Below are 56790 nucleotides of genomic sequence, written 5' to 3'. Positions count from 1 at the left end.
CTCCAGGTCGATCGCGACATCAGGATCGGTTTGCTCGAACTGCAGGGTGCGCCCGTCGGAGCCGATAAAGCGATGTACGCTTGCCATCACGAAGTCGCACAACTCGCTGATTGCCGGAATGGTGTCGATGTCTCCATCGCGCGATTCGACCTTCACCTCCGTGCCCACATAGGCCTTGCAAGGCGTTTGGGGCAGTGCCCTGACTTGCGCGGCAAACGACGGGAACCAGTCGACGCTCATCTTGCGGCTGTGTTCGCTGTAAAGCACAGTCGCCAGGCCGCAGGCAGCCGCGGCCTCATATACGGCGTCAACGGTTGCCTCGCCATCGGTCCACGATGTATGCAAGTGCGAATCAATTTTCGGCAGATTCGCCAGATCGAGCTCTCTTGCCTTGTAGATCAGGCCATTGCTGCCTGCGGCTTTCCAGTTCCCGGTCATTTTCGGGCGCCGCCTAGCGGCAGCAGGCGCGAAGCATCGAATCCACCTTTTTCGATCGCGAATTGCCGGATTGGGTCGTAGAACGACATGGCGGAAATCACCAGGATCGAGTTCTGCGAGTACGTCGCGTCGATCGGCAATCGGATCGGAGTTGTACATGCTGGCAGATAAAGTCCTTCCTTTGAAACATCGCCGTCATACAAGCGAACGCCTGAATGACTGCCCAGGCCCGTCATCGCAAAAAAGCTGTTCAGTCCCTGGGTGGCGCCGTGAAATGCCACAAGTTCTCCACGCTCCAGGCGGCGCCGGATATTGTCGGCGGTGTTCGTCAAGAGATTCCGATACATGGCGGCGCTTTGTAGAAGCAACTCCGACTCGCTATACGCCTGGACGGCAACAGTGTGTCCCGAGCCGGACCCGAGCACCAGGGTGAAGAGGTCATTCCCGCCGTGAAGGGAAACAACATCGAATCCAGCCAGGGACGCGGTGCGACGGGAGGACGCCGCGGTAAAGTAGCTCAGATGCTCATGCAGTAGCGCATTCAGATCCCCGCGACGCAACTGGGCTTCGCAGTCCGGATAGATCAGGACGACCTTGCCGCCCCCCGCCAGTTGTCCCCGTATGTTGCGCAGGAAATCCAGCGGGTCCGGAACGTGTTCCAGCACGCTGAAACCGAGGACAAGGTCGAAACGACGGTCGGCCAGTTGCGGGTTGGGAAAGTAGTCGCGAACGACTTCTACCCCATGCGCTGAGTCCCGCGCGGACGGATCGACAAGCACATAGGATTTCGGTTGGTACAACTCCCTTAGCCGGCTCGCCACCCAGGTACTTCCTCCGCCGATCTCAAGGATGTTTGCCGGGCGCATGCCGCCGATCGCGGCCTTTACGGCCGTGATGCTCCGCTCGCCAAGGGAGTTGGCCCAAGCGCTGGCACCCGGTGGCGGCGTTATGAAGTTGTATTCGTCGAGTTGGTAGGCATTCACGACTTCCGCAATGATTGGCGCTGCGGTGACTTGCCGAATCGGGCCGTCAGTCGCCGCAGCCAAGGAAAAGGGGTGGCTCCGCCTGACACCCGGCATCTTCTGGACGCCCTCCCAAAACGGCATTGCATCGAACGTCATCGTCGGAATGCCGTCACTCATCGTAACGCGTGGTATAGGCTTCACTTGAAGTCGCCCCGTTCGACTGTTCTGTTCAACAGAAATGAACTGCTTGGCAAATTGATCAACCGGCTCGTCAGCGATTCGACCCCCCGCAGACTCATCGACGGGCACCGGCTAAAGGGCGTCAGTCGATGCATGGGGGTCCAGGCCGGCCTGGTCATCAGGCCAGCATCGTTTGTAGCGGCGAGAATGTCGTCACGTTGCAAAACGAGGGATTCATCGAGGAGCAACGTCTGCAGCCAGTAGTTGCTGTGGCAATTCACTGGCTCGGCAACGACGCGGACGCCTAGCACTGTCGCAAACGCGTTCCTATAGCGTTCGAACAGCGCACGCTTGCTATTGAGGAAATCGGCGAGCTGCTCAAGCTGGGCGCATCCCAAGGCCGCATTGATGTTCGGCATGCGGTAGTTGTAGCCCAACTCGTCATGCACGAATTCCCAGCGGTGGGGTACCTTGGCGGTTGTGGTCAGATGCTTGGCCCGGCGAGCAAGCTCGGGGTCATTGGTGAGGATGGCGCCGCCACCGCCTGTGGTAATCGTCTTGTTGCCGTTGAAACTCAGGATGCCCAACAGTCCGAATGTCCCGGTGTGTTGGCCGCGGTAGTAGCTGCCCAGGGACTCAGCCGCATCTTCGACCATGGCGATGTTGAAGTCTTTCGCCACCGCAAGCAATCCATCAAGATCCACCGGATGGCCGAGGGTATGCATGGGGACCATGGCTCGAATGATCCGCCCGGTGGCGCGGTTGACGCATGAGCCGACCCGCTGTTCAGTCTGACTGACCAGATGTGCACGGAGCCGAGCCGCATCCATTCCCAGGGTGGACTCTTCGCTGTCGACCAGATGGGGCGTGGCGCCGCAATAGCTGACTGCATTGGCCGTAGCGACAAAGGTCAGGGCGGGAATCAAAACCTCATCGTCGGTCCGCACACCGGCCAGCTTCAGCGCAATGTGCAGGGCGGCCGTCCCATTGACCACGGCAACCGCGTGTCCGGCGCCGGTAAAGCTTGCCAGTTCCGACTCGAAGCGGTCGACGAACTTCCCCACCGAGGAGACGAAGGTCGAGTCCAGGCACTCCTTGAGATACAGCCACTCGCTTCCCCCGAAACTGGGCTCGTGCAAAGCCGCGGATCCTTCACCGACGACTGCGCGCAGGGCGCTTACGACCTGCTCAGCAATGGGGATTGTTCCTGGCACGGGCCTCACACGTTGTAGACATCCGCCTTGTACCCCATCAGCTTGCCGGAATGCGCGAACCAGTCCGCGGTTTCCGCAAGGCCACGCTTGAATCCTTCGCGGCCGCCATAACCGGGCTGCCAGCCAAAGAGTCGGCTGGCCTTGGTGTTGTCCGCCCACAGGCGTTCAACTTCGGAATTTTCGGGCCGCAAGCGGGCTTCGTCGGTGACGATCTCGATCTCTGCGTTCATGGCTTCCGCAATCAACTGAGCCGTATCGCCTATCGAGATCTCGAAATTGCTGCCGAAATTGACCACTTCGCCGAGGCCGAGATCGGAATTCAGCGCGGCAACAAATCCGCGGACCGTGTCGCCCACGAAATTGAAATCCCTCGTTGGCGATACGGCACCAAGCCGAATTTGGCGCCTTCCGCTGGCGATCTGGGTGATGATGGTCGGGATCACCGCACGGGCGGACTGGCGAGGGCCATAGGTGTTGAAGGGGCGGGCGATCACCACCGGCAGTTGGAAGGACGAGTAGAAGGAGTAGGCCAGCTGGTCGGCGGCGATCTTGGTCGCCGAGTACGGCGACTGGCCTTGAAGGGGATGCTCTTCGGTAATTGGCACAAAGCGCGCCGTACCGTACACCTCGCTGGTCGAGGTATGGATCACCCTTCCGACGCCAAACTCGCGGGCTGCCTGCAATACATTCAGTGTGCCCTTGATATTCGTATCCACATAGGTATCTGGCGAATGATAGGAGTAAGGAATGGCAATCAGGGCGGCAAGATGCAGCACTGCGTCGGTGCCCCTGACAGCCTCCTTGACGCCATGCGGATCGCGGATATCGCCGGCAAACACTTCGAACCGGCCCTTTACGTCCGGCGCGCAATGGTCGAGCCAACCCCAGGAGTTGAAGGAGTTGTAAAGTACGAAGGCACGAACTTCGTGTCCCTGTCTAACCAGTTCTTCGGTCAGGTGGGAACCGATGAAGCCGTCGGCGCCGGTAACAAGGACCTTGGTCATTTTTGTGCCGTCATTCCTCAAGAACCATTCAAAACCCCCGGGCCGTAACCGGCCATCCGATCATAGATGGCACAGTGCTGGAGTTGTTCGTCAGCCGAGCAGAACAGGTGGTCGTCTCTGTCCAGAAACGCCTTGGTCTGCGTATACAAGCCTGGCTTGAATTCCTTGTCCAGGCGATCATCGAGTTCAACGTTCTCTGCCTTTACGGAACCCAGCGGAATCACCTGCAACTGCTCCATGGGCCGAAAGACGAGGCGCCGCTTGCGCGTGAGCACCTCCACTGCCCAGCGCCCTGGCGCTTCCCAGTCTGCCTGGTAGCTGAAGAAGACGCCCAGCCCCGTAATTCCCGAGCCGCAGAATCTTGCAGCGGATGGATGCCAGTTCAGCGAACCACCGTGCCAGGCCTTCCAGTCGACAGGAAATCCGCACAAATGAAAGGCCAGGTCGACCACATGCGTGGAGTTGGCAAGGAACCATGCCTCCTTTACTCCCGGTGCCTTGGTCAAGGGCGCGATCACATGGGACCATTCGGTAAACTCGAAAGAGCAACTGGTGGCGCCACCGTCTTCGACCATCATCTTTCGCGCCATGGCTGTGGAAGCATAGAAGCGGCGGTTGTAGGCAATCAACACTTCGGCCCCGTGTCTGGACGCAGCTTGCCGCAACGCGTCAACCTGCCCCGCATTCAGCCCACCAGGCTTTTCGACCAGGATGCGCTGGGTACCGGCTTCGATCAACTCCATGGCGGCACCCGCCAACTGCTCGACGCCAACGGCGACAATAGCCTGCTCGGGGGCATCGAGCGCATGGAGGGCGTCGCTTAGCCCACCTTGCCGTACGGGATGTCCCGTAGCCGATTCAAACTTCCCGGCGGACGTGGCAGCTCGCCCGACGACCGTGAAATCCAGGCCGAGGCTGTTCAATACCTTGGCATAGTCCTGCGCCATCACGCCGGCGCCAATCAACCAAAGGCTCATCGTGTTCGTCTCATTGATTCAGGTAATCGGGACGGCTGTTGCGCCGGCATCGGCCGATCGCCTCCAGTGTTCCAGCATGCTCCGAACAAAAGCGCGGTGAAGACTGACGGACTCGTCCAGCGTCGGCAGGTCACAACCACGACCTTCCAGAAGGGATTCGACCAGGGGAGCCGTCATTTCGCTCTGGTACTGCATTCGTCCAGGAATCGCACGCCCGTCGGATCGAGTGGCTACACCATCGGCTTCCTTGACAAGCCAGGTCTGCCGTCCGTCCGTAACTTCCAAACGCACCGCATCACTGCCCTGATTGGCGCTCAAGTAGGCGCACGACCCTCCGGAAAACCTCGCTTCCAAGGTTCCCGCGACTTCCCAGACACCGCGGCGCTTGCTCTCGAACCAACGCGGCTCCAGGCGATCAGTTACAACCGCCTGCAGCGTTTCTCCCGTCCACCATGCGAGCAAATCAAGAAGATGTATTGCGTTGCACGCCAGTCCCCACGCGCCCCCTTCCATGCGCATGATCATCGGTCGCGCGAGGCCAAGTTGAGCCCTAACTTGGCGATGCCACGGCATGATTCTGCGGGGGGTATTGACCCACGCTCTGGAGCCGGCTCCAACATGAGTGACGATCTCATCGAGACCCGATTCGCTCTGGGCCAACACTTTTTCCAGCACCCAGAAGCGCACACTGGCGTGAGCGGCAATGTGCCCGACCACCTGCGGACGGGAATCCGCGGTCGTCGCGATGATGGCGACGTCGATCTGGCGCGGCAGCGTCTCGATCGACGAGTGGTATGACACTTCGTGAATCACCTCGGGATCCAGCACCTCGTTCCACCGAAGTTGCGCGCGCTCAAGGGAATCCCGGCTGTTGTCCTGAACCACGATTCTCAACGGCAGACGACATTTCGCCAATCCCTGCAGGTATCTTGATCCAAGCTGCCCGGCCCCGGAAACAAGCACGGCATGAGCCGCAGTGGTCATATGCCCAACCTGCTGCGAACTTTTCCAAGACCATTGACAAACCCGATCCCGAATTCGATCGGGAAGGAGAGGCCCAGCCTGCGGGGAATGATTTCGTGGAGCCGCCCGAGTCGTACGGACATTCTCGAAACAAACGAATCGGTCTTCTGAACGTTTCCTGCAATGAAGTATTTGGTGAACTCATGCAACAACTGACTCAAGGCAACGTCTACCAGCTTGGCCACATGAGCCGACATTTTTTCGACCTGGTCCCTGTACTCACTATCGAAGAAAATCTTGCGGGTATGACGTTCGTCCATCGAAGCCTCCTCCCTGGCAGCACTGGTCACTGGATTTTCCAACCGGATGTAATGGTTGGCTGGCACCTGGACGTATTGCCCGTGGCAAAAAACCAGTTCGGCCTGGAGAATTTCCACGAGATAGACGTTGGTAATTTGCAGTTGCCTGATGTCGGACCAGATTCTTTGGTAGCTTGGGGTTCGAAACACCGAATACCACATGTACTTGTAGCTCTTGAACAACTGCACCAACGCATCGAATCCGGACATGCCGCTGAGTGCTGCCGCATCAATGATCCTTACCGGCATGCCGTAGCGCGGCTCGGAAGCGGCAGACACAACCTGACTCACGCCGTAGATTGGCCCGCCGGCACAGACCGCATGCGGATTCTTCTCCAGCGCATCGATGCAACTGGCTATTCCCTGAAAATTGATGAAATCATCGTTGTCACAGGTCATGACATACGCAGTCTGGACCCGCTCGACGGCCTGGACCATCTTTTCAACGTATTGTTCGATGGACAAGTCCTGAGGAAATCGCACATAGGTAACGTTCGGCAGCTTGACCTCGCGGAACAGCTCTTCGTTCTCGTTGGCGATGCTGCCGTCGGCGATCAGGTAGTCATGCTCTTGGCGAATATTGTGTCCAAGCCAGATCCTGGAGTAGTACGGCCTGTCCTTTAATGGTAGGACGAAGGTTAGCCTTTTCATCCAGTCTCGTGTGTCAGTTCAGGCTTGGCGACAGCAGCTCAAGCTCCTGTTTCAAGGATTCCGAAAGCTTCGCGATCGGCATATAACCGGTGCTGCGAAACCGTGCATCGCTGACTTCGTAGCTGAGCTGGTTCATGATCCTGCTGTCTACGAACTGGACCTCAAGTGCCGGCACAAATGCGCGTATGGCATCCACAACCTCACGCACCGTGGCGTTCAGGGTGAGAACGTTGAAGACCCTGCCGTCAAACAGATCATTGCGAACGATATGCGCCACTGCCCTGCAGGCGTCACCAAGGTCAAGGTAGGGACGCTTCTGGTCGTATGCCGTGCTCCAGACTGTGATCGGCAATCCCATCGCCGCCTGCCAGCAAAACTTGTTCACCGCTGTGTGGAAACGCATTCCGGGTGAAACACCGAAGATGGTTCCAAACCGGTAGATTCCAGCCTTCAACCCGCGCTCCTTGACCAATTGCTGAACAAGTCTTTCCTCCTTCAGTTTGGTCGTCGCGTACGGGCTCTGCGGTTTCAATTCTTCTTCGGAACAGTCCTCAGAGACCAACTCGGCCTGTGTGCCATAGACACTTGTCGATGACAGGGTGACGAGACGAACTCCGGTTCCGACACAGGCCTCAGCCACCCGCCTTGTCGCACTGAAGTTGTTCTCTTCCACCTGCGCTGCTCGATCAAAACTTCCGGCAGCATCCGTAATGGCCGCAAGGTGAATGACGACATCGACACCCGCCAACAGGGACTCGAGGTCCATTTTGGTAATGTCCGCCTCGATGAACCTGTAGCGCCCCTCCGTGGGAAGATTGAAGAGCGAGCAATAACGCTGGGTCATCATGTTGTCGACCATGACGACCTCACAACCCGGAAGCAAAAAGGGCAAATCACGTACCAGGCGCGAGCCGATGTGCCCGAGTGCGCCAGTGACCACTACTTTCATTTGAGAGTTCCCATTTCGTTGGCGGCTGTTGGCATGGTCCGGTGTTACTTCACCGCCCGCAAATAGCCGCCGGGATGGCAGGAGAAGAGAAGACGTTGATCGATCCTCTCGTCGACGGCAAAGCGGTCGGTTTCAGAGAGGAACTGCTTCACTGCTGTTGCCGGATTGTTGCCCGGACCCCAAGGACGCACAACATGCACTTGCGGCGGCATGTACTCGACGATGGTATCCCCGCAGATAAGGTACTGGCCCTTTCCTACCAATGGCGCATAGGTGCGAAGCTCGTTTAGAACGTGTTCATGCGTGTGATCGGAGTCAAGAATTACCAGCACCTTGTCCGAACCTGCAAGCAGATCCCTTACCCTCTCCAGCGTTTTTTCCGACGTGCTGCTCCCTTCGATCAATGCGAGACGCTCCGACAGCCGGCCATGGCCGGCGAGCCGTTGGCGCAGGTCCTCCGGAATGAATATATCTATGCCGACAACCTTTTTTCCACCAAGCAACTCAAGCAATGCCGCCTCGAAGAGCATGCCGCCACCCCACGCAACCCCGACTTCGATGATGAAGTCGGGTCGCGTATTCCAGATGATCTCCTGGATCGCAAACATGTCCTGCGGAAGATTGAGGATCGGCTCGCCGAACCATGTGTTCTGGTGAATCCAGCGATGACGGTCGGCCTCGACCAGAACCTCGAGCGCCTTGCCCTGAAGGGATCCGTCCCTACTCATCTCGCTGGCGGCTTTCTCGTTGATCCGAAAGAACTCCTCCCTTGAAACAATCGTCTTGACCTGATGGCCTGCTTTCGCTTCTTCTGTCATTTCGCGTCCTTATGATCCTGTGATCGCTTTGAATTCGTCATAGTCACGTATGTAGTCCTCTTCTTCGTATGCCCGGTCGCATAGAACCATCATCACCGCGCCATCGCTCATGTAGTCTTCCCGCGCCCAGATACCCGGAGGTACAAGCAATCCGTGTTCCACGCTGTCCAGCAGATGATGGCTGACCTTGCGGCCATCGTCGCAGACGACGCGAATCTCTCCGGACAAACAGACGAGCAGCTGAGAGCACTTCCTGTGCGCATGGTCGCCGCGCACATCCCCGGCTCTCGCAGAGACCGTGAATACGCGCCGGATATCGAAGGGTACATGCCGCCCTGCCTCATAGACGCAGAGAACTCCATTTTCGTCCACATGCTTCGGAAAACTGATGGGGTTTGCATCCATGTTCGATTCACTCTCCAGGTAAGTCGCGATAGGCGGCGTCGAGTCCCGCTTCAAAATTGAATTGCGGGGTCCACCCGGTTGCCCGAGTGAATTCCGTCGAATCAATGACGGCGTTCCTGAACTCGATTTGGGAAAGATCGGCCGGTGGTTCGACATGTTCATGGCACGCCCGAACTCCGGTCAGCTCTGTCGCCCGCGATATCACCCGCACAAACGCATCCTTCAGGCTGATTCCCCGACCGCTTCCGATGCAGAAATGCCTGCCACCTGTCCTTTGAGCGTTCGCCGGCGCCGCTATCAACGCTGATACAACGTCATCAATGAAAATGTAGTCCCTGAGGCAAGTACCATCGCCGTAGATCGCAATCTTCCGACCCGCCATCGCTTGGCTGAATATCCTGTCTAGGATGCCCCTGTCTGCTTGCTGACCAGCGGAACGTCGCCCAAAGACATTCGCCAGGCGAAGGGAGCAGCCCCTCAACCATCCTTCCCGGACATATTGCATCAAGTACATCTCGGCGGCGAGCTTGCTTATGTCATAGAAAGTCACGGGGTGATCGGCCATTGCTTCGTTGATCGGTATCCGGTCCGTCACGCCGACTTCCGTCACCGTCCCTGCAATTACAAGGAAGGGTTTGCTCGGTAAGCTCTTGAGGTAATCCATCAGACCCAGCAGCCCAAGGACATTCACGGATGCATCTCCCATGGGGTCTTGTCTTGCCCTGTAGGTACTCGTCTGGCCAGCAAGATGAAACGCTGCATCTATGTCGAATCGCGGAAGTCGATTCCAGGGATCGTTCGCCAGATCATGCCGAATCCAGTTCACCCCGGGCGTGTCTGCATGCAACGAACGGCTCAGGCATATCAGGGAATGACCCTCCGCAAGCAGTCGTTCGCAAAGAGCAGAGCCGATGAACCCGCTGGCGCCCGTCACAAGGAATCTCATTGGGTGGGATCCCGTGCGTAAAGTACGTTGTGATAGTAGGGAAAGATGCCCAATGGTTCCTGCGCAACGACGGTGAAACTGGCATTGGGACGATACTCCTCGACGTGTCGCGTCCTTGCCAGGTGCAAATCGTCAGGATTGAAGATATCGATCATCTGGGTCGAAAGGCCGAGGGAAAAAACGTCCAGCAATTGGCTTTCGTCGATCCCTCGGAGACCAACCGATTCCGGCGAGTACTTGCCGATGGCATTCTTGGAGAAGAAATGCCCGGCCGAATCGATGAAGCGCCGGAAATAAAATTCGATGGTCTGCCTTGGCATTTCCTGAAAGCTATCGATGTTGATCACCAGATCGATGGTCGGGATACCGTCATGCCCTGATCCGAGCGTCAATGCATCCACGAAACGCAATTTGGCGAACTTCGTTTCGTCGAGGACCTGCTCCAGATATGCACGGCTTAGCGCCAGCACCTCCGGAAGGTCAACGATGGTATAAACCTCAAGGTCTGCAAACAGATTCACCAAAGCCTGCGCCGTACGGCCGAATCCGGCGCCAATCTCCAGAATGTGCCGGAGTTCGCCTGTATTCAGGTTTGCGTCGAGAAAGGTGAATTCCTCGATGGAAAAAAAATGGTCGAGGTTGATCGGTTGCCCCGATGGCGATGTAAGCACCACCGGGTTGCCCAGCGAGGTCGGGCCGATCTTCGCGTAGTTGGCGAAGAATTCCGGATCCTTGGCCTGGATCTGGTGAAAGAACAGAAATTTGAAATACCGCATCGACTTGTCGTAGGGGTCCCATGCGGCGAGGCGATTGTTTGCATTGCCGGGTTCGCGAAAATCGGACAAAAAAGATGCGTCAATTTTCGCGAACTGATTCTTGACCAGGCTATCCCACAGCATTGACTTTTTCATAACTTGAAAGGGGCTCCCTGCTCTGCGAATTCAGACCGGAGCAATGGATCCGATACGTGGATGAGCATTGTCACGGTCCGAAACGACAGGTGCGTCGACCGGCCATTCGATTCCAACCCCGGGATCGTTCCAGAAAAGGCCGGCATCGTCCGTCGGATCGTAGCGCTCGCTGACCTTGTAATGAAGGTCAGCGTAGTCGGAAAGCACACAGAAACCATGGGCAAATCCCGGGGCCATGTAGATCTGCCGCGGCCCCGCGTCACCCAGTTCCGTCCCGAACCACTTTCCGAAAGTCGACGATGCCTGCCGGACGTCCACCACGACATCGAACACGCGACCCCTGATTACCGTGACGATCTGGGCTTGCGGCTTGATCCGCGTAAAGTGGAGGCCTCTGAGCACATTCTTCAGCGAACGGGAATGGTTGTCCTGGACAAAATTTTCGATGACTCCAATTGCGCGATACCGCTCCAGTTCAAAGCTCTCCAGGAAGAAGCCCCTGTTGTCACTAAAGCATTTCGGCTCAAGAACCATGATTCCCGCAAACGGCCGGGCAATGATTTTCAATGGAAATCCTTCAGAGCAGCGATCACATGATCGGCGCTTTCCGGAGAGAGCTCGGGATAAATCGGCAACGAAACTACTTCCGCCGCCAACCGTTCCGATACCACCATGGACTTTGCGGTCAGAATCCTTCCCTGGTATGCAGGTTGGAGGTGCACTGGCACCGGATAATGCACGCCCGCATGTATGTCCCTGGACTCCAAATGGGTCATGAGCTCCGCGCGTCGCATGCTTCTGGCGACGAACAAGTGGTAGACGTGCTCGACATTGTCCCTGGCAGCGGGAAGTCCAAGTGAAAGCCCGGTGAGTTGCTTTGCGTAGTGCCCGGCGATCTGCCGCCGCTTGGAATTGTCCGCGTCAAGATGCCGCAGCTTGATCCTGAGAATTGCTGCCTGCAGTTCGTCCAGCCGCGTATTCAGTCCGGGCAGCTCGCTGACGTAGCGCTCGCGCCATCCATATTCCCTCAGCATTCGTAGCTTTTCTGCGAGCCCGGGGTCACTCGTCGTGATCAGCCCGGCATCACCAATGGCGCCAAGGTTCTTGGTGGGATAGCAGCTGAAACATCCAATGCGGCCGATGCTGCCAACGCGCCGGTCCTTCCACCGAGCACCGTGCGCCTGCGAGGCGTCTTCTATCAAGGCCAGATCGTGCTCGGCGCAGAAATGCCCGATGGCGTCAAGGTCGGCCGCCTGTCCATATAGGTGGACTGCTATCACTGCTCTCGTTCTGGAAGTGAGCACTTCAGGCAATTGGTCCGGGTTCAAGGTGAAATAGGTCGGGTCGACATCCACCAGGACCGGTACGGCGCCACACGCCTCAATTGCGGCTACGGTCGCAACGGCGGTGTGCGATACGGTGATCACCTCGTCCCCCGGACCAATATCCAGCGCCCTCAAGGCCAGTTCGATTGCGTCGGTGCCGTTGGCGACTCCGACCGCAAAAGTAGTCCCGATGAAACTGGCAATCTCGCTTTCGAGCGCGGTAACCTCGCTGCCGAGGATGTAACGGTTGCCGCGCATCACCGCCAACACCGCAGCCTCGATTTCAGACTGGTAGCTCAAGAACTGCGCGGCAGGATTCGCGCACAGTATCATCAGAGCACCCGCACTTCGGGGACGTGAACGATCCACTTTCCTCCGGAGGCCATGAAGTCGCGCTCCTTTGCCATGATCTCCTCGGCATGATTCCAGGCAAAGAGCACGGCGTAGTCGGGTGGATCTTCCTTGAAGGTCTGGTAGGGAACCACGGGGATATGCATGCCGGGAGTGCATTTCCCCTGCTTGATGGGCGTGGTATCGGATATGTAAGCGATCAGATCCGGGCCGATTCCGCAATAATTCAGGATAGTGGTGCTCTTCGATGTTGCGCCATAGCCTGCAACTTTTTTTCCCCTGGCCTTGAGGTCCCGGAGCAAGGAGACAAGCTTGGTTCTGGATTCTTCCACGCTTGCCCTGAAGCTTTCGAAGGTGGCCAGCCGGTCGAGGCCCTGTTCCTGCTCCCCGGCTACCAGGCGAACCACCGAATCGCCGACAGGGTATGCCCCCCGATGGGCAAGCACGTAGCGCATCGAACCGCCATGCGTCGTCTGGGGTTGGACGTCGATCAATTCCATTTCATGCAAGCCGAAGAGGTAACGGATGGACAGGGCGGAGAACAGGAAGACGTGTTCGTCGTAGATCTGGTCATAGGACGTCTTGGCCACCACATCACCGAGATAGGGATCTTCGAACATGACCACCCCGGTTGGCTTCAGCAGCTTCTTGATGCCTCTTACGACGCCGGTGATATCCGGTATGTGGCACATGACATTAGCCGCCAGGAAAGCGTCAGCCTGACCATGTTCGGCAACGATGGATTCAGCAAGTTGCTCAGTGAAGAATTCGGAACATGTACGCACACCGTGCTTGTTGGCTTCCCGTGCAACATTTAGCGAGGGTTCGATCCCTAGGTGGCGTAGATTCTGCGCGGCAAAGTTTTTCAGCATGATTCCGTCGTTGCATCCGAGTTCAACGACAAATGGATCGTCCTTCACCAGGTATCCCGACCGCAGCACCTGATCGGCAAATTCCTTGAAGTGCCTTGCCATGTAGTTCGATGTACTTGAATAGAACGCGTAGTGATCATGAAACATCTTTTCCGGGTCGGGCTGTTCGATCAGCTGGAACATCATGCTGGCCTCCGAGAATCCCGCTTCCATCGGGAAAAAATACTCTCCGGAAAACTGGTGCGGCTCGAGGAATCCGTTTCCCAGCGGCTGCCGTCCGAAATCGACAACCGTGGTCAAGGGTGTGCCGGCGATCCTGCAGAGTGTTGTTTTCATCGATCTTCCCGGGAAATGTTGGAATGCACGTATTGAAAGGAAAACTCAGGTCGTCCGGGGCGCACCCTGCACGGCGCTCGGATCGGCGCATTCGCCAACCCGGACAATCTGGGTACACCCCTTCAGGGTTGTAAGGCGATGGGCGATGATCAGTATTGTCAGGTCACCGCTGAGTCCTTCGATCGCCTGCATGACCGCCTCTTCGGTTTCGCTGTCGAGCGCGCTGGTGGCCTCGTCGAAAATGATGACGTCCGCCTGCTTGTACAGTGCCCGCGCGATGCCAATGCGCTGGCGCTGCCCGCCCGACAACCGGACGCCCCGCTCGCCGACAAAGGTCTGATATTGCGCTGGCCACGCCTCGATGGTTTCGGCAATCTGTGCCTGACGGGCGGCATGCCTGATGCGCTGGTGGTCGATCATTGCCTTGGGGATTCCGAAAGCAATATTTTCCTCTATTGTGTTGTCGGCAAGGTAGATTGCCTGCGGAACGTGCGCAATATGGGCTTGCCAGGCACGGGTGGTCGCTGCCGTAATGGCCTGTCCGTCAATTTCCAGCGTGCCTTCGGTGGGTGGCAAGAGCCCCATTACGATGTCGAGCAAGGTGCTTTTTCCACTGCCTGTCGTTCCGACAAATCCGACGCGGCTGCCCTTTTTGATCGACAAATCCAGATCTCTGAGCACCCAAGGTGCATCGTCTGCGTATCTGAACGACAGGCTCCGCAAATCTATGTCCCGGCGGAATGGAAGCGGAGCCGGAAGCGGCTGATCGGCATGGTCCGGAAGAGGTTGGTCGAGCAGGTCGATTGCGTCCTGCAAGGAGGCCTGACCACCCTGGATCCCGGTGAATGCCATGTACGCCTGCTGCAACACTGGCAGGAGGCGCTGAGCGCCAAGGGCAAGTGCTCCGAGGACAGGAACGGCCCTGGCGACGCCATCAGGTTGGCTGGCAAGCGAAAACGCGAGTGCGGCGATGAGCAGCATTCCCAGCGCTTCCATCCCGTAGCGAGGACTGGCACTAATGAAGGCGCTGCTTCCTTGGGCGCAGCGCAGTGGGTAGTCGGAACTGTGATAGATACTGCAGTAGGCAGCCTGACTTCCGTCAATCAAGACATCCCGAATTCCGCCGAGTCCTTCCTGCAATGCCTTTATCCGCTGTGTTGCTTCGCGGGCTATGCGCTGTCCATTGCTCTGCAACCGCTTGCGGACGAACAGAATGATCAGGATGTAGATCACTCCGAATCCAGAGAATGCTGCCAATGCGACCACTGGGTCCACCAATAGCAGCGCGACAAGGATTGAAGTAAGGATGAAGAAAGTGGTCGCGAGGGTGAGAACCATCACGATGGTCCCGATTACAACTCCTGACTTGTCCGAAATGCCGCTGATGATTTCGCTGCTGTTGCGGGCGACGTGAACTGAATAGGGTTGATACAGCGTGCGGCGATAGATGCTGATGCTAAGGTCGGCGCCGGTCGCGTAGGAAAGACGCGTACTGGCCCAAAGCAGAATCAGTCGCATCGCTCCAGCCGTGAGCGCGGCCAGGCAAAAGACGGCTGTTAGTGGCATCAGCAGTTCGGCTGGCTGGGTAAAGCCGAGTGCCTGAACCAATGGCTGGGCGACCGGATGCGAGAACACCTTGTCCGGAGCAGTCAGGACACCCAGAAACGGCAAGACCGCCCCGATACTCAACACCTCTGCGAACGATGCAAGAATCATCAGCAGCAGCAGCCACCCGAACTGGGCGCGCCGTCGCGAACCAATGTGGTGCCAAAGCTTTTTTAGCAGATGGGATATTGGTCGGGTCGAACTCATGGCGAATATCAGGATGGGAAACTGAAACGTGAAGCCGAGATGCCCTACCGGCGGCTTGGGGCTGGTGGCATTCGACTCCGGCGCCGTCCTGCCGGCGCCGACTCTTGAAACAGCACCTACTTTTCCGTGCACGCTACCGCCATGCCCGTGCACGGGATGCACAGCACTTGACAACACAATCCTTCAACCTGCCTCGTTCCGCGTGCCGACTGCTCAAACAGCACCAACGGGGATCTGCATCGGACGCGCCGCGTCCTCCAACGGCCTACCCCGTCAGTTGGTCAGTTGGCCAAAAGCAACTGATGGTGACTCATTCGCACTCGCGTATCGTGGCCAAGCAGATGCATCAGGACAACAACCCGATCCCGTGCAATATCGGTAATCAATCCCTCAAGTCCGGCCAGGGGGCCATCGACGACCCGAACGCGCTCGTCACATCGGAAAGGACTCAGGTCCTCGTCACTGGCCGCATTCTGCCGGACCTCGAAGTCCCGGATGCTGCGCAATGTGTCCAACTGCATCACCGCGGGATCGTGGCCGAACCGGACGATTCCCGACACGCCCAAAGTACTCCGCACCGGTGCGATCGATTGATCCGGTGATCCCGGCTGCAAAAAAAGGTAGCGCGGGAAAAGCGGCTCCATTCGTGCCTGATGCCGCCCACGAAGGCGCTTCAGCGCCTTGATCTGTGGCAGATACACGGAATAACCCTGACGCGCGAGGTTTTCCCTCGCAACGTTTTCCTGTCGCGCCTTCACATGAACGACGTACCAAGGCCGATTTAGTGCCAACGCGGCGCCAATCGATACATCGAGGCCGGGTGCAGGGCTTGCCGGACCATCATGCACGCAGGCGCCCGCCTGCGCGACCCCGCCTTCGCGCAAGCCCATCATGCGGAAGCCTCCTGTTCGGTTTCGCGCCGGAGTTCCTCTATCTCGTTGCGAATGGCTTCGTATTCCGCCATCTTGTGTTTCAGGTAACTGACAGCGAGGCGAGCCTTCGCCTCGATTCCGCCCGGCGTTAGCAAGTACATGTACGCACGCTTGTTGCCATGGTTGCGAAATCCGTGGATCTTGATAATCCCTTTTTGCACCAATGCCTTGACGCAGTAATTTACCTTCCCCAGGCTCACACCCATGGCCTGGGCCATTTCCCTTTGATTGATCCCGGGATTGGCTTCGATAAGCTTCAGCAGTCGGTAGTGATGCGGGTCGGAAGACACGGTTTGAGAGGTCATGTTCATTCGTTGAACGTGATTCTAGCCCGACACGGCACGAGCGACAAGTGAGGAGGCTGGTAAACCTGTCGTCGCGGAATCGCTCGGTGCATCAGAGCCCATCGCGCACCCTCAAATATCTCGGAAAGCGCGGCATTCCGTTTGGCGTAAGTTCGCGATAGCGGTAGGTGACGAGGGTACCCGGCGGCGGCGCGTTGCGTCGCAGGGCGTCTGACAGCCCACTACCAAGGGCAAAGCGACGACCGTCGCCCATTTCCATCCGCAAGGCGCCAAGCATGCCGGCGTACTTGCCCTTGCCGGGCAAGTGGGCGACGACCACCGCTTCGGCGTCCTGCCAGGGCGTCAGCTTGAGCAAGGCACTGGAGCGCCCGGTTTCGTAGGCAGCATCGGCGCGGTGGAGCATGAGACCTTCACCGCCACCACGGACAACCTCATCCAGTTTAGTGCGCAGCGCGGCGTCATCGGGCAATCGGAACTGGGGAACGGCCCGCAGCCAGGGCAAATTGGCCTTGGCGGTAAGGACACGCACTTTTTCGACGCGGTCGGTGAAGCTGCCGGAAGCCTCCGGCAGTTCGAAGATCATGTAGAGCACCCGCCGCCATTCGCTGTCGTCCGGCTGCTGACGGCGGACGATAGCGGACAGTCGGTCGAAACTGGACCGTCCCAGCCAGAGTTCTCCATCGAGCGGTTGCCCAGGCAGCGGGTCGAGGAACCACTGCGGTGCGGGCACCGGATTGCCGCTGCGAAAGCGAAGGATTCGGCCATCCCAGACGGCGCGCACGCCATCCAGTTTTTCGCTGACCCAGTACTGTCCGACATCGACCTCCCCGCGGTAGCGTTCTGCCAGGAGTATTGACGGCGGTTCCGGCTCGGCCGCCAATGCCGACAACTGGCCCACAGACCCAGCCAGAGTCAACAGAAGCGCCATGATTCGCGAACTTGTTCGCCAGCCCGCCCTTCTTAAAAGGCCTTCAGCCGCCATGGCGGGCCATGAAATCCCGATACGCCATGGCGATGCCTTCGCGCAGCGGAATCCGCGCCTGCCAGCCGATGTCGCGCAAGCGGCTCACGTCAAGCAACTTCCTCGGCGTACCATCCGGCTTGCTGGCATCGAAAGCGATGCGGCCGGCGAAACCGACCACCGACATCACGGTCTCGGCAAGTTCGAGGATGGTGACATCCTCGCCGACACCGATGTTGTAGATGCCATCAACCACCCCCTTCTCCATGAGGAAGACGCAGCCATCCGCCAAGTCGTCGAGTTGGAGGAATAGAAAGGTGTCGTCTCCTTCTGTGGCGTCTCCTGCACCAGGCCAAACAGCTCCGACGTGCTGGCCTGGTAGAAACGGGTCTTCTTTTCCATGCCGAGGATGCGTATCGCTTCCAGCACCCGCAAGGCCCCCAGGGCATCGGAGTTGGCGGTGTATTCGGGCTCCTCGAAACTCACGGCGACATGGCTTTGCGCCGCGAGGTTGTAGATTTCGTCGGGCTTCACCTGCTGGATGATGCGCACCAGGCTGGAACTGTCGGTCATGTCACCGTGATGCAGTACGAATTTCCGGTTCTTCTCGTGCGGATCCTGATACAGGTGATCGATGCGGTCGGTGTTGAACAGGGAGGTGCGGCGCTTGATGCCGTGCACCTCGTAGCCCTTGCCGAGCAGGAATTCGGCAAGATAGGCCCCATCCTGGCCGGTGACGCCGGTAATCAACGCGATCTTCTGGTTCATGGTTTGCGTCCGTAATTGTCGTCGAAGCGCACGATGTCGTCCTCGCCCAGGTAGCTGCCGGATTGCACCTCGATGATCTCGAGCGGGATCTGTCCCGGGTTTTCCAGGCGATGCTTGACGCCCAACGGAATGAAGGTCGATTCGTTTTCACCCAAGAGCAGCACCTCGTCGCCGCGCGTAACCCTCGCCGTGCCACTGACCACCACCCAGTGCTCGGCGCGGTGATGGTGCATCTGCAGCGAAAGTTTGGCGCCCGGACGCACCACGATGCGCTTGACCTGGAAGCGTTCGCCGCTGTCGATTCCGTCGAACCAGCCCCACGGTCGGTGCACCTTGCGATGCAAATCGGTTTCGCTGCGCCCTGCAGCCTTGAGCCGGCTGACGATGAGCCGGACATCCTGGGTACGGGCCTTGGGCGCGATCAATACGGCGTCGGCGGTTTCCACCACCACCATGTCTTCGCAGCCGAGGCAGGCGACCAGGCCATGCTCGGCGATGACCAGGTTGCCGTGCGAATCCTCCATCCAGACGTCGCCCTTCACGGCATTGCCGTCGGCGTCGCGGTCGATCGCCTCCCACAGCGCATCCCAGGCGCCGACATCCGACCAGCCGACGTCGAGCGGAATCACCCGACTGGGAATCCGCAATTCTTGGGTGGTCGGCAGCTTTTCCATCACCGCATAGTCGATCGAATCCGCCGGGGATGCCGCGAAGGCATCGGCATCGAGCCGCAGGAAATCACCATCGTCGTGGGCCTTCGCAACCGCCGCGTTACACGCGGTCAGAATTTCCGGCGCGAAATGGCCAATGGCCTTCAGCCAGACGGAAGCGCGCAACATGAAGATGCCGCTATTCCAATAGTGGCGTCCATCCGCAACGTAGGTCGCCGCGGTGGCCGCGTCAGGCTTCTCGCGGAAGGCCCTCAGGTCCATCGCCGCGCCGGGCGCCGTGTCACCAGCGACCGAAGGAAGTCCCTGTGGGGCGCCGACTTTCACTTCGATGTAGCCATAGCCGGTTTCCGGACGATCGGGAAGGATGCCAAACGTCACCACGGCGCCGCGTTCCGCCTCGGACAGGCCCCGCAGCACGGCAGCCCGGAACGCGGCAGGATCGCGCACATGATGGTCGGCCGGCGTCGCCAGCAGCACCGGGTCAGCGCCGGCGCGCGCCGCGTATACCGCCGCCGCCGTCAGGGCCGGCGCCGTATTGCGCCCGGCCGGTTCCAGCAGCAGCGTCCATGCCGACAGCCCGAGCTGGCGCAACTGCTCGGCGGTGATGAATCGATAGTCCTGGTTGCTTACCACGATGGGCGCGCCCAGCGGCAGGCCTTGCAGGCGGCGCAGGGTGTTCTGCAGCAGGCTCTCGCCGCCCAGCAGGGGCTGCAATTGCTTGGGATGCTTCTCGCGCGAGACAGGCCACAGGCGCGTGCCCGATCCGCCGCTGAGGACAACAGGAACAAGTTGCGAATCAGGCATTCGTGTAGCTCCGGTACCAATCGACAAAACGCCGCACGCCATCGACCAGTTCGGTCCGCGGCTTGAAGCCCGTTGCGCTGGCAAGGTCCGCGACGTCTGCATACGTCGCCTGGACATCGCCATTCTGCATCGGCAGGAAGTTCTTCGCCGCCTTCTTTCCCAGGGCCTGCTCGAGAGCTTCGATGAATGCCATCAGTTCCACCGGCTGGTTATTGCCGATGTTGAAGATGCGGTAGGGCGCCCAACTGGTGGCCGGGTCGGGCGACAACCGGTCGAAGCCCGGGTCGGCCTGCGGCACGCGGTCCAGCGCCCGGATCACGCCTTCGGCGATGTCGTCGATGTAGGTGAAGTCGCGGCGCATCTTGCCGTGATTGAATACGTCGATCGGGCGACCTTCCAGGATCGCCCGGGCGAACAGGATCGGAGCCATGTCGGGACGACCCCAGGGTCCATATACCGTGAAGAAGCGCAGTCCGGTGGTCGGCAACGCGTACAGATGGCTATAGGTATGCGCCATCAGTTCGTTGGCCTTCTTGGTCGCGGCGTAGAGGCTGACCGGGTGATCGACGTTGTCATGTTCCGAAAAGGGCATGCGCTCATTGCCGCCGTATATGCTGGAACTGCTGGCATACAGGAAATGCTCGACACCGTTGTGGCGGCAACCTTCGAGAATATTGACGAAACCGACCACGTTGCTATCGACGTAGGCATGCGGATTCTTCAGCGAGTAGCGCACGCCGGCCTGGGCGGCGAGATTGACGACGCGCTGCGGGCGTTCAGTGGCGAACAGATCGGCAATGCCGGACCGGTCGGCGATGTCGAGTCGCGATATCCTGAAGCATGGACTGCGCGTCAGCCGCGCCAGCCGCGCCTCCTTGAGCGCGATGTCGTAGTAGTCGTTGAAGTTGTCTACGCCGATCACCTCGTCGCCGCGCGCAAGCAATAGCTGGCAGACATGCATGCCGATAAACCCGGCGGCGCCAGTGACCAGGACTTTCATGGGGAATTCCGCTGAAAAGCCAGCATTTTCGCATATTTGGCGAAGCTGGCGCCGCAGCCGACGAGGATGTGCACCAGGCCGGGAAGTCCGTCCAGCAGGCCCAGCCGGAAGAAATAAAACTTGGCGAAGCGCAGCAGCGGCGACAGCAGCAGGTGCGCCGGCGTCGCCCGCCGGCCTTGCGCCAGTGCCGCCTCGGCCGCAATCGTGCTGTATCGGTTCTGCTTGGCCAGGTAGGTGTCGAGCGACTCCGCCGACTCGTGCAACAGGTCGCCCGCGAGACTGCCGATTTCGCCCCCGGCAACCACTTTCTCATGCACCGGATCATCCGACCAGCGCGCGCGGCGGCGGTCGAACAGGCGCAGGCACCAGTCGGGATAGCCTTCACCATGCTTCAGATAGCGCCCCATGAACTTGTTGCAGCGTGGGAAGCGATAGGCCGCAAAAGTTCCCGCAGGCACGCACCGCGCTGGCGCCCCACAGGGACTGCCTTCGGTCGCTGGTAACACGGCACAAATACTCTCGCGCAGGCGCTCGCTCACCCGCTCGTCGGCGTCGATGCACAGCACCCAGTCGTGGCTCGCCTGCTCCACGGCGAACTGCTTCTGCGGGCCGAAACCGCGCCATTCCGAGCGGATCACGCGCGCGCCGTGGCGTTCGGCGATGGCCACAGTCGCATCATCGCTGCCGGAATCGACCACCACGATTTCGGCGCAGAACGCCACGCTGGCAAGGCAATCTTCCAGCCGATCGGCCGCGTTGAGGGTGATCAGGACGGCGGTAAGCGGCATTCGATGGTCTGGAGTCATGGGCGGCTATAATTGCAGGCGGGATGCATTTTACGGCGCAAGACATCATCCCGCCCCTACCGATGCGCATTCTCCTGATCAAGACATCCTCGCTTGGCGATGTGGTCCACAATCTGCCGGTGGTCACGGATCTGCGCGCGAATTTTCCGAACGCGGCGATCGACTGGGTGGTGGAGGAAGCCTACACGGACATCGTCGGCCTCCATCCCGACGTGCGGCACAGCATCCCGGTGGCACTGCGGCGCTGGCGCAAATCCCTCCTGGACGCAAACACATGGCGCGAGCTGCGTGCGTTTCGCGCCGGCCTGCAGATGCAATCCTACGATAGCGTGATCGATACGCAGGGCCTGCTGAAAAGCGCACTGCTTGCCCGCATGGCGCGCGGTCGGCGCTGCGGCTACGCGGCATCCTCGGCGCGAGAGCCGATCTCGGCACGCCTCTACGATGCGTGCTTCGAGGTGCCAAACGATCTTCACGCCGTCGCGCGCAACCGGCAACTCGCGGCGCTTGCCGCCGGTTATGCGGTCGCAGCGGCCCCTGTTTATGGAATCACGGTGCCGCCGGCGACCGAAGGAAGTCCCTGTGGGACGCCGACACTTGCTGGACCCCATGCCGTGCTGCTGACCGCGACCTCGCGCGACGACAAGCTGTGGCCGGAAGCATCCTGGATCGCACTGGGGCACGCCTTGCACGGACGAGGCCTGACTTGTCTCCTGCCGTCGGGCAGTGGCACCGAACGCGAACGCGCAAAGCGCCTCGCGCAGGTGATTCCCGATGCTGTCGCATTGCCGCCGATGGGCTTGCGCGAACTTGCCGGGCAGCTCGCCGGCGCGCGCATCGTGGTCGGTGTCGACACCGGCCTGGTGCATCTGGCAGCCGCGCTAGGACGCCCGACGCTTGCCCTGTTTGCGGCCTCCGACCCGACGCTGACGGGCGTCCTCGCCGCCGCGCCGGCGATCAACCTGGGTCGCCGCGGCGAGCCACCCCCGGTCGACGCGGTGCTGGCGGCGGCCATGCCGCTGATCTGATGGCACGCTTCCTTTACAGCCTGGCGATACTCGCGCTGCTACCCTGGGCGGTCGCGCACCTGCTCTGGCGCGCCCGCCGACAACCGGAGTACCTGCATCACTGGGGCGAGCGCTTCGCCCGTTACGGTGCTGCGTCCGGGTCCGCCGGGCCTACGATCTGGCTGCACGCCGTATCGGTAGGCGAAACACGGGCGGCGCTGCCCCTGGTCGCGGCGTTGCGCGAAACCTATCCGGATCACCGCATCCTGTTCACCCACATGACGCCGACCGGACGCGCCACATCGGAAGCGCTGTTCGGCGACAGCGTCGAGCGCATCTACCTGCCCTACGACACGCCCCGGGGGATGCGCCGCTTCCTGCGCCACTTTCGGCCCCGCCTCGGCCTGATCATGGAAACCGAACTGTGGCCGAACCTGGTCGCCGCCTGCCGCGAGGAATCGGTGCCACTGCTGCTGGTCAATGCCCGGCTATCGGATCGTTCCGCGCGCCGCTACGCGCAATTCGCGGCGTTGACGCGCGAAGCCCTGGGATCACTGAGCGCCATTGGCGCACAGTCGAACGCTGATGGCGGACGACTGGAAGCCCTCGGCGCGCGTCACGTCACCGTGACCGGCAACCTCAAGTTCGATATCACGGTGCCGGCCCAACAACTCGAATTGGGTGCCGAGCTGCGCCTGCGACGTGGCAGCCGCAAGGCCTGGCTCGCCGCCAGCACCCGCGAGGGCGAGGAGGCGCTGATCCTCCGTGCCTGGCGCCAGCTTGGATCCGCCGGCGGTCGTTCGGATGGAACTCCGGCGCTACTGGTCATCGTGCCGCGCCATCCGCAACGCTTCGGCGACGTGGCGAAGCTTGCCCGCGAAAGCGGCTACCGCGTGCAATTGCGCAGTGAAAACACGGTGGTAGCTGGCGACACGGATGTGCTTGTTGGCGACAGCATGGGCGAGATGTTCGCCTACTACGTGTCGGCGGACCTCGCCTTCATCGGTGGCAGCCTGCTCGATTTCGGCAGCCAGAATCTGATCGAGGCGGCGGCCTGCGGCACGCCCATCCTGATTGGACCATCAACCCGGAATTTTGCGGATGCGGCACGCGCGGCCGTGACCTGTGGTGCGGCGCGGACGATCGTCGATGCCGACGATCTTGTGGGCCAGGTTAAGGACCTGCTGGCTGATGATGCGGCTCTGCAGGCAATGGGCAGTGCCGGACGCCGCTTCGCCGAGCGCCATCGCGGCGCCACGGCACGGACCATGGATTTGCTCAGTCGAGCAAGCCGTTGATCGCGGCGACGTCGTTCTCGGACAGGCTGCCGGCTGCCGCCTTGAGCTTCAGCAGGGCGCCCAGGGTGTCCAGCCTGGCCTTGGCCAGCTTCTGACGCGTATCGAAGAGCTGGCTCTGCGCATTCAGTACGTCAATGTTGATGCGCACGCCGACTTCATACCCGAGCTTGTTTGAATCGAGGGCCGACTGCGAAGAGGTGAGCGCCGCTTCGTAAGCCTTTACCTGCGCGAGGCCGGAGCTCACGCCGAGATAGGCCTGGCGTGCGTTGAGCGCGGCGGTGCGGCGGGCGTTTTCGAGGTCGGCTGCCGCCTTTTCCTTCAGGGCGACCGCTTCGCGGTCGCGCGATGCGGTGACGCCACCGGCAAAGATCGGGATCGACAACTGCAGTCCGACGGTGCTCGACTTGCTGTCGAAGCCGCCCGTGGTGCCACCCCCGGCACCGCTGCGGCCGTTGGTGGCCACCAGGTCCAGCGTCGGGTAGTGTCCGGCGCGCTGTTTCTCGATTTCGCGCACGGCAATCTCATACAGCGCTTGGTAGATCTGCACCGACGCGCTCGCCGTCTCGGCCATCTCGACCCATTTGGCAATGTCGGCCGGCTGCGGACCCGCAAGCTGCACGCCCGGCTTCAGATTCTTGAGGCCTTCCGGTTCCTTGCCGATCACGGCGCGCAGAGCCTGGCGCTTGACGTTCAGGTCGTTCTGGGCGGCAATCTCCTGTGCGCTGGTCAGGTCGTAGCGGGCCTGCGCTTCGTGGGTGTCGGTGATGGTCGCCGTGCCGACCTCGAAGTTGCGTTTCGCGGATTCCAGTTGCTCGGCAATCGCCACCTTTTGCGCCTTCGCCGTTGCGAGCACATCCTGCGCCAACAGCACGTCGAAATAGGCCTGGGCGGAACGCACGATCAGGTCCTGCCGCGCCAGCCCGAACTGGGCTTCGGCCTGGGCGACGGCAAGTTCCGCCTGGTTGTAGGCGACCCAGTTCTGCCAGCGGAACAACGGTTGCGTCAGCCTCACTTCCCAGCCATTGCTGTTGTAGTCGCGGTTGGCGGTGGTGGCGCCGGTGACGCGCGCGGTGGTTTCGCTGTCGGTCCATGTCGTGCTGGCGCCGAAGCCGATGGTCGGCAGCAAACCCGAACGGCCCTGAGGCAGCTTTTCGCGGCCGGCATCCACCGTGGCCTTCGCCGCGGCAAACTGGGCATCGTAAGCCAGTGCGTCGCGATATACCGCCATCAGGTCGGCGCCTCGGGCGAGGCCGGAGGACAGGCAGCCGGCAATCATCAGGAAAAGGACATTTCTCATGCTTGCTCCGCGGCTCAATGCCAATGTGGAACGACTCGTTCGAAGCGACCCGATTTAGTCGAGCCAAGCGAGCCGATTGGTAGCCCCCCGCGAGGGGGGATGGGGGGGCGGGCCGACAATTCGCCCTTCGCGTGTTTCATCATCTAAGGATAGAACTCGGCGCCATGAGTGTCAGTAGGTCGGCATGGCCGGATCGACATCCCGCGCCCAGGCGGCGACGCCGCCCTGCAGGTTGATGACGCTGCCAAAACCCAGTTGCTCCAGATACATGCCGGCCTGGAAGCTGCGTGCACCGTGATGGCAGATCATGACGATCTCGGCGTCGCGATTCAGTTCATTGTGGCGCGCCGGAATGCCGCGCATGGGCATCGAGAGCGAGCCATCAATGCGACAGGTGGCAAATTCCCACGGCTCGCGCACGTCGAGCAGCAGCGGCTTGCTGCGTTGCGGGTCGGCCAGCCATTGACTTAGCTGGGCGGCGGAAACCTGGCGCATGGATCAAAAAACGAAGGCCGGCGCCGGCTCGGCATCGCGCAGGGGCGCGACCACGGTTTCGAACACGGCCACGCGGCTGAAGCCATCTGCGTTGCGCCGATAAAGAACGGCCTCCATGGCAGGCGCAGCGCCCTCGAAGGCAAACAGCCGGCCACCCGGCTTGAGCTGGTCGAGCAACACCCGCGGTACCTTGGCCACCGACCCGGACACCATGATCGCGTCGAAGGGCGCATGGGCCGCCAGTCCGGACAGGCCGTTGCCGGCTTCCACCACCACGTTGGTCACTCCGGCGCGACGCAGGTTCGCGCGTGCCGCCTCCGCCAGTTCCGGATCGATCTCCAGCGACCAGACATGGTCGGCATGGGCCCCCAGCAGGGCCGCCATGTAACCCGAACCAGTGCCGATCTCGAGCACGTTCTCATGCTTCTCCATGGCCAGCGCCTGCAGCGCCAGGGCTTCGACGATCGGCGCGCACATGCGGGCACCTTGTGTGCCGCCGAGCGGCACTTCGGTATCGGCAAACGCCAGCCGACGCAACGCCGGTGGCACGAATTCCTCGCGCTTGACCACGTGCAACACCTCGAGCACGCCCGGATTCAGCACCTTCCCCGGACGCAGCTGCTGCTCGATCATGTTGAAACGCGCTTGTTCGAAATTCATTGATGTCTCCTGAACTCTATATTAGCATACTCTAATGTTTAACTGATGCCGACAAGGGCAGGATTCTACGCTGCCGCCGACTCGGCGACAGGTTCCTTGACCCGGAACCAGGCCGCATACAGCGCCGGCAGGAAGAGGCAGGTCAGCACCGTGGCGACGATCAGCCCGCCCATGATCGCCACTGCCATCGGCCCCCAGAACACCTGTCGCGTCAGCGGAATCATGGCCAGGATAGCCGCACCGGCGGTCAGCACGATGGGCCGAAAGCGGCGCACCGTGGAGCCGACGATGGCCTCCCACTCGCTCTTGCCGGCCTGCTCGTCCTGCTCGATCTGGTCCACCAGGATCACCGAGTTGCGCAGGATCATGCCCATCAGCGCAATCACGCCGAGGTTGGCGACGAAGCCATAGGGCACCTGGAACACCAGCAGCGCCAGGGTGACGCCGATCAGGCCCAGCGGTGCGGTCAGCAACACCAGGAAAGTCCGGCTGATGCTCTGCAGCTGGATCATCAGCAGGGTGATGACGCCGACGATCATCAGCGGCACCACGGCCTTGATCGAGTTCTCGCCCTTGGCCGATTCCTCCGTCGATCCGCCGAGTTCGATGCGAAAGCCCGGCGGCAGATTGGCGCGCAGTTCGAGCAACTGCGCATCAATCTGCGCCGAAATCGCCTGCGGCTGCATGGCACCGACCGCATCGGCGCGCACCGTGATCGCCGGCAGCCGGTCGCGGCGCCAGATCAGGCCTTCCTCGAGCACCGGCACGAGGCGCGCAACCTGGGCGAGCGGCACATGGCGGCCGTTGGCGGTGACCAGGTCGAGGTCGGGCAGGCGCGACAGCGTGCGCGGATCGGCATCGCCCCGGCGTCCGGCGTCGGCGCGCCAGACCACGTCGATCAGCTGGTCGTTCTCGCGGAACTGGGTCACGGTCGCCCCGACCAGCCAGCCCTGCAGGGTCAGCGCCACGTCCTGGCTGGATACGCCGAGCGCACGGGCACGATCCTGGTCGATCTCGACGCGCACGGACTTGACGCGGTCGTTCCAGTCGAAATTCACGTTTCGCAGGTTCGGATGCGCCCGCATCACGGCGGCGATGCCTTCGGCGTTGTCGCGCAGGGCCAACAGGTCCTCTCCCAGCACGCGGAACTGCACCGGATAGCCCACCGGCGGCCCGTTCTCCAGGCGCACCACACGCAGCCGCAGGTGCGACCAGGACCCGTCGTCAGACTGGAATGCCGCTTCGAGACGGTTCTTCACCTCCTCGCGCTCCTTGAGGCCCTTGGTGACGATCACCATCTGGCCGAAGTTGTCGGCAAAAAGCTGCTGGTCGAGCGAAAGGAAGAAGCGCGGCGCGCCGTTGCCGATGTACGATGACCACGAGGCGATGCGCTCATCATTGGCCAGCAGGGCCTCGACGCGCTTGACCTCGCGCTCGGTGGCCTTGAGCGAGGCGCCCTGCGGCAGCCAGATGTCGATCATGATCTCCGGCCGGCTGGCGGCGGGAAAGAACTGCTTCTGCACCCCCTTGTTGAAGGCCACCAGCGACAGGCCGAACATCGCCACCGTAGCGCCGATCACCAGCCAGCGATGACGCAGGCACCACACCACCAGGGCGCGGAAGCGCCGGTAGAAGGGAGAGTCGTAGATGTCGCCGCCATGTTTCTCGGCGATCGCGCGCAGCTTCACCGGGTCGAGAAGCTTGTAGCCGAGCCAGGGCGTGAATATCACGGCGACGATCCACGACACCAGCAGCGAGATGGTCACCACCTGGAAGATCGAAATGGTGTATTCGCCGGCGCCCGACTTGGCGAAGCCCACGGGTGTGAAGCCGGCGGCCGTGATCAGCGTGCCGGTCAGCATCGGAAAGGCGGTCGAGGTATAGGCGAAGGTCGCCGCCTTGAAGCGGTCCCAGCCCTGCTCCATTTTCACCACCATCATTTCGGCGGCGATGATGGCGTCGTCGACCAGCAGGCCGAGCGCGATCACCAGCGCGCCCAATGAAATGCGCTGCAGGTCGATGCCGAAGATCTTCATGGCGAGAAAGGTCATCGCCAGCACCAGCGGGATCGACAGCGCCACCACGGTCCCCGTGCGCCAGCCGAGGCTGAGGAAGGACACCGCGAGCACGATGATCATCGCCTCGCCCAGTGTGCGCACGAAAAGGTTGAGCGAGGTCTTGACGATCTGCGGCTGGTCGAACACGGCATGCACGTCCATGCCCACGGGCAGGTCGAGCTTCAGGCGGTCCATGGTTTTCGTCAGGTTCTCGCCGAGATCGATGACATTGCCGCCGCGCGCCATCACCACGCCCATGCCGATGGCGTCGCGGCCGGCCACCCTCATGCGCGGTGCCGGCGGATCGACGAGACCGCGGCTGACGCGCGCGATGTCGCCGAGGCGGAAGGAACGCCCGCCGACGGCGAGCAGGGTTTCGCGGATCGCGTCGACGCTGTCGAAAGGCCCGGTGACGCGCAGACGCACGCGATCGGTCTCGGTTTCCACCTGCCCCGCGGGCGCCACGGCGTTCTGCCGCTGCAGGGCGTCGAACACCTGGCTCGGCACCAGGCCCATGGCGGCAAGGCGGGCGGGGCTGACGTCGATGTAGATCTTCTCGTCCTGCACACCGATGAGTTCGATCTTCTTTACGTCCGGCACGCGGCGCAGTTCACGCGCCAGTTTGTCGGCCTCGCGCCGCAAATCGCCCATGGTGTAGCCGGTCTTGTCGTCGCGCGCAGTGAGGGCGAAGATCTTGATCTGCACGTCGCCGAACTCGTCGTTGGGGAAGGGGCCCTGCACGCCGGCCGGCAGGGTATGGCGGATGTCGTCGAGCTTCTTCCTGACCTGGCGCCAGGCCTCAGGCACCTCGGTCTTCGGCGTGTAGTCCTTGAGGATGACGATGGTCAGCGATTCGCCGGGCTTGGATGCCGTACGCAGCACATCCACCCACGGCGTCTCGGCCAGCTTCTTTTCGATGCGCTCGGTCAGTTGCTGCTCGACCTGCTGCGCATTCGCCCCCGGCCACAGGGTGCGCACCACCATGACCTTGAAAGTGAAGTCCGGGTCCTCGGCGCGCCCCAGGCTGAAAAAGGAAATCACGCCGCCGACCATGAACACGATCATCAGGTAAAGCACCATGGACTGGTGCCTGAGCGCCCATTCGGAAAGGTTGATCTGCTTCATTTGCCGGCGGCCTGGACGGCAATGCGGACCTTCTCGCCCGCGGTCAGCAGGTTGACGCCCGCCGCCACGATCTGTTCGCCGCCGGCCAGGCCCTCGCTGACCACCGCGCCCGCATCGGTCAAGGCCGCCACCTTGACGCGCTGCAGATTTACCGTACCGTCAGCGCCGACTTTCCACACCGCCGGCTGGTCGCCCTGCTGGAAGACCGCGGCCAGCGGAATCACCAAGGTCCCGCCGGCGCCCGCCGTCCCGGTGAAGCGCACCGTGGCCGTCATGCCCAGCGGCAGGCGCGGGTCGGCATCCTTGAGGCTGATTCGCGCGGCAAAGGTGCGCGTCACCGGATCGGCAGCGGGGGCGATCTCACGCAGGCTGCCGGCAATGGGCTTGTCGCGCCCCGACCAGATTCGCACCTCGGCTGCCTGCCCGAGCTTGAAGCCGGTGACCTCGCCCTCGGGAATGCTGATCGCGATTTCGCGCTCGCCATCGGGTGCGAGGCGAAACACCGCCTGGCCGACGCTGACCACCTGCCCCGGCTCGGCCAGCACCTGGCCGATGACGCCGGCGCGGTCGGCCACCAGCGTGGTGTAGGCCGCCTGGTTTTTCGCCAGTTGCGCCTGCGCCTCGGCGGCCTTGAAGGCGGTCTCGCGCGCATCGAGCGCGGCCGCACTGACGAAGTTCTTCGTCCTGAGATCGCGGGTGCGCGCCAGGTCGGCCGCCGCCAGGGCACGCTGCGCCTCGGCCTGTGTCGCCTGCAGGGCGGCATCGGCCGGATCGAGCCGCGCCAGCACCTGGCCGGGCTTCACCGCCTGCCCGACGTCGGCGCGACGCTCGACGATCTTGCCGGGGATGCGAAAACCCAGCGTGGTCTCGATGCGGGCCCGCACTTCGCCGCTGTAGCTGCGTTCGGTGCCCGAATTCGCCGTATCGCCACTGGTGCCAGCCGTTGGGTTTATGGTAGCGCCGACTTTCAGGGTACGCACCAGTTTCAGGGGCGCAGCCGGCGCGGGCGGCTCGCTGCAAGCAACGAGGAACAAGGCGGCAAGCGTTGCCGCGAAAGGGATTTTGTTCATTCTCTGACTCCGGAAAAGCGGCGCATGGCCATCCAGTACATGAGCGGCATGACGAACAGGGTCAGCACGGTCGAAAAGCCGAGACCCCAGACAATGGATGCCGCGACAGGCCCCCACAGCAGCGACTTGCCGCCGAGGCCAACAGCCAGCGAAAACAGGCCGCCGATGGTGGTGACCGAGGTGATGATGATCGGCACCACGCGGCGGCGCGCCGCATAAACCGCCGCATGCAGCACACTCATGCCCGAAGCCAGCCGGTCGTTGGCGGCGTCGATCAGCACGATGGCGGAATTCACCGCGATGCCGGTCAGGGCGATGACGCCATAGAGCGTGTAAAGCGAGAGCGGGATCGACGCCACCAGCAGGCCCAGTACCACGCCGGTGAAGGCCAGCGGCACGGTGACGAGGATCAGCAGCGGCTGGAAGTAGCTCCTGAACTGCGCGGCGAGGATCAGGTAGATCAGGCCGACGCCCATCAGGAACAGCACGGCCATGGCGTCGAGGCTCTCGTTGATGTCGTCGAGTTCGCCGGAGAAATCGATGTCGGTATTGGGGAACTGGTTGGCGACCTTCTTCCATTCGGCGGCGATGATCTTGTTGGCGGCCACGGTGTCGGTGACGGCCTTCTCCAGATCGGCTTCCACGGTGATGGCGCGGCGCAGGTTGTAGTGCTTGATCACGCCCTTGCCGATTCGCGTCTCCTCGCGCACCAGGGCGCGCAGGGTCGTCGTTCCGCCCGCGGGCAGGGCGACGGGATCGTCGAGCAGACGCGTGATGTCGGCGCCCACGGTGCCGGCGGACTTGCCGCTGCCGTGGCGGGCGCGCACGCGCAGTTCCAGCTTCTCGCCCTTGTCGCGCATCATGGCGACGATCTCGCCGTCGGCATGCAGGCGCACCAGGCGCGCCACGCGGGCAGCATCGAGCCCCGCCGCGCGCAAGGCGCCGCGATCCAGCGCCAGCACGAGTTCCGGCCGGCCGGGTACGTCGTCGTCGGCGACGTCGCGGGTGCCGGGAACGGCGCGGACGATGGCCAGCAGCGCATCGCCGGCGGCGCGAAGTTCCTGCGGTTCGTCATTCCTGACGCGCGCCTTGATCGGCTTGGCCAGCGGCGGCCCGCCGGAAATCATGGTGAAGGTGATCTTGCCCGGCGTGGGGATGGCCTCGATCTCGGCGCGCATCGATTCGACGATTTCATCGACGTCGCGGCCGGTTATGCCGTTGTGGTTGCGCGGGTTGAGCGATACATTCACCTGGCCGTAGGATTCGCCGTAGAGCGGCTCGGTATCCGAGAACTTGACCCCGGCGTAGGACGACATGCTGCGGGCCTCGTCGGGTTTCAGGTGCTTGCGTACCGCGGCCTCGATCTTTTCGGCATTCGCCAGGGTTTCCTCGATCGGCGCGCCGGCGGGCATATCCACGTTTACATAGAACAGCCGGATCGGATCGAAGGCGAAGAACTGGATGCGCACCATGCCGGCGCCAACGGCGGCCACCGCGCCCAGCATCAGGCCGACGGCGATCACCAGCGAGCGCTTGGGGCGGCGCAGCACCCACAGCAGCGCACGGGAATACTTGACGCGCAGCAAGTGGTTGAAGCGGTCGCGCCAGTTGTTGAGATGACCGTCTCCGGCCGTGGGCGCAATCACGGCCATGTGCGCCGGCAGCATCCAGTAGGCTTCGATCAGACTGATCAACAGCCCCAGCGTGACGACGAAGGGAATCACGAACATGAACTTGCCGACAATGCCGGGCAGCAGCATCAGCGGCAGGAAGGCGGCAACGGTGGTCAGTACCGAGGCCGTCACCGGCGCGAACACCTCGCGCACCGCACCGACTGACGCACTATGCACCGGTTCGCCGCGCTGCATGCGGTAGTAGATGGTTTCCACGACGACCACGGCGTCGTCGACCAGCATGCCCAGGGCGATCACCACGCCGAGCAGCACCGAGATGTTGAGCGTGTAGCCCAGCGCATGGAGGATGGCAAAGGTGCCGGCGAGCGAAAACGGAATCCCCAGCCCGATCAGCAGGGCGACCCGCGTGCCCAGGAACAGCCAGGTGATGGCGAGGACGATCAGCAGGCCCTGGATCGCATTGCGCTCCATGGTCGTGATCGCCTCGCGCGTCGGCACGGTCTGGTCGTCGAGCAACTGCATCTGCACGCCTTCGGCGGCGAAGCGCGGGTTCTGCGTGGCGATGTAGTCATTCACCTGTTCGACCAGCTTGAGCGTGTTGGTCTGGCTCTTCTTGGTCACGGCGAGGATCACCGCGCCCTTGCCCTGGTAGCTCGCCAGGCTGCCGGCCTTGGCGCGGCCACGCGACACCTCGGCGATCTGCCCCAGCGGCACCGGCTCGCGGCTGCGCGCCGAGGCGACGGGAATGCGCGCCAGTTCCTCCGGATCGGCGCTCTGGCCGACGACTCGCACCAGCCAGGCGGCGCGCTCGGCATCGCCCTGCACCTCGACCTTGCCGGCGAAGGTGTCGCGGAACCAGGCGTTGATGTTGTCGGAGACATCGGCCGCCGTCAGGCCGCGGTTGGCCAGCGCCATGGGGTCGAAATCCACCTGCAGTTCAGGGTCGCGCAAGCCGGTGGGGAAGACCTGGTCGACGCCAGCTATGCGTTCGATATCCTCCTTGAACTGACGCGCGCGCAGGCGCAGCACCTCGTCGGCGGCCTGGCCGGTAACCAGCACCATGGCCGTGGGGAAGCCGTTCGAGGTGGTGATCTCCATCACGCGGGGGTCCTTGGCCTCCGGCGGCAGCTCGCTCTTGGCCTTGTTCTGGATGTCGCGGCGCAGGTCGTTGATGCGTTTGTCGAAGCTGCGTTCGTCGATGTCGCGGAAGCGCACCAGGATCGAGACCACGTTCTCGCGCGACGAGGACATCACGAAGCGCACGTCGGCCACGCCCTTGATCGCGTCTTCCAGCGGCTTGGTGACGCGCTTCTCGACATCCTCTGCCGCGGCGCCGGGCAGGATGGCGGTGACCATCACCCAGTTGAAGTTGATCTCCGGATCCTGCTCGCGCGGCATGGCGAGGTAGGCCAGCGCGCCGAGCACCAGCACCACCGCGAAGGCGATGTTGGCAAACGGATGGTTGCGGATCAGGCCCGCATAGAAACCTGTCATTTGCCGCCTGCCTGCAGCGTTACGATCATGCCGTCCTGCAGCGCATGGCGGCCGCGGGTGACGATGCGCGCGTCAGGCGAAAAGTCGGCGCTGGCGGGACGGCCCTCCTGGGCCTGCGGCAGCGCAAGGAAGCGCGCGGTGTTGCCTTCCAGAACGAAGACGCCGTAACTCGAGTTGCGCCGCAGGATGTACTCGGCGGCCAGGTGCGGCGTCGGGTCGCGCCAGACCAGCCGGCCTTCGGTACCCGGCGCCGGCGGCGTGGCGACGAAGGCGTAGCGGGCTTCCACGGTCCGCGCTTCGCGATTCACCGCCGGCGAAACGCGGAGCGGCTTGAGCTCGTGCCCTGTGCCGGCGGCATCGAAGCCGACCTTGGCCGCTGCCGCGAGGCCTGCCGCATCGCGCGCCTGGACCTGGGCGACGACTTGCATTTCCGAGGTGTCGGCCAGGGTCAGCAAGGGTGCGCCGGGGGTGGTGATTTCGCCGACCTGGGCGCTGCGTGTGCGCACGATGCCGGCGAAGGGCGCCACGAGCTTGCACTTCTCGACGGTACGCCGCGCCGTGTCGCGCGCCGCCTTTGCCGACGCGACGTCGGCCTGCGCCGCCGCGAGTTCGGTTTCGCGCAGGGTCAGCGCCTCGGCCGAGATGAAGTTCCGTTCCTTGAGGCTGCGCGCCCTTGCGGACTGCGCCTCGGCTTGCGCCAGGCGGGCATTGGCCTGGGCCAGCGCCGCCTCGGCACGCGCCAGCGCCAGTTCGGCATCCCTGGCATCGAGCTTGACCAGAACTTGGCCCGGCTTGACCTTGTCGCCGCTGTCGACAGGTATGGCGACGATGCGCGCGGCGAGTTCGGCCGCCAGCCGCGTTTCGTTCTTGCCCTGGGCGGTTGCCGGCGCCTCGCGCTCGGGCAGGAAAGCCAGATCGGCGAAGCGGACCGCGTCGACCGCCGGTGGTCCGGATTTCGCCGGTGGCGCATCGGCCGGCTTGTCCCCGCAGCCGGAAAGCCCCAGAAGAATGGCAAGGCCGAGGGGGTACAAGCGCCGTCGCAGGCAGATGTTCATGGCGCGCTACCCTCGGCAGCCAGGCCGTTCAAGGTCAAGTCGAGGTGGGTCTGCAGATAGGCCGCGGGATCGTGGGCAACGCCGCAGCACGCGCCCAGGGAATAACGCCAGATCAGCAGCAGCAGGACCGGGGCGAAGATCACGTCGATCGCCGTCTCGACATCGACCGTCCGAAACTCGCCGGTGGCGATGCCCCGCTGCAAAACGCGGCGCATCAGCTCTCGGCTGCGGGTGATCACGTTGTCGTGGTAGTAGGTCGCCAGCGCGGGGAAGTTGCCGGCTTCGCTGATCATCAGCTTGGGCACCCCGCCCAGCGAGGTGCTGCCGATGCGCGTCCACCATTCGAGGATCAGCCCGCGCAGGAGATCGGCACTGCTGCCGGTGAAGCTATCGACCATGCCTGCGCCTTTCTCAAGCACCGGCAGGATGCCTTCCTGGACCACGGCCTTGAACAGCGCTTCCTTGCTGTCGAAGTACAGGTACAGCGTACCCTTCGATACCCCGGCGCGCGCCGCGACGTCTTCCAGGCGGGTGCCGGCGAAGCCCTTTTCGACAAAGAGCTCCAAGGCAGCGGCGGTAAGTTCGGCCGGGCGGGCCTCCTTGCGACGCTGGCGGGGTGGGGCGATGATATCCATGATGACCACTCAACTAACTGACCGGTCAGTCATTATCCGAGAAGCGGGGGGCATGGTCAAGCGGCGCGTCGCGCTGTCGGCGAAATTGGGTAAGCTGCAACGCGACAAGGAGCTTCCATGCGCATCGAAGAAGAACTCAAGCTCGATTTCCAGGACGTCCTGATCCGCCCCAAGCGCTCGACGCTGACCTCGCGCTCCGATGTCGATATTTCGCGCGATTTCGTCTTCCGCCATTCCGGGCGCCGCTACCACGGCGTGCCGATCATCGCGGCGAACATGGACACCGTCGGCAGCTTCGAAATGGCACGCGCGCTGGACCGCCACCAGTTGGCGACCGCGCTGCACAAGCACTACGACGAAGCCGCATTGGTGGCCTTCTTCCAGGCCCTGCCCGCATCCTCGACGGTGTTCTATTCGATGGGCATCACGCGCGAGGACTACCAGAAGTTCCGCCGCGTCAAGGAAGTGGCGGGCGATGCCATCGCCTGCGTCTGCGTCGATGTGGCCAACGGCTACACCAAGTCCTTCATCGACTTCCTGCAGCGCCTGCGCACCGGCTACCCGAATATCACCATCATGGCCGGCAACGTGGTCACCGGCGAAATGGCGGAAGAACTCATCCTCGACGGCGCCGACATCGTCAAGGTAGGCATCGGCCCCGGCTCGGTCTGCACCACGCGCAAGATGACCGGCATCGGCTACCCGCAGCTCTCGGCCATCATCGAATGCGCCGATGCCGCGCACGGCCTGGGCGGCCTGATCTGCGCCGACGGCGGTTGCACCTCGCCCGGCGACCTGGCCAAGGCCTTCGGCGGCGGCGCCGATTTCGTCATGCTGGGCGGCATGCTCGCCGGCCACGACGAATGCATGGGCGCGGTGGTGGAGCAGGACGGCGCGAAAAAGCTGCGCTTCTACGGCATGAGTTCGCGCGCCGCGATGGACCTCCACTCCGGTGGCGTCGCCAACTACCGCGCCGCCGAGGGCAAGGAGGTGCTGCTCGATCCGCGCGGGCCGGTCGACGGCACGGTGCAGGAAATCCTCGGCGGCGTGCGCTCTGCCTGTACCTATGTCGGCGCGCACAAGCTGCGCGAATTGTCCAAGCGCACCACCTTCATCCGCGTCGCGCGGCAATTGAACGAAGTCTTCGGCCAGTCCTAGGTCGCCATGAACGGACCGGCCCTTTTCGTGCGCACGCTGCTCGCACTGGTCGTCCTGCTGCTTGCGGCGGCCTGCGGCGGCAGCAAGGAGGCGCCCATGCCGGCGGGCACCAAGGTGCTGGCACTCGGCGACAGCCTCACCGCGCCGCACGGCGTCCGGCCCGGCGAAGACTGGCCCACCCTGCTCGGGCAACGCACCGGCTGGGTGGTGATCAACGGCGGCATCAGCGGCGACACCAGTGGCGGCGCGCTGGAACGCCTGCCGGCGCTGCTCGACGAGCACCAGCCGAAGCTCGTGCTGGTAACGCTGGGCGGCAACGACATGCTGCGCAAGATGCCGCAGGGACAGACCGTGGCCAACCTTGGCCGCATGCTCGACCTGGTCGGTTCGCGCGGCGCGAAGGCGGTGTTGCTGGCGACGCCGAAACCCAGCATCGCCGGCGCTGTCTTCAACAACCTGTCGCCCGCCGACTTCTACGCCGACGTAGCCAAGGAGAAGAAGGTTCCGCTGATCAAGGGCGCCCTTTCCGAGGTGCTCTCCGACAGCGCGCTGAAAGGCGACCAGTTGCACCCCAACGCCGCCGGGCACGCCAGACTGGGCGAAAAAATCCACTCCGACCTCAAGAAGATCGGTTTCGCACGCTGAGTGCGGAGATATCCGCGCCACGCGCCGGGTTGCATTCGGCCCGGCTTTCCAGTAGTTTCAGCCCCCTGCCCCACCCCCACCAGAATCGAGCTTGCCCCATGAACGCCAACGAGAATTTCATCGCCGCCGACGCCCATGTCGATGCCGCCGCGATAGCCCCCCTGCCCAATTCGCGCAAGGTGCATGTGCCCGGCAGCCGGCCCGACATCCGGGTGCCGATGCGCGAGATCGCGCAGAGCCCGACCGCCGACACGCCGAACCCGCCGATCACGGTCTATGACTGCTCCGGCCCCTACACCGATCCGGCGGCCAGCATCGACATCCGCAAGGGCCTGCCGCAACTGCGCGCCGCCTGGATCGCCGAGCGCAATGACACCGAGGAACTGGCCGACCTGTCGTCAGAGTACGGTCGCCAGCGGGCGATCGATGCCGAGCTGGCCGGCCTGCGCTTCGACCTCGCGCGCCGCCCGCGCCGCGCCCTGCCTGGGAAAAACGTGTCGCAGATGCATTACGCCCGGAAAGGCATCATCACGCCGGAAATGGAATACGTCGCGATCCGCGAGAACCAGAAGCTCGACGGCCTCGACGAATTGCTGCGCACCCAGCATCCGGGCCAGAGCTTCGGCGCCTCGATTCCGCGCGTGATCACGCCCGAGTTCGTGCGCGACGAGGTCGCCCGCGGCCGCGCCATCATCCCCAACAACATCAACCACCCCGAGTCCGAGCCGATGATCATCGGCCGCAACTTCCTGACCAAGATCAACTGCAACATCGGCAACTCGCCGCTGGCCTCGACCATCCAGGACGAAGTCGACAAGATGACCTGGGCCATCCGCTGGGGCGGCGACACGGTGATGGACCTGTCCACCGGCAAGAACATCCACGAGACGCGCGAGTGGATAGTTCGTAACTCCCCGGTGCCGATCGGCACGGTGCCGATCTACCAGGCGCTGGAAAAGGTCGATGGCAAGGCCGAGGACCTGACTTGGGAAATCTTCCGCGACACCCTGATCGAACAGGCCGAGCAGGGCGTGGACTACTTCACCATCCACGCCGGCGTACTGCTGCGGTATGTGCCGCTGACCGCCAAGCGCATGACCGGCATCGTCAGTCGTGGCGGCTCCATCCTCGCCAAGTGGTGTTTGTCGCACCACAAGGAGAACTTCCTCTACACCCACTTCGAGGACATCTGCGACATCATGAAGGCTTACGACGTCGCCTTCAGCCTCGGCGACGGCCTGCGTCCCGGCTCGATCTACGACGCCAACGACGCGGCGCAGATGGGCGAACTGGAAACCCTCGGCGAACTGACCCAGATCGCCTGGAAGCACGACGTGCAGGTCATGATCGAAGGCCCCGGCCATGTGCCGATGCACATGATCAAGTTCAACATGGACGAGCAGCTGCGCCTCTGCGGCGAGGCGCCCTTCTACACCCTGGGCCCGCTGACCACCGACATCGCGCCGGGCTACGACCACATCACCAGCGCCATCGGCGCGGCCATGATCGGCTGGTACGGCACGGCCATGCTCTGTTATGTGACGCCCAAGGAACACCTCGGCCTGCCCGACAAGAACGACGTCAAGGACGGCATCATGGCCTACAAGATCGCCGCCCACGCCGCCGACTTGGCGAAAGGTCATCCGGGCGCGCAGGTGCGCGACAACGCACTGTCCAAGGCGCGCTTCGAGTTCCGCTGGGAAGACCAGTTCAACCTCGGCCTCGATCCCGACAAGGCGCGCGAATTCCACGACGAAACCCTGCCCCAGCATGGCGCCAAGCTGGCTCACTTCTGCTCGATGTGCGGACCGCATTTCTGTTCCATGAAGATCACCCAGGACGTGCGCGAATACGCCGCCAAGCTGGGCGTCTCGGAACAGGAAGCCTTGGAGAAGGGTATGGAGGTGAAGGCGGTGGAATTCGTCAAGACCGGCAGCGAGATCTACAAGGCGAGCCAAAAGCAGAAATGATTACCCCTTCCTCCTGCCACCTCGAGATTACGATCAATGGCAAGGCCGTATGGTTTGTCGGTCCGCAAACCGTATCGGACCTGATATCCGCACAAGGTTTGGCAGGTAAGCGCATAGCAGTCGAGCGGAACGGCGAGATCGTGCCGAAAAGCCAGCATGCATCGACCGCGATCGTAGCCGGCGACAATTTGGAGATTGTTGTCGCGGTTGGTGGCGGTTAATTTCTTTCAGGAAGACATTCATGCAGGACACTCTGACCATCGCAGGAAAAAACTACTCATCGCGGCTGCTTGTCGGCACTGGCAAGTACAAGGATTTCGACGAAACGCGCCACGCCATCGAGGCCAGCGGCGCCGATATTGTCACTGTTGCGATTCGCCGGACCAACATCGGACAAGAACCGGGACAACCCTCACTGGTTGACGCGCTTCCTCCGTCGAAGTTCACCTACCTGCCCAACACCGCCGGCTGCTACAGCGCCGAGGAAGCGGTGCGCACACTGCGCCTCGGCCGCGAGCTGCTCGACGGCCACGCGCTGTGCAAGCTCGAAGTGCTGGGCGATCCGCACACGCTGTTCCCCAACATGCCGGAAACCCTCAAGGCCGCCGCGACTCTGGTCAAGGATGGTTTCCAGGTCATGGTGTATTGCGCCGACGATCCGATCCAGGCGCGCATGCTGGAGGACATCGGCTGCGTCGCGGTCATGCCGCTGGCCTCGCTGATCGGCTCCGGCATGGGCATCCTCAATCCGTGGAACCTCAAGCTGATCATCGAGCAGGCGAAAGTGCCGGTGCTGGTCGATGCCGGCGTCGGCACCGCCTCGGATGCGGCCATCGCCATGGAACTCGGCTGCGACGGCGTGCTGATGAATACCGCGATCGCCGGCGCACAGGATCCGGTGCGGATGGCCGGTGCCATGAGGAAGGCGGTCGAGGCGGGGCGCGACGCGTTTCTGGCCGGGCGCATGCCCAGAAAGTATTACACGGCCTGCCCAAGTTCTCCAACAAGTGGTTTGATTGGCCGCTGATGCGTTACCGTGGCTCACGAAACATCAATGGTTGAATCTCCCACGGGGACGAACACCCTTCCCTGGCGCGATTTCCGTGCTGCCGCATCGATCGGCCCGATAACCTCGACAACTGAAGCATCGATAACATTTTTTGACGTGCCTAACTCAGAGAGGTAAGCCCCCGGCTTTGCCGGGAGACTCCAAAAGGTTTGACCTATGCGGCGGTCGAGTAGAGGTTTGATATGGCGTTTCAGCAAGAGTCCAAGGGTCTTCGGAGTGATCTATGCAAGAGCGACGAGGAGTGAATATGGCTCAGCCTATCTGCCGCGTAGCGGCTAACGATTCTGAAGGCGTCGTTGAGGCGCTATCAATTCAAGCCACCGGCTTTGCCGGTGGTATTTGACTCTGGAACAGAAACGTTTAGCCCTCTACAGACCAGCGGTACCTCGGTCCAATCGCGCTGAATTGGGATTGCTCAAACCTTCAGCGCCACCAGCACCTCGTCCAGCATCTTCTTCGCATCGCCGAACAGCATGCGGTTGTTTTCCTTGTAGAACAGCGGGTTGTCGACCCCGGCGTAACCCGAGGCCATGGAGCGCTTCATGACGATCGAGGTCTTGGCCTTCCACACTTCCAGCACCGGCATGCCGGCGATGGGACTGGTCGGATCGTCCTGCGCCGCCGGGTTCACGATGTCGTTGGCACCGATCACCATCGCCACGTCGGTGGTCGGGAAATCGTCGTTGAGCTCATCCATTTCCATCACGATGTCGTAGGGCACCTTGGCCTCGGCCAGCAGCACGTTCATGTGGCCGGGCATGCGCCCCGCCACCGGGTGGATGCCGAAGCGGATGTTGACGCCCTTCTCGCGCAGATGCTTGGTGATCTCGTACACCGTGTGCTGCGCCTGGGCCACCGCCATGCCGTAGCCGGGAACGATGATCACGCTCTTGGCGTCCTTCAGCAGTTCGGCGGTTTCGAGGGCGCTGATCGGCACCACTTCGCCGGCCGGTTGTGCCGCGTCGCCCTTGGGCGCCGGCGTGCCGCCGCCGGTGCCGAAGCCGCCGGCGATGACGCTGATGAAGTTGCGGTTCATGGCGCGGCACATGATGTAGGACAGGATCGCGCCGCTTGACCCGACCAGCGCGCCGACCACGATCAGCAGGTCGTTCGACAGCATGAAACCGGTCGCCGCCGCCGCCCAGCCGGAGTAGCTGTTGAGCATCGAGACCACCACCGGCATGTCGGCGCCGCCGATGGCCATCACCATGTGGATGCCGAACAGCAGCGCGATCACGGTCATCACGATCAGCGGTGTCATGCCCTCGGGGATCGAATGGGCTTTGATGAACTCGCCGCCGAACCAGATCACCACCAGCAGGCCCGCCAGGTTCATCCAGTGACGCCCCGGCAGCAACATGGGCGAGCCGCCGATCTTGGCCGAGAGCTTGCCGAAGGCGATCAGCGAGCCGGAGAAGGTCACCGCGCCGATCAGGATGCCGATGTAGATTTCCAGTTCGTGGATGGTCTTTTCGGCGCCGGCGAGTGGCGCCGAGGTGTCGATGTAGCTGGCGAAGCCGACCAGGCACGCGGCCAGGCCGACCAGGCTGTGCATCAGCGCGACGAGCTCGGGCATCTGCGTCATCTTGACCACTTTCGCCGCATACAGGCCGACGGCACCGCCGACCACCATGGAGCCGACGATCCAGGGGATGCCGGCCGCCGTCACGCGCGGGCCGAACACCGTGGCCAGCACCGCGATGGTCATGCCGATCATGCCGAACAGGTTGCCGCGACGTGAGGTCTCGGGATTCGACAGCCCGCCGAGGCTGAGGATGAAGAGGATGGTTGCTCCGATGTAGGAGACGGTTGCCAGATTTCCAGACATGTCGTGTCTCCTGGTTATTTGCGGAACATGTCCAGCATGCGCTGGGTCACGGCGAAACCGCCGAACATGTTGACGGCGGTAAGGGCAATGCCGCCGACGGCCAGCCAGCGTATCCACTGGTCAGGCGGCGCCCCGCCGGCCAGCGGCGGCGCGATCTGCACCAGGGCGCCGATGGCGATAATGCTGGAGATGGCGTTGGTCACGCTCATCAGCGGCGTGTGCAGGGCCGGCGTCACGTTCCACACCACCATGTAGCCGACGAAGCAGGCCAGGACGAAGACCGTGAAGTGGGCGAGGAAGGCTTGCGGCGCATTGGCGCCGACAAACCAGAACAGCGCGGCGGCGACGCCGAACATGATGGCCAGCTTGTTGCCGGCCATGGGTTCGCTCGCGGCGCCGTGGCCGTGGCCCTTCTTGGCCTGCACCACGGGTGCCGCCGCAGGCTTGGCGGCGGGCGCAGCAGAAGCCTTGGGCGCCGGGGGCGGCCAGGTGACTTCGCCGTTCTTGATCACGGTCAGGCCACGGATGGCCTCATCCTCCATATTGACGTCGAAGCTGCCGTCGTCTTTTACACTTTTCGTCTTGCACAGTTCCTCGGCCAGGCGGAACAGGTTGGTGGCGTAGAGCGTCGACGACTGCTTGGCCAGGCGCGAAGCCAGGTCGGTGTAGCCGACGATGGTCACGCCGTGCTTGACCACCGTTTTCCCGGCCTCGGTCAGTTCGCAGTTGCCGCCGCGTTCGGCCGCCATGTCGACGATCACGCTGCCGGGCTTCATGCTCTGCACCATCTCGGCGGTGATCAGCCGCGGCGCGGGCTTGCCGGGAATCAGCGCGGTGGTGATGATGATGTCCACCTCCCTCGCCTGCTTGGCGTACATCTCGCGCTGGGCCTGCTGGAAGCCCTCGCTCATGACCTTGGCGTAACCGCCGCCGCCGGAACCTTCTTCCTCGTAATCGACCTTGACAAATTCGCCGCCCAGCGACACCACCTGGTCGGCGACTTCGGCACGCGTATCGTTGGCGCGCACGATGGCGCCCAGGCTGGCCGCCGTGCCGATCGCGGCGAGACCCGCAACGCCGGCGCCGGCGATGAAGACCTTGGCCGGCGGTACCTTGCCGGCGGCGGTGATCTGGCCGTTGAAGAAGCGGCCGAAGGCGTTGGCAGCCTCGATCACGGCGCGGTAGCCGGCGACGCCGGCTTGGGAAGTCAATGCGTCCATCTTCTGGGCGCGGGAAAGCGTGCGCGGCAGCGAGTCGATGGCCAGCACGGTGGCCTTTTTCGCGGCGAGCTGCTGCATCAGTTCCGGGTTTTGCGCCGGCCAGATGAAGCCGATCAGGGTGCCGCCTTCGCGCAGGAGGCCAACTTCCGCGGTGGTCGGCACGCCTATCTTGAAGACGATGTCGCAGGTCGCCCAGAGCGCGGGGGCACCGACAATAATTTCGGCGCCGGCGGCGCGGTAGCTGTCGTCACTGCAATTCGCCGCGTCTCCGGCGCCGGATTCGACGGCGACCTTGAAACCCAGCTTGATGAGTTTTTCGACGACTTCGGGTACGGTGGCCACGCGCTTCTCGCCGGCCAGGGTTTCCCGGGGAATTCCTATTATGAGTGGCATAGCCGACACTCGAAAATCGTCACGATTCAGGGCCTATGTATCGCCGAACGAATGCGTTTCTCCTCACATCAGGAGCCAAGGGCCAGAACAGCGAAATCATCGCCATCCCCAGAGTTAATATGCGAATGGGCTGTTATATGGCGATTGTCATATTTAGACAATGAGCCAAGGAATAGAAACTTGGCTAAAGGATCCATGACAGCACCCAGCACCAACGGTATCCCGAAAAGTCGTACAGCTACATCACCTAATCGACGATTCCGATGCCTATGCACGAGCAATTGGTCAAGATTCACCGTTGATCCGGCGAAAGCAACCAACCACTGAATGGCAGTCATGCTATGCCACCACACCCGCCTTGCGCTGCCGGTATTTCTTGATCAGGCTCGGCAGAGTCGCCCAGATGATGAAAGCTACCGACATTCCGAGGATGGTGCCGCTGATCGGGCGCTGCACGAAAATCGCCAAGTTGTTATCGTAGTTGGCCAGAGAAGTCAGGAAATAGCGTTCCGCCAATGGTCCGAGGATCACGCCGAGGATCAGCGGCGCAGCCGGAAAGTTGTAGCGCTTCATCAGGTAGCCGATCACGCCGAAGACCATGCAGACGTAGACGTCGAATATGTTATTGCGCACGCCGTATGCGCCCAGTACACTCAGCACCACGATGAAGCCGCTGAGGATCGCCGGCGGTACCCGCATGAAATGCGAAAAGCCGCGCGCGATCACGACCCCGGCAATGATCATCAGGATGTTGGCGAGCAGCATGGACGCAAAGATCGAATAGACCAGATCGGTCTGCATACTGAACAACATGGGACCGGGAGTCACCCCCTTGAGCACCAGAGCAGCCATCATGATCGCCGTCGCCGCACTGCCGGGAATACCCAGCGTCAGCAGCGGAATCATCGCAGCACCGGTTGTGGCGTTCTTCGCCGCCTCGGGTGCGGTCAGGCCGTCCGGAACCCCGGTGCCAAACTCAGCGCCGCGCGGCGACGCCTGCTTTTCCACTCCATAGGCGATGACCGCGCCGACCGTCGCGCCGGCGCCGGGAATCATGCCTATCACGCTGCCGATCGCCGTGCCGCGCATGACCGACCATCGCAACGCCCACATTTCAACAAACTTGGGGCGTTCGAAACGGATCTTGCCCTGGATTTTGGCCACCGCCTCCGACTTGGCCAGCATTTCGACCACTTCGCCGAGCGCGAACAAGCCGATCATCACGACGACAAAATTGATGCCGCTTTGCGCATCGTTGACGCCGAACGTGAGGCGAGGAATGCCATAAAGGGGATCGACGCCGATAGTGCCGATTGCCAGGCCGATGAAGAGCGACAGGAAACTGATCCAGGGCGCCGATTTCGCAACCGCAATGATGCTGACCAGGCCGAGGAAGGTCGCCGCAAAGAACTCCGGCTGGTCGAACCTCAGGGCGAATTTGGCGAAGGGGGGGGCGGCGAATGTCAGCATCAGAGCGCTGAAGATGCCTCCGGTGGCCGAGGCGGCGATCGCTATGGTCAGCGCTCGCCCCGACTTGCCTTGCTTGGTCATCGGATAACCGTCCCAACAGGCCGGCAGGGAGGCGGGTGTGCCGGGGATGTTAATCAGGATGGCCGAGATCGATCCGCCGAACACACCGCCGACATATATACCGCCAAGGAAGGACATCGAGTCCAGCGGCGACATCATGTAGGTGAAAGGCAGCGCCATGGCCATGGCGTTGACGAAGGAGATCCCTGGCAGCGCGCCGGCGATTACGCCCACCGCCAGCCCGATCACGATCATCATGAAGTGGCTCGGCTGCAGCACCGTCGCCAGCCCGGTGAACAGTAGGGAAAATGCTTCCATGGCTAAGACTCCTAGTAAATGCCGAGCAGACGAAACAGCGCGATGGTGAATTCGCCAAAAGCGCCCTGGCCACGGTCGAGCGGCATCAAAGCCAGCTTGACGAAGACGTAGAGCAGGACCACGGTGCCGATCAGTGTTACCGAAAAGAGCTGCAGGGGTTTGCGGATGCCGCCGACCACGAGCCACAGCAGCAGAAACACCACCGTCGCTGCAGTGAAGCCCGCCCAGGGAATCACGAAGGCATAGGCCATCGCCAGCGAGAGGCCGAGGATTATCGGCAGTAGTGGAATGTCATCGCCGTCCTTCTCGAAACCGACGTCGCCGAATTCGAGAGCCTCTTCTTCCTTGCTCAGCTCTGGCGGCAGGACATTGTAGGCCTTCCAGCCCTCCTCGATGGCCCAGCCCAACGCGCACAGCGAAACGCCGGCCAGCATCAGCTTCGGCCACGTCAATGGCGAGGCCAGGCCGCGCGCCATGCTCTGCACCATCTGCGGGTCGTCGACGACGGAGTGGCTGAAGACTAGGGCGGCCAAGGCAACCAGCAAGGCGAAGATGGCATGGATCAGATGTTCGCGGTGATAGGTCATTTCGGTTTCCTCCTAAGTAGAGGGTTACTTCTTCATGGCTTTCAGATGGTTCTGAGTAGCGACATAGAACTCCTTGACATAGGCACCCGCCTCGGCCGGGGCGTATCTCTTGGTGACGCAGGAATAGGTCTCGGCGCAGAACTTTTTCCACTCGGGAGTCTCCATGACCTTATTAATCGCCGCCGCCAGAATATCGACGCGGTCCTTCGGCGTTTTCGACGGTACCGCGACAGTGCGGAAATTAGGCAGATCGCTGATGCTGAAGCCCAGTTCCTTCGAGTTCGGAACATCGGGGAAGGACGCGTGGCGCTCATCGTCGAACACCACGAGCGGCCGCAACTGTTTGCCGGTGAGGAACTGGGCGACGTCGCCGGGTTCCTCGTAGATGGCATCGGTGTGCTTGCCCAGCGGCGATGCATAGCGTTCTGCAGGCTTGGCGAAAGGAACATTGGTCAACTTGTAACCCTGGGAGTTGAAGTACATCAGGGTAATGTCGTCCTGGGTGCCGTAGCCGGACGTAGCCACCTTAACCGCCCCTGGGTTGGCCTTGGCGTGATTGAGCAGGTCCTTGAAGGTCTTGAACGGGCTGTCCATCGGCACGAACAGCATCGACGGCGAATTTTGGGTAATGGCAACTATCGTAAAGTCATCGGGTTTTGCAGTTCCCAGTCCAGCCGCCCAGGAGGAAACGCTCAACGCGATCAGGGTGGCGACCGTGTAGCCGTCGGCCGGATTAGTCACCAATTTGGTCAGGCCGGCATTGCCGGAGGCGCCAGAAATATTGGACACAGGTAGCGGTACCTTGAGCACCGGTTCGAGCAGTTGGGAAAGCTTGCGGCCCATGGCATCTGCGCCGCCGCCGGGACCGAAGGACACGACGATCTCGATCGGACGCGACGGATACTTTTCCTGGGCCTGAACTGCGCCGGCCAAGCCGCTTGCAATTACGGCACCAATGAGAGCTTTTTTTGCAAAGCTGGAAAGGGTCTTCATGCGGGTATTCCTCCTGTATGTGGTCTGCTTGCGACCTGTTTGTTCAGGAACGCCGGCGGCGCTCCGAGATGCTGCCTGAAGCTCGGTGCTACACAGTGGATTGCGTTGGCGGACCGACCAGGTCAAGCAGTTTGAGCCTTTGCACCTTGCCCGAAGGTCCCTTCGGCAATTCCTGCACGAAGTGAAATTTCCTTGGCGTCTTGTAACTGCCCAGCGCACCCACGCAGTATTTCCGCAGTTCCTCTTCCGTGCACGAATGGTCCGGCTTGAGTACCACGCAGGCCATGATCTCCTGGCCGTAGTTGTCATCGGGAATGCCTACGGCGGCGGCTTCGAGCAGGGCCGGATGCTTGAGCAGGGCCTCGTCGATCTCGCGCGGGGCGATATTCTCCCCGCCCTTGATGATCAGTTCCTTGAGGCGGCCGGTGACGAAGACGAAGCCGTCCTCGTCGAGATGGCCGAGATCGCCGGTATGCAGCCAGCCGTCCGCGGTCAGCGACTTGGCAGTCTCAGTGGGGTTCTTGTAGTAGCCATTCATGACGTTGGGGCCACGCACCATGATCTCGCCGGTCTGGCCCGGTGGCTGCGTTTTTCCCTGGTCATCGACTACTTTGGCTTCGTTGCCGAAAGCCTGTCCCGGGCTGCCGATCTTGCGCCGCGCCGGGTCAAGCGGATTGGTGAAGCAGGGCGCTGCGGTTTCCGTCAGCCCCATGGTTTCGATGATTCCGATGCCGAACTTGTCTTCGAAGGCGCGATGATGGCTGGGTGCCAGCGGTGCCGATGCGGAACGGCAAAACTTGACCCGGGAAATATCCAGCCCCTTTTCTTTTGGAGATGAACCGTTGATTAGGTAGGCAATGATGGTCGGTACCACGTTGATCCAGGTGCAACCATGCTTGACCACCGTTTCCCAGAAGCTGCCCGCACTGAAGCGCTGCGGCAGAACTAGGCTTCCACCATGGACCAGCGGCGCCGTGGCAGTAACGATCTGTGCGTTGATGTGATACAGCGGTAGGACGGCCATCACCTTATCATCCTCCCCCAACTGATGCGCAGAGGACACGTACTCTCCACCGGCGATGACAGAACGGTTGCTGAGCAACACACCCTTTGGGGTGCCGGTGGTGCCCGAGGTGTACATCATCAAGGCATCATCAATTTCGGCGACTTCATACCGACTTTCGTCGATCGTACTGCCCTCACGCAGTTCTTCGATGAATTCTGTGCAGTCGGGATGGACGACTATCACTTCAACTTCCCGATGTACTTGAGTCAGGGCGAGATTCAGCCGCTCGACCTGATCAGGCGAAACAAAAATAATACGGGTGTCACAATGCTCGATGACATAAGCGAGTTGCGAGGGCTGTGCTAGCAAATTGATTGGGGTCACGCAAAAACCACCATACATGATGCCGATGAATAGCCGGCAGGTCTGGTAGCCATTGGGCATCAGCATGGCGATCTTGTCCCCCTGCGCGGCACCTCGATCGCGCAAGACGCGGGCGAGCCGACGCGAGTCGCGTTGCAACTCGCCAAAGCTCATGGTCATTCCCGTTTCGGGAGCAATCAAATACGTCTTGGCCGGGCGAACATCCGCTTGGTGATCGACGTAACTGCGTACCGTGCGCTGCATTCGTATGCCTCTTTTTCTCGGACTGGAAGGGGACTAGGCGCCGTGGCGCGCCAGGTAATCGCCGAAGATCTCGTTCTCGGTCGGCATGCGCACGGGAATGGTCCTGGCGATGCGTGTGGTGTTCATGTAGTTCCGGTAGTTCATGTTGTCGGAGAAGTTGTTGCCTCCCCAGGTGCCGCATCCCATGGACAGCGAGAACGGCAGGCCATTGTCAAACGAACCGCCGGTGGCAAAGCAGTGCGCCTGATTGACAATGACGCGGCTAACCGGCAATTCCAGGCCAAGTCGCAGGATGTTGGCGTCGTCCTGCGAGTGAATGCCGACCGAATGACCAGCGCCCTGGTAGACATAGATGTCGCTGACGCGCTGACAGGCCGCGTCGAAATCCTTCGCCCGATAGACAGTAAGCACCGGCGAAAGCTTCTCGCCGGAATAGGGATACTCCGGGCCGGTGCCGGTTTCCTCGACCATCAGGAAGCGGGCATTGGCGAAGCGCGCATCGGCAAGACCAGCAATTTCAGCGATTTTTGCCGCCTTCTGGGCGGTCACGATACTGGACAGCTTTCCGTTGGGCCACATCGCGGCCTGCAACTGCTGTTTTTCATCAGCCGACAAGAGTACTCCGCCAGCCGCTTTCAAAGCCTGGATGGCGTTCTCATAGACGCCGTCGAGAATGACTGTACTGTTCTCGGAAGAGCAACTGGTAGCGTTATCAAAGGTCTTGGAGTCCGCGATGGCTTGAGCCGCCTCCTTCAAGTTTGCACTCAGGTCGATAATCGAGGCGACGTTGCCGGCCCCAACACCAAAGGCTGGTGTTCCGCAAGTGGCGGCCGTACGAATGTTGTTTTGCGAACCAGTGGCGACCACCAGATCTGCCTGCTTCATCAGTTCCAGCGTCGACTCCTTGGTGATCGGCGAAGGCAGACACTGCACAAGATCGACCGGCAAACCGATCTTCTTCAATTCGGCATGGATATAGCCCACCAGCGCGACGGCCGTTGATAGTCCCTTCGGCGATGGCGCAATGATTACCGCGTTGCGACACTTGAGTGCATTGATGACCTTGTTGGCCGGTGTGGCTGCTGGGTTGGTCGACGGTGTGACTGCGGCAACAACGCCAACCGGCCGCGCAATTTCGACAAGACCGCGTTCCGGGTATTCGGCAATGACACCTACCGTCCTGACGCCTTGGAGGTCCCTCAACAATCCGAGTGTCTTGCGGAAATTCTTGGTGATCTTGTCGTCGACATCGCCGAGCCCGGTATCCCGCACCGCCATCTCCGCGAGGTGTCGGTTGCGGCCAGGTTCCATGATGGCCCACCCAGCAGCGAGGACGGCTTCGTCGACTTGCTCCTGAGTACACTGTTCAAATTGACGTTGCGCGACGCGAGCGCGGCTGACTAACGCGGCAACGGTAATTTGAGCGGTGCTTGCTTGGACTGATGCTACCGATTCAGTTGCCATGATTCCTCCTCAAAGGCGCTATGGCGCCACACCTTAAATCGCTAAAAACGGTAAAAATAATTTCAATATATTAACTATACAGATACTCGAAAGGGCTTGTCAAGCTAAATTATCTGTAAATGAAATATATTTTTCCATTAATAGCGTAATTAGAAACCGCCTTTGTAAGGGATGGTGTATTCTTGGGCTTGATTTCAAACCAGATTCAGGAAGACTTCCATGGGCGAAACTTCATCACCGACTTCAGCCGCCGCACTTCGAGCATTCGCGATCACTGAGATCATCGTCCGTGCGGACCGCCCCATATCGCTATCTGAAATAGTTGACGGTTGCGGGCTACCGGTACCCACCGTCTTCCGGATTTTGTCGATGCTGGAAGGCGCGGGGCTTGTGCAGCGCGAGCCAACCGGCAAAACCTACGCTGTCGGGCACCGTCTGGCGCGCTTCGGCCTCGAAATCATGACCAACAACTCCGTGCGCACTGAACGCCACGTCATTCTGCGGCGGGTGGTGGATGAAATCGGCGAAACGTGCAATCTCGCCATGCTCAGTGGCGACGAGATCATCTACATCGACCGGGTCGAGACCGACTGGTCGCTCAAAGCCGAACTCAAGCCCGGTTCGCGTGTACCTTTGCACTGCACCTCAAGCGGCAAACTGTTTCTCAGTCAGATGCCCAAGGCGCGGCGGCGCAGGCTGCTCGAATCACTAAGCTGCAAACGCTATACCGACAACACCATCACCGACATTAACCTGCTCGAATCACAACTCGAGCGTATCGCCGTCACCCAAGTCGGGGTGAATAGCGAGGAGTTTCAGGCTGGCGTGATTGGTGTTGCGGTGCCCGTAAGGGATGCTCGAGGAAAAATGATCGCCAGTTTGGCACTACAAGCGCCGGTGGCACGCCTGCCGATGAACCGCGCAATGGAATTCTTGCCCAACCTGCAACGCGCCGCCGACGCGATGACGGCGACATTCGCGGCGAAATAGTATCGCTCCCTGCTTGCGAGCGACCTCGGCAGGTCGCAACGGCCGCACATTTTCGATCCCCCACAAAAGTCGGCGATGGCAGGACGGCGCCGACCGTGAATTCAGACCGGTCCCAGATCAAACGGCGTTGCAAAGCCTCCACGCTGCCGCATCGATTGGCACATAGGCCTCGACAGCTGCAGTAGCAACGACATGAGTCGTACCCAGTTCGGGGTCATGCACATTCAGGCCGCCGAACACGGCGGTGACCTCGGCATACCCCCGCGGCAGTTCCGCGGCCACTAAGGTGGTGTCGACCTTGTCCGGTTCCTGCACGCCGATGGTGACTTGCACGCGCATGGTCTTGTGATCGATGTCGAGGCTGCGGAAGATGATGATGGATGAGTGATGCAGCGCGTCCTGTACGGCACGGCAGGCGGCTTTGGTGTAGTCCTCGCCGTACAGGTCGTTGCCGCTACCAGTTTCCAAGATGACGCGCTTTTCCTCACTTGAGTTCGTGGGTCTTGTCATTTCTCTGCCTCCATGGCGAACGAGACGATGACTGCCGCGTTGGCAATGATGTTGATGCCCTCGCGATGCGGTTTGGGAATATCCAGCCCGCCACGCACCACGCGCACCGAAGGCTGGCCGTACGGGAAGACCTTGATGATTTCGTCGACATTGACTTCCTCGGGCTTCTGCACGCCGATTTCCACATCTATGATCATGGCCGACTTGGGGAAACCAAAGGCTTCGGCAACGGTCAGCGAGTTGTGCCACAGTGCATCGCGCACCGCCCGCTCGGCTGCTGCGGTGTAGTCCACGCGGCGTATCGAGTGGCCCTGCCCAAACTGCACCACCATGCGCTTCTTTGCCATGCCAGATCCTTTCGAGTTTATGTTTCAGCGTCGGTGTTTTCTGCCGATCAACTGCACGATTTCGTAGAGCAGCGCGTTGTCCAGTGCCTGCGTCATGTCGGTCGCCAGGCTGTTCAGGTAAAAGGGGCTGAGGTCGAGGCCGACGCCCAGCCCCATGATTTCCACCGCGCCTTCGCGCTCGCGTCGCGCCACCACGTCCTTGAGGTGGTTGTCGAGATAAAAGGCATCGTTGGCGCGCCCGGTTGCGGCGTCATTCGGACAGCCATCGGAAATCACGATCAGAATGCGGCGCGGCTCGCTTCTTGCCAGCATGCGGTTGCAGGCCCAATCCACCGCCTCGCCGTCGATGCCTTCGCGAAACAGGTCGGCCTTGAGCAGGGCTGCGACGCCGCTACGCGAGCGCCGCCAGCTGCGGTCGGCGCTCTTGAATACCATATGAGAGACTTCGTTGAGCCGACCGGGGTGCGTGGGTTCGCCCTGTCGGTTCCAGTCTTTCCAGGCGCGCCCGCCGTTCCACGCGCCCGTGGTGAAACCCAGCAGTTCGGAGCTCACGCCGGCCATTTCCAGTGCGCGCAGCAGGATGTCGATCAGTGTTGCCACCGCTTCGATGTGCGCCTTCATTGAGCCGGAGCAATCGACCAGAACGCTCACCAGGCAGTCCGCCACCGGCACGTAGCGGTTCTGCCGGAACACTCGGTGCTCGGCAGGTGAGCTGATCAACTGGGCCAGCCGCCGGCCATCGATAATCCCTTCCTCTTCGCCGAAAAGCCAGCCGTCGTCGTCGGGTTTCGCGAGCATGGCTTTCAGCAGGCGCGCCAGCCGCGGAATATTGACGCCCTGCCCCGCCACACGCTGATCCAGTTTCTCGCGGTATTCGCGCAGCAGCGCCTCGCGCACCAGGGACTTGGCATCGACTTCGGTATCGTAGAGTGTCGTAAACGCCCGATAGGTCTGGTCGGCATCGGCAAACACCTTGCTCTCGCCGCTGGTCGCAAGTGCCGGTGCATCGCCCTCGCCCTGATCAAAGTCGAGCAACAGCGCAAAGCGGCTGGCGGCTTCCTGCTCCTCATCTGTCGCCGTCTTGTCCTCGCGGCCGCCTTCCCCTTGCTCGCCATCGGCCATCTCGCTGATCAGGCGGGAAATCTCCAGTGCATGGGGCGCAAACTGCCGCTGGTCATGGCGGCAGCAGCGCATGCCGGCGAGCGGCGTGCCGATCCGTGAGGCCAGCTTGAAACGGGTGTCTTCGATGTAGTCCTCGGTTTCTTCCAGCACGCGCTGAGCATTGAGGCGCGCCCAGCACACCTGGGCCGCGGTGTACAACAGGATGCCGAGCGTGCCTTCGGTCAGGCCTGCACGATAGAAGTTCCGCGACCAGTGTTCGAAGCGTTGCCGCAGGTTGTGACGCATGCCGGGCATGTCTTCGCGCACCAGGGTTTCGACGCGCATCTGTTCCAGCCATTCGAACATCAGGCGGGCGATGCGATCATCATCGCCGGGACAGAATTCGCGATGGACCGCCGGATCGGAGTGCAGCAGACGCAAGGCCGTGGCATCAGCCGCGCCGCGACATTCGGCAAAATCATCCTCATCGCTGTCGACTTTCAGATGCGGCGCATGCAGCGGAACGCGCTGTGAGCCCAGATGTAGTTGCCGACCGCGATAGTGCAGGTCGGGGCTGCCGGTGAGGGCACGCAGGCTGGCGGCGCAAAGCTCCTCGACGCGCTGCTGTCTCTTGGCGCGCTGCTGGGCGCTGGCGGTCATGCCTTGGTCCCCGGCATTGGATGCGAGTGCAAACTGCTACAAAAAGTCGGCGCTGACGAGACGGGGATATTGACCCTGACGTTCGCCTTCATCGCGCCAGCCCCTGACGGACGACATTGACGCCTGCCACCATGAGGATTAGCCAGATGGCTTGCATGATGCGGTACAAGGGAAAGCGGCGATGTAAGTAGTGGCCGACAAAGAGCCCCAGAAATACAAATGGCAGCAGGAACAGGGCAAGCTGCAACACATCGTCGCGCGCAAAGAAACCAGTCATCAGAAATAGCACGAAGCGGCTTATCGCTGAAATCAAGACCATCAGACTGGTGGTCGCCCGCAACACGTGTTTATCTGTAATGCGGCGGACCAGGTAAATGGTGTAGATCGGACCGCCCGTTCCAAAAAGGGCCGAAAAGAAGCCGCCGCCAATACCAAGCGGCGCGGCCCAGCCGACAGCTATCGGTTCGCTGACAGGGCGAAAAAACAGACTCCAGCTTGAGTAGCAGAGCAGAAACATGCCAAGCAGAAAGAGCAAGTATTTCTCCGGCACTTGAATCAGGATGCTCGTTCCCAATACCAGGCCGACCAACAGGTAGGGCAGCAAGCGCCAAATCTCCCTGAAGTCTACGGCTTGGCGCTGCCTGATACCTACCGCCGATCCAGCGAACAGTGAGAACACCAGCATCAGCGTTACGGCAGTTTGCAGCGGAATGAAGATCACCATGAACGGCATGCCGGCGACGACTGCGCCAAACCCGGTCAGGCCATAAATGGCGAACGCGATAGTGATGATCAGAGCGAGGCTAACCAAGATGTCGGCAGATGGCAGGATCATTGCTCTACCTGGCCGCGTCCGGTGCGTACGAACTGCATATTGCGATCCTTAAGTTCAATGTCGCCCCGCCTCTCGCATCCACGACTCGTCGAGTTCCTCGCCGAAGCAGCGCTGGTAATACTCGGCGACGATGGCGCGCTCGCTTTCGTCGCACTTGTTGAGGAAGGACAACCGAAAGGCCAGTGCCGGATTGCGGAATATCTCGCAGTTCTCTGCCCAGGTGATAACGGTGCGCGGCGACATCAGTAGCGAAATATCCCCGGTGGCAAAGCCCTTTCGCGTCAGTTCCGCCACCGCAACCATGGAGCGGATCAGACTGCGGCCAAGGTCGTTGTTCTTGCCGGGCACACGGGCCAGCACGATCGCGACCTCTTCTTCTGCCGGCAGGTAGTTCAGCGTGGCGACAATGTTCCAGCGGTCAATCTGCGCCTGGTTCAACACCTGCGTGCCGTGATACATGCCGGACAAATTACCGAGCCCCACGGTATTCGACGTAGCAAATAGACGGAAGCTTGGATGCGGGCGAATTACCCGGTTCTGGTCGAGCAGGGTGAATTTGCCGTCGCGTTCGAGAATGCGCTGGATGACAAACATCACGTCGGGCCGGCCGGCGTCGTATTCATCGAAAATCAGTGCCACCGGTCGTTGCAATGCCCAGGGCACAATGCCTTCCTGAAATTCGGTGACCTGCTGGCCGTCGCGCAGCACGATGGCATCCTTGCCGACAAGATCTAGGCGGCTGATGTGGCCGTCGAGGTTGACCCGCACGCAGGGCCAGTTGAGACGCGCCGCGACCTGCTCGAGATGAGTCGACTTTCCCGTGCCGTGCAGCCCCTGCACCATCACCCGGCGGTTACGGGTGAAACCGGCAAGGATGGCCAGCGTCACGTCCGGATTAAAGCGGTAGACCGTGTCCACCTCGGGCACATGATCGTCGCGTTCGCTGAAAGCCGGAACTGTCATGTCGGAATCGATGCCGAATGCCTCGCGCACGGATACCTGCCGGTCAGGTTGAAACTGGCTGAGGTCCGTCATGTCCCTGTCCTGTCCGTTGAAATGGCTTCGGCGTCGATGGCGGCAATGGCAGTCGCTGCGCGCTGCAGCGCTGGCAGAAACTGGATCGCCTTGTCGGGGGAAAGCCGCATCACCGGCGCTTGAATGGCGATACCCAGGTTCGAACGCCCCCCGCTACGAGGCACCAGCATGGCGATGCAGAACAGTCCGGGTAAGAACTCCTCATTGTCGACCGCGTGTCCGTCACGCTTGACTTTTTCAATCTCGTGCTCCAGCGCATCGATGTCGATCAGGGTGCGCGCCGTGTACTGCTCAAGCGGCGCATGTTCCAGCAGGCGCCGCCGCTGGCTGGGAGCCATCTGACTCAGGAAGAGCTTGCCACTGGCCGAACAGTGTGCGGGCACGCGCGACCCGGGATGCAAGTAGAAGCGCAGCGGCGCGGGAGTTTCCACCCGATCGAGATAGAGCACTTCGCTACCTGATAGCGCCGTGATGTTGCAGCTTTCGCCGACCTCCTCCACAAGTTTGCGGAGTACCGCATGGCGCGCGCCATGTACCGTGTTGTTGAGCAGCAGGTCTTCCGCGAGGCGGCGCAGCCGCAGGCCGGTGCCGTAGTGGCGGCCATCGCTCTCCCGCTGCAGCATGCCGGCGCTTTCCAGTTGCTGGAGCATACGGTGCAAGGTCGGCTTGGGCAGGCCGGTTTCCTCCACAAGGCTTTGCAGCGAGAAGAACTGGTTCTTGCCGGCGATCACCTCCAGCAAGGCAAACAACCGCAATGCCGGTGTCTCGCCATCGATTCGGGCGGGTTCGGAGAGCAGTTTAAGAGCACTCTTGTCCATTGATTTAAGCTCCTTTATCAGTATTAGTGAGACATGATGTCTCGTATTGTAATACTTTTTGTTGACAAGTTGTTTTTTTGTGTTTAGAGTTACACGTGTTCCAGTTATCGGAATGCTATGTTTCGTTTTATAGAAT

Annotated in this window: 53 protein-coding genes and 1 pseudogene (1 of these 54 only partly in view); 8 read left to right on the top strand and 46 right to left on the bottom strand. The window is 61.6% G+C overall.

Annotated elements, in window-relative coordinates:
* The 24 genes and pseudogenes from J0M27_RS04000 to J0M27_RS03885 form a co-directional block, all read right to left on the bottom strand.
* A protein-coding gene (locus J0M27_RS04000; RefSeq protein WP_294987701.1) for a PHP domain-containing protein crosses the window boundary here: on the bottom strand, window positions 1–438 show its 5' portion. 303 nt of this gene lie to the left of the window's left edge; 438 of the gene's 741 nt are visible here — the first part of the coding sequence; the start codon lies at window positions 436–438; its stop codon lies off the left edge, out of view.
* Window positions 435–1580 carry a class I SAM-dependent methyltransferase gene (locus J0M27_RS03995; RefSeq protein ID WP_294987699.1) on the bottom strand — a complete coding sequence of 382 codons (1146 nt, stop codon included), beginning with the start codon at window positions 1578–1580 and terminating at the stop codon, window positions 435–437. The genes J0M27_RS04000 and J0M27_RS03995 overlap by 4 nt, the downstream gene beginning before the upstream one ends.
* Before the next feature lie 20 nt (window positions 1581–1600).
* Window positions 1601–2797, bottom strand: a complete 1197-nt coding sequence (locus J0M27_RS03990; protein ID WP_294987697.1) for a LegC family aminotransferase — start codon at window positions 2795–2797, stop codon at window positions 1601–1603.
* Window positions 2798–2802: 5 nt separating this feature from the next.
* A complete protein-coding gene (locus J0M27_RS03985; protein ID WP_294987695.1) occupies window positions 2803–3801 on the bottom strand; it encodes an NAD-dependent 4,6-dehydratase LegB in 999 nt (332 codons plus the stop codon).
* Window positions 3802–3818: 17 nt separating this feature from the next.
* The gene (locus J0M27_RS03980) at window positions 3819–4778 is read right to left on the bottom strand and encodes a Gfo/Idh/MocA family oxidoreductase (protein ID WP_294987694.1); all 960 of its coding nucleotides are present in this window, start codon (window positions 4776–4778) and stop codon (window positions 3819–3821) included.
* An 18-nt stretch (window positions 4779–4796) separates the two neighbouring features.
* Window positions 4797–5762, bottom strand: a complete 966-nt coding sequence (locus J0M27_RS03975) for a hypothetical protein (RefSeq protein ID WP_294987692.1) — start codon at window positions 5760–5762, stop codon at window positions 4797–4799.
* Window positions 5759–6751, bottom strand: coding sequence for a TIGR00180 family glycosyltransferase (locus J0M27_RS03970; RefSeq protein ID WP_294987690.1), 993 nt, complete (start codon window positions 6749–6751; stop codon window positions 5759–5761). The genes J0M27_RS03975 and J0M27_RS03970 overlap by 4 nt, the downstream gene beginning before the upstream one ends.
* Before the next feature lie 13 nt (window positions 6752–6764).
* On the bottom strand, window positions 6765–7700 hold the full coding sequence (locus tag J0M27_RS03965; protein WP_294987688.1) for an SDR family oxidoreductase: 936 nt from the start codon (window positions 7698–7700) through the stop codon (window positions 6765–6767).
* A 44-nt stretch (window positions 7701–7744) separates the two neighbouring features.
* Complete coding sequence (locus J0M27_RS03960) at window positions 7745–8518, bottom strand: CmcI family methyltransferase (RefSeq protein WP_294987686.1); 774 nt, start codon at window positions 8516–8518, stop codon at window positions 7745–7747.
* Between the two features lie 9 nt (window positions 8519–8527).
* Complete coding sequence (locus tag J0M27_RS03955) at window positions 8528–8923, bottom strand: FdtA/QdtA family cupin domain-containing protein (RefSeq protein ID WP_294987684.1); 396 nt, start codon at window positions 8921–8923, stop codon at window positions 8528–8530.
* Window positions 8924–8930: 7 nt separating this feature from the next.
* Window positions 8931–9869 carry an NAD-dependent epimerase/dehydratase family protein gene (locus J0M27_RS03950; protein WP_294987682.1) on the bottom strand — a complete coding sequence of 313 codons (939 nt, stop codon included), beginning with the start codon at window positions 9867–9869 and terminating at the stop codon, window positions 8931–8933.
* Window positions 9866–10768 (bottom strand): putative sugar O-methyltransferase, encoded by a 903-nt coding sequence (locus J0M27_RS03945; RefSeq protein ID WP_294987680.1) that lies wholly within the window; start codon window positions 10766–10768, stop codon window positions 9866–9868. Before J0M27_RS03945 ends, J0M27_RS03950 begins: the two co-directional genes overlap by 4 nt.
* A 42-nt stretch (window positions 10769–10810) precedes the next feature.
* Window positions 10811–11347: a dTDP-4-dehydrorhamnose 3,5-epimerase gene (gene rfbC / locus J0M27_RS03940; protein WP_294987678.1), complete on the bottom strand. Its 537-nt coding sequence runs from the start codon at window positions 11345–11347 to the stop codon at window positions 10811–10813.
* Complete coding sequence (locus tag J0M27_RS03935; RefSeq protein ID WP_294987676.1) at window positions 11344–12405, bottom strand: DegT/DnrJ/EryC1/StrS family aminotransferase; 1062 nt, start codon at window positions 12403–12405, stop codon at window positions 11344–11346. The genes rfbC and J0M27_RS03935 overlap by 4 nt, the downstream gene beginning before the upstream one ends.
* 32 nt (window positions 12406–12437) lie before the next feature.
* Window positions 12438–13664: a class I SAM-dependent methyltransferase gene (locus J0M27_RS03930; RefSeq protein ID WP_294987674.1), complete on the bottom strand. Its 1227-nt coding sequence runs from the start codon at window positions 13662–13664 to the stop codon at window positions 12438–12440.
* A gap of 45 nt (window positions 13665–13709) precedes the next feature.
* A complete protein-coding gene (locus J0M27_RS03925; RefSeq protein WP_294987672.1) occupies window positions 13710–15608 on the bottom strand; it encodes an ABC transporter ATP-binding protein in 1899 nt (632 codons plus the stop codon).
* A gap of 149 nt (window positions 15609–15757) precedes the next feature.
* The gene (locus tag J0M27_RS03920; protein ID WP_294987670.1) at window positions 15758–16369 is read right to left on the bottom strand and encodes a transcriptional activator RfaH; all 612 of its coding nucleotides are present in this window, start codon (window positions 16367–16369) and stop codon (window positions 15758–15760) included.
* A complete protein-coding gene (locus tag J0M27_RS03915) occupies window positions 16366–16713 on the bottom strand; it encodes a MarR family EPS-associated transcriptional regulator (protein ID WP_294987668.1) in 348 nt (115 codons plus the stop codon). The genes J0M27_RS03920 and J0M27_RS03915 overlap by 4 nt, the downstream gene beginning before the upstream one ends.
* Window positions 16714–16804: 91 nt before the next feature.
* Complete coding sequence (locus tag J0M27_RS03910) at window positions 16805–17641, bottom strand: DNA ligase (protein ID WP_294987666.1); 837 nt, start codon at window positions 17639–17641, stop codon at window positions 16805–16807.
* A 43-nt stretch (window positions 17642–17684) separates the two neighbouring features.
* On the bottom strand, window positions 17685–17930 hold the full coding sequence (locus J0M27_RS03905) for a hypothetical protein (RefSeq protein WP_365962114.1): 246 nt from the start codon (window positions 17928–17930) through the stop codon (window positions 17685–17687).
* 53 nt (window positions 17931–17983) lie between these two features.
* Window positions 17984–18442 (bottom strand): annotated as a pseudogene (locus tag J0M27_RS03900) (GDP-mannose 4,6-dehydratase); the annotation flags it as partial.
* Window positions 18439–19917 carry a mannose-1-phosphate guanylyltransferase/mannose-6-phosphate isomerase gene (locus J0M27_RS03895; RefSeq protein WP_294987664.1) on the bottom strand — a complete coding sequence of 493 codons (1479 nt, stop codon included), beginning with the start codon at window positions 19915–19917 and terminating at the stop codon, window positions 18439–18441. The pseudogene J0M27_RS03900 and the gene J0M27_RS03895, both read right to left, overlap by 4 nt.
* Window positions 19910–20917 (bottom strand): NAD-dependent epimerase, encoded by a 1008-nt coding sequence (locus tag J0M27_RS03890; RefSeq protein ID WP_294987662.1) that lies wholly within the window; start codon window positions 20915–20917, stop codon window positions 19910–19912. The genes J0M27_RS03895 and J0M27_RS03890 overlap by 8 nt, the downstream gene beginning before the upstream one ends.
* Window positions 20914–21705 (bottom strand): glycosyltransferase family 2 protein, encoded by a 792-nt coding sequence (locus J0M27_RS03885; RefSeq protein WP_294987659.1) that lies wholly within the window; start codon window positions 21703–21705, stop codon window positions 20914–20916. The genes J0M27_RS03890 and J0M27_RS03885 overlap by 4 nt, the downstream gene beginning before the upstream one ends.
* Before the next feature lie 80 nt (window positions 21706–21785).
* On the opposite strand from J0M27_RS03885, the gene waaC reads away from it, so the two are divergent.
* Both waaC and waaA read left to right on the top strand, forming a co-directional pair.
* Window positions 21786–22751 carry a lipopolysaccharide heptosyltransferase I gene (gene waaC / locus J0M27_RS03880; protein WP_294987657.1) on the top strand — a complete coding sequence of 322 codons (966 nt, stop codon included), beginning with the start codon at window positions 21786–21788 and terminating at the stop codon, window positions 22749–22751.
* Window positions 22751–24028 carry a lipid IV(A) 3-deoxy-D-manno-octulosonic acid transferase gene (gene waaA / locus J0M27_RS03875; protein WP_294987654.1) on the top strand — a complete coding sequence of 426 codons (1278 nt, stop codon included), beginning with the start codon at window positions 22751–22753 and terminating at the stop codon, window positions 24026–24028. Before waaC ends, waaA begins: the two co-directional genes overlap by 1 nt.
* Here the strand turns inward: waaA and J0M27_RS03870 are convergent.
* From J0M27_RS03870 to J0M27_RS03835, 8 genes are all read right to left on the bottom strand, one after another.
* A complete protein-coding gene (locus tag J0M27_RS03870; protein ID WP_294987652.1) occupies window positions 24009–25325 on the bottom strand; it encodes a TolC family outer membrane protein in 1317 nt (438 codons plus the stop codon). The two genes, waaA and J0M27_RS03870, sit on opposite strands and share 20 nt — an antisense overlap.
* A 171-nt stretch (window positions 25326–25496) precedes the next feature.
* Entirely contained in the window at window positions 25497–25820 is a 324-nt protein-coding gene (locus J0M27_RS03865) for a rhodanese-like domain-containing protein (protein ID WP_294987650.1), read from the bottom strand.
* A 3-nt stretch (window positions 25821–25823) separates the two neighbouring features.
* A complete protein-coding gene (locus J0M27_RS03860; RefSeq protein WP_294987649.1) occupies window positions 25824–26480 on the bottom strand; it encodes a protein-L-isoaspartate O-methyltransferase in 657 nt (218 codons plus the stop codon).
* A gap of 65 nt (window positions 26481–26545) precedes the next feature.
* On the bottom strand, window positions 26546–29662 hold the full coding sequence (locus tag J0M27_RS03855; protein ID WP_294987648.1) for an efflux RND transporter permease subunit: 3117 nt from the start codon (window positions 29660–29662) through the stop codon (window positions 26546–26548).
* Window positions 29659–30732 carry an efflux RND transporter periplasmic adaptor subunit gene (locus tag J0M27_RS03850; protein ID WP_294987646.1) on the bottom strand — a complete coding sequence of 358 codons (1074 nt, stop codon included), beginning with the start codon at window positions 30730–30732 and terminating at the stop codon, window positions 29659–29661. The genes J0M27_RS03855 and J0M27_RS03850 overlap by 4 nt, the downstream gene beginning before the upstream one ends.
* Entirely contained in the window at window positions 30729–33860 is a 3132-nt protein-coding gene (locus J0M27_RS03845) for an efflux RND transporter permease subunit (protein ID WP_294987644.1), read from the bottom strand. The genes J0M27_RS03850 and J0M27_RS03845 overlap by 4 nt, the downstream gene beginning before the upstream one ends.
* On the bottom strand, window positions 33857–34915 hold the full coding sequence (locus tag J0M27_RS03840) for an efflux RND transporter periplasmic adaptor subunit (protein WP_294987642.1): 1059 nt from the start codon (window positions 34913–34915) through the stop codon (window positions 33857–33859). The genes J0M27_RS03845 and J0M27_RS03840 overlap by 4 nt, the downstream gene beginning before the upstream one ends.
* Window positions 34912–35550, bottom strand: a complete 639-nt coding sequence (locus J0M27_RS03835; protein ID WP_294987640.1) for a TetR/AcrR family transcriptional regulator — start codon at window positions 35548–35550, stop codon at window positions 34912–34914. Before J0M27_RS03835 ends, J0M27_RS03840 begins: the two co-directional genes overlap by 4 nt.
* 117 nt (window positions 35551–35667) lie before the next feature.
* Here J0M27_RS03835 and J0M27_RS03830 point away from each other — a divergent pair, with 117 nt between their 5' ends.
* From J0M27_RS03830 to J0M27_RS03810, 5 genes are all read left to right on the top strand, one after another.
* On the top strand, window positions 35668–36708 hold the full coding sequence (locus J0M27_RS03830) for a GMP reductase (protein ID WP_294987639.1): 1041 nt from the start codon (window positions 35668–35670) through the stop codon (window positions 36706–36708).
* Between the two features lie 6 nt (window positions 36709–36714).
* Complete coding sequence (locus J0M27_RS03825; RefSeq protein WP_294987637.1) at window positions 36715–37353, top strand: arylesterase; 639 nt, start codon at window positions 36715–36717, stop codon at window positions 37351–37353.
* 98 nt (window positions 37354–37451) lie between these two features.
* Window positions 37452–39323, top strand: coding sequence for a phosphomethylpyrimidine synthase ThiC (gene thiC / locus J0M27_RS03820; RefSeq protein ID WP_294987635.1), 1872 nt, complete (start codon window positions 37452–37454; stop codon window positions 39321–39323).
* Window positions 39320–39544: a sulfur carrier protein ThiS gene (gene thiS / locus J0M27_RS03815; RefSeq protein ID WP_294987633.1), complete on the top strand. Its 225-nt coding sequence runs from the start codon at window positions 39320–39322 to the stop codon at window positions 39542–39544. The genes thiC and thiS overlap by 4 nt, the downstream gene beginning before the upstream one ends.
* A gap of 20 nt (window positions 39545–39564) precedes the next feature.
* Entirely contained in the window at window positions 39565–40350 is a 786-nt protein-coding gene (locus J0M27_RS03810; RefSeq protein ID WP_294987631.1) for a thiazole synthase, read from the top strand.
* Between the two features lie 457 nt (window positions 40351–40807).
* On the opposite strand, the gene pntB is transcribed toward J0M27_RS03810, so the two are convergent.
* From pntB to J0M27_RS03770, 8 genes are all read right to left on the bottom strand, one after another.
* Window positions 40808–42220: a Re/Si-specific NAD(P)(+) transhydrogenase subunit beta gene (gene pntB, locus J0M27_RS03805; RefSeq protein WP_294987629.1), complete on the bottom strand. Its 1413-nt coding sequence runs from the start codon at window positions 42218–42220 to the stop codon at window positions 40808–40810.
* A gap of 14 nt (window positions 42221–42234) precedes the next feature.
* Window positions 42235–43833, bottom strand: a complete 1599-nt coding sequence (locus J0M27_RS03800; protein WP_294987627.1) for a Re/Si-specific NAD(P)(+) transhydrogenase subunit alpha — start codon at window positions 43831–43833, stop codon at window positions 42235–42237.
* Window positions 43834–43901: 68 nt separating this feature from the next.
* On the bottom strand, window positions 43902–44171 hold the full coding sequence (locus J0M27_RS03795; RefSeq protein WP_294987625.1) for a hypothetical protein: 270 nt from the start codon (window positions 44169–44171) through the stop codon (window positions 43902–43904).
* Window position 44172: 1 nt separating this feature from the next.
* Complete coding sequence (locus J0M27_RS03790; RefSeq protein WP_294987624.1) at window positions 44173–45681, bottom strand: tripartite tricarboxylate transporter permease; 1509 nt, start codon at window positions 45679–45681, stop codon at window positions 44173–44175.
* An 11-nt stretch (window positions 45682–45692) separates the two neighbouring features.
* Window positions 45693–46268 (bottom strand): tripartite tricarboxylate transporter TctB family protein, encoded by a 576-nt coding sequence (locus tag J0M27_RS03785; RefSeq protein ID WP_294987622.1) that lies wholly within the window; start codon window positions 46266–46268, stop codon window positions 45693–45695.
* Between the two features lie 24 nt (window positions 46269–46292).
* On the bottom strand, window positions 46293–47261 hold the full coding sequence (locus tag J0M27_RS03780) for a tripartite tricarboxylate transporter substrate binding protein (RefSeq protein WP_294987620.1): 969 nt from the start codon (window positions 47259–47261) through the stop codon (window positions 46293–46295).
* A gap of 88 nt (window positions 47262–47349) precedes the next feature.
* A complete protein-coding gene (locus J0M27_RS03775) occupies window positions 47350–48894 on the bottom strand; it encodes an AMP-binding protein (RefSeq protein WP_294987618.1) in 1545 nt (514 codons plus the stop codon).
* Window positions 48895–48927: 33 nt separating this feature from the next.
* Window positions 48928–50358 (bottom strand): aldehyde dehydrogenase family protein, encoded by a 1431-nt coding sequence (locus J0M27_RS03770; protein WP_294987616.1) that lies wholly within the window; start codon window positions 50356–50358, stop codon window positions 48928–48930.
* A gap of 219 nt (window positions 50359–50577) precedes the next feature.
* Here J0M27_RS03770 and J0M27_RS03765 point away from each other — a divergent pair, with 219 nt between their 5' ends.
* Complete coding sequence (locus J0M27_RS03765; protein WP_294987613.1) at window positions 50578–51348, top strand: IclR family transcriptional regulator; 771 nt, start codon at window positions 50578–50580, stop codon at window positions 51346–51348.
* A 117-nt stretch (window positions 51349–51465) separates the two neighbouring features.
* Here the strand turns inward: J0M27_RS03765 and J0M27_RS03760 are convergent, their stop codons facing one another.
* From J0M27_RS03760 to J0M27_RS03735, 6 genes are all read right to left on the bottom strand, one after another.
* Window positions 51466–51858, bottom strand: coding sequence for a Lin0512 family protein (locus J0M27_RS03760; protein WP_294987611.1), 393 nt, complete (start codon window positions 51856–51858; stop codon window positions 51466–51468).
* Window positions 51855–52205: a Lin0512 family protein gene (locus J0M27_RS03755; protein WP_294987609.1), complete on the bottom strand. Its 351-nt coding sequence runs from the start codon at window positions 52203–52205 to the stop codon at window positions 51855–51857. Before J0M27_RS03755 ends, J0M27_RS03760 begins: the two co-directional genes overlap by 4 nt.
* A 24-nt stretch (window positions 52206–52229) precedes the next feature.
* Window positions 52230–53966, bottom strand: coding sequence for a hypothetical protein (locus J0M27_RS03750; protein WP_294987607.1), 1737 nt, complete (start codon window positions 53964–53966; stop codon window positions 52230–52232).
* An 88-nt stretch (window positions 53967–54054) separates the two neighbouring features.
* The gene (locus J0M27_RS03745) at window positions 54055–54801 is read right to left on the bottom strand and encodes a sulfite exporter TauE/SafE family protein (RefSeq protein ID WP_294987605.1); all 747 of its coding nucleotides are present in this window, start codon (window positions 54799–54801) and stop codon (window positions 54055–54057) included.
* 54 nt (window positions 54802–54855) lie between these two features.
* On the bottom strand, window positions 54856–55836 hold the full coding sequence (locus J0M27_RS03740; RefSeq protein WP_294987603.1) for an AAA family ATPase: 981 nt from the start codon (window positions 55834–55836) through the stop codon (window positions 54856–54858).
* Window positions 55833–56654, bottom strand: a complete 822-nt coding sequence (locus tag J0M27_RS03735) for an IclR family transcriptional regulator (protein WP_365962157.1) — start codon at window positions 56652–56654, stop codon at window positions 55833–55835. The genes J0M27_RS03740 and J0M27_RS03735 overlap by 4 nt, the downstream gene beginning before the upstream one ends.
* Between the last annotated feature and the right edge of the window lie 136 nt (window positions 56655–56790).

Origin of the sequence: Sulfuritalea sp., from assembly GCF_017302275.1 — a bacterium.
GTDB lineage: Bacteria > Pseudomonadota > Gammaproteobacteria > Burkholderiales > Rhodocyclaceae > Sulfuritalea.
Note: the sequence above shows the minus strand (reverse complement) of the source record. Positions and strands in the feature narration are given on the sequence as shown.

What these genes read in the sequence shown, in the direction of transcription:
- J0M27_RS03995 (WP_294987699.1), bottom strand. Translation starts at nt 1,580, where the DNA reads ATGAGTGACGGCATTCCGACGATGACGTTCGATGCAATGCCGTTTTGG.
- J0M27_RS03985 (WP_294987695.1), bottom strand. Translation starts at nt 3,801, where the DNA reads ATGACCAAGGTCCTTGTTACCGGCGCCGACGGCTTCATCGGTTCCCAC.
- J0M27_RS03980 (WP_294987694.1), bottom strand. Translation starts at nt 4,778, where the DNA reads ATGAGCCTTTGGTTGATTGGCGCCGGCGTGATGGCGCAGGACTATGCC.
- J0M27_RS03975 (WP_294987692.1), bottom strand. Translation starts at nt 5,762, where the DNA reads ATGACCACTGCGGCTCATGCCGTGCTTGTTTCCGGGGCCGGGCAGCTT.
- J0M27_RS03970 (WP_294987690.1), bottom strand. Translation starts at nt 6,751, where the DNA reads ATGAAAAGGCTAACCTTCGTCCTACCATTAAAGGACAGGCCGTACTAC.
- J0M27_RS03965 (WP_294987688.1), bottom strand. Translation starts at nt 7,700, where the DNA reads ATGAAAGTAGTGGTCACTGGCGCACTCGGGCACATCGGCTCGCGCCTG.
- J0M27_RS03960 (WP_294987686.1), bottom strand. Translation starts at nt 8,518, where the DNA reads ATGACAGAAGAAGCGAAAGCAGGCCATCAGGTCAAGACGATTGTTTCA.
- J0M27_RS03955 (WP_294987684.1), bottom strand. Translation starts at nt 8,923, where the DNA reads ATGGATGCAAACCCCATCAGTTTTCCGAAGCATGTGGACGAAAATGGA.
- J0M27_RS03950 (WP_294987682.1), bottom strand. Translation starts at nt 9,869, where the DNA reads ATGAGATTCCTTGTGACGGGCGCCAGCGGGTTCATCGGCTCTGCTCTT.
- J0M27_RS03945 (WP_294987680.1), bottom strand. Translation starts at nt 10,768, where the DNA reads ATGCTGTGGGATAGCCTGGTCAAGAATCAGTTCGCGAAAATTGACGCA.
- J0M27_RS03930 (WP_294987674.1), bottom strand. Translation starts at nt 13,664, where the DNA reads ATGAAAACAACACTCTGCAGGATCGCCGGCACACCCTTGACCACGGTT.
- J0M27_RS03920 (WP_294987670.1), bottom strand. Translation starts at nt 16,369, where the DNA reads ATGATGGGCTTGCGCGAAGGCGGGGTCGCGCAGGCGGGCGCCTGCGTG.
- J0M27_RS03915 (WP_294987668.1), bottom strand. Translation starts at nt 16,713, where the DNA reads ATGACCTCTCAAACCGTGTCTTCCGACCCGCATCACTACCGACTGCTG.
- J0M27_RS03910 (WP_294987666.1), bottom strand. Translation starts at nt 17,641, where the DNA reads ATGGCGCTTCTGTTGACTCTGGCTGGGTCTGTGGGCCAGTTGTCGGCA.
- J0M27_RS03895 (WP_294987664.1), bottom strand. Translation starts at nt 19,917, where the DNA reads ATGCCTGATTCGCAACTTGTTCCTGTTGTCCTCAGCGGCGGATCGGGC.
- J0M27_RS03890 (WP_294987662.1), bottom strand. Translation starts at nt 20,917, where the DNA reads ATGAAAGTCCTGGTCACTGGCGCCGCCGGGTTTATCGGCATGCATGTC.
- J0M27_RS03885 (WP_294987659.1), bottom strand. Translation starts at nt 21,705, where the DNA reads ATGCCGCTTACCGCCGTCCTGATCACCCTCAACGCGGCCGATCGGCTG.
- waaC (WP_294987657.1), top strand. Translation starts at nt 21,786, where the DNA reads ATGCGCATTCTCCTGATCAAGACATCCTCGCTTGGCGATGTGGTCCAC.
- waaA (WP_294987654.1), top strand. Translation starts at nt 22,751, where the DNA reads ATGGCACGCTTCCTTTACAGCCTGGCGATACTCGCGCTGCTACCCTGG.
- J0M27_RS03870 (WP_294987652.1), bottom strand. Translation starts at nt 25,325, where the DNA reads ATGAGAAATGTCCTTTTCCTGATGATTGCCGGCTGCCTGTCCTCCGGC.
- J0M27_RS03865 (WP_294987650.1), bottom strand. Translation starts at nt 25,820, where the DNA reads ATGCGCCAGGTTTCCGCCGCCCAGCTAAGTCAATGGCTGGCCGACCCG.
- J0M27_RS03860 (WP_294987649.1), bottom strand. Translation starts at nt 26,480, where the DNA reads ATGAATTTCGAACAAGCGCGTTTCAACATGATCGAGCAGCAGCTGCGT.
- J0M27_RS03855 (WP_294987648.1), bottom strand. Translation starts at nt 29,662, where the DNA reads ATGAAGCAGATCAACCTTTCCGAATGGGCGCTCAGGCACCAGTCCATG.
- J0M27_RS03850 (WP_294987646.1), bottom strand. Translation starts at nt 30,732, where the DNA reads ATGAACAAAATCCCTTTCGCGGCAACGCTTGCCGCCTTGTTCCTCGTT.
- J0M27_RS03845 (WP_294987644.1), bottom strand. Translation starts at nt 33,860, where the DNA reads ATGACAGGTTTCTATGCGGGCCTGATCCGCAACCATCCGTTTGCCAAC.
- J0M27_RS03840 (WP_294987642.1), bottom strand. Translation starts at nt 34,915, where the DNA reads ATGAACATCTGCCTGCGACGGCGCTTGTACCCCCTCGGCCTTGCCATT.
- J0M27_RS03835 (WP_294987640.1), bottom strand. Translation starts at nt 35,550, where the DNA reads ATGGATATCATCGCCCCACCCCGCCAGCGTCGCAAGGAGGCCCGCCCG.
- J0M27_RS03830 (WP_294987639.1), top strand. Translation starts at nt 35,668, where the DNA reads ATGCGCATCGAAGAAGAACTCAAGCTCGATTTCCAGGACGTCCTGATC.
- J0M27_RS03825 (WP_294987637.1), top strand. Translation starts at nt 36,715, where the DNA reads ATGAACGGACCGGCCCTTTTCGTGCGCACGCTGCTCGCACTGGTCGTC.
- thiC (WP_294987635.1), top strand. Translation starts at nt 37,452, where the DNA reads ATGAACGCCAACGAGAATTTCATCGCCGCCGACGCCCATGTCGATGCC.
- thiS (WP_294987633.1), top strand. Translation starts at nt 39,320, where the DNA reads ATGATTACCCCTTCCTCCTGCCACCTCGAGATTACGATCAATGGCAAG.
- J0M27_RS03810 (WP_294987631.1), top strand. Translation starts at nt 39,565, where the DNA reads ATGCAGGACACTCTGACCATCGCAGGAAAAAACTACTCATCGCGGCTG.
- pntB (WP_294987629.1), bottom strand. Translation starts at nt 42,220, where the DNA reads ATGTCTGGAAATCTGGCAACCGTCTCCTACATCGGAGCAACCATCCTC.
- J0M27_RS03800 (WP_294987627.1), bottom strand. Translation starts at nt 43,833, where the DNA reads ATGCCACTCATAATAGGAATTCCCCGGGAAACCCTGGCCGGCGAGAAG.
- J0M27_RS03795 (WP_294987625.1), bottom strand. Translation starts at nt 44,171, where the DNA reads ATGACTGCCATTCAGTGGTTGGTTGCTTTCGCCGGATCAACGGTGAAT.
- J0M27_RS03790 (WP_294987624.1), bottom strand. Translation starts at nt 45,681, where the DNA reads ATGGAAGCATTTTCCCTACTGTTCACCGGGCTGGCGACGGTGCTGCAG.
- J0M27_RS03785 (WP_294987622.1), bottom strand. Translation starts at nt 46,268, where the DNA reads ATGACCTATCACCGCGAACATCTGATCCATGCCATCTTCGCCTTGCTG.
- J0M27_RS03780 (WP_294987620.1), bottom strand. Translation starts at nt 47,261, where the DNA reads ATGAAGACCCTTTCCAGCTTTGCAAAAAAAGCTCTCATTGGTGCCGTA.
- J0M27_RS03775 (WP_294987618.1), bottom strand. Translation starts at nt 48,894, where the DNA reads ATGCAGCGCACGGTACGCAGTTACGTCGATCACCAAGCGGATGTTCGC.
- J0M27_RS03770 (WP_294987616.1), bottom strand. Translation starts at nt 50,358, where the DNA reads ATGGCAACTGAATCGGTAGCATCAGTCCAAGCAAGCACCGCTCAAATT.
- J0M27_RS03765 (WP_294987613.1), top strand. Translation starts at nt 50,578, where the DNA reads ATGGGCGAAACTTCATCACCGACTTCAGCCGCCGCACTTCGAGCATTC.
- J0M27_RS03760 (WP_294987611.1), bottom strand. Translation starts at nt 51,858, where the DNA reads ATGACAAGACCCACGAACTCAAGTGAGGAAAAGCGCGTCATCTTGGAA.
- J0M27_RS03755 (WP_294987609.1), bottom strand. Translation starts at nt 52,205, where the DNA reads ATGGCAAAGAAGCGCATGGTGGTGCAGTTTGGGCAGGGCCACTCGATA.
- J0M27_RS03750 (WP_294987607.1), bottom strand. Translation starts at nt 53,966, where the DNA reads ATGACCGCCAGCGCCCAGCAGCGCGCCAAGAGACAGCAGCGCGTCGAG.
- J0M27_RS03745 (WP_294987605.1), bottom strand. Translation starts at nt 54,801, where the DNA reads ATGATCCTGCCATCTGCCGACATCTTGGTTAGCCTCGCTCTGATCATC.
- J0M27_RS03740 (WP_294987603.1), bottom strand. Translation starts at nt 55,836, where the DNA reads ATGACGGACCTCAGCCAGTTTCAACCTGACCGGCAGGTATCCGTGCGC.
- J0M27_RS03735 (WP_365962157.1), bottom strand. Translation starts at nt 56,654, where the DNA reads ATGGACAAGAGTGCTCTTAAACTGCTCTCCGAACCCGCCCGAATCGAT.